Origin of the sequence: Botrimarina sp., from assembly GCF_040219535.1 — a bacterium.
In the GTDB taxonomy this organism is placed as follows: Bacteria; Planctomycetota; Planctomycetia; order Pirellulales; family Lacipirellulaceae; genus Botrimarina.
In genome coordinates, this window is record NZ_JAVJSH010000020.1 from 285,879 (window position 1) to 342,999 (window position 57,121).

The window sequence follows — 57,121 nt, forward strand, 5'->3', positions numbered from 1 at the left end:
CGGACAGGCCTAGGCGGCGCAAGACTCCCCCGTCCCCCGTCCCCCGTCCCTAACCCCTCGCCCCTCCCCCAATTCACCGCGCCCCGATGGGGCGACCGTCATTCCTTGACCGTTTGTCAGCGGTTGGGGTGCAAGTCACCGGATGGAGCGACGCGGGGGCACAGGATGTCCGCGTGTTTCGCCCCGTCGGGCGCGGCGTTTATAGAGTCGTGAGGCGCGAGTCTTGAGGCGCGAGACGAGGAGTAGGAACCACCAACTCCTAACTAGCGCCTCGCCACTCACAACTCCCGTGCTGGCCGCCGCGTCGCGCCCCACCCCCGCGGCGCGGCGGCCGCCGGGATGCTCTGCCGGCGATCCTCACTTGGCCGCTTCGTACTCGGCGTTCCAGTCGATCGTCTCGCGGCCCGCCTTGGTGATGATCCGGCGGAGCAGGTCGGCTGAGATCGAGAACTCTTGGAATTGGGCCGAGCCGTCCATGAACGCGGTGACGAAGCCTTGCCGCGTTTCAGTGCGCAACTTCGCCAGCGGGTTTTCCAAATCAACTCGCCAGTCTTCTGGTTTCGTCCAAACGACCGCGTGCTCCGGCGCCACTTCGGCGACGAGCATCGTGTTCGACGCGCCGTCGATGATCTGGCGGAACTGCTCGCCCGGCGCGAAGCGGACGGTTTGGTCTCCGACGCGGCGTTCGTACGGCGCAGCGTCGTCGCGTTGCTGGACCAGGTCGCCCCCTTCGTAGACCGGCCGCTGATAGGTCGTGAGCCCCCTTGCCGAGAGGTCTGGCTGCAGCGGGTCGGCGTACACGGCCGGCATGTCGGCGGCTACCTTCAAGTTGTGCTCGCTGTCCCACGGCTCGTCGAAGCGGAATTCTGCGTAGGGCCCTCCCTGCTCCAGATACGGGAGGAGCGCCACCCGCCAGGAGAGCAGCGGCTCGCCATCGTCCGAAACGATCGCGGCCAGAGCGGGGAACTGGCCCGACGTGTCGTGGAAGTTGTGCATCGCCAACGCGATTTGCTTCATGTTATTCATCTTCTGAGAACGCCGGGCGCGTTGGTTGGCGTCGTTAACGGATGGCAGGATCGCCCCCATCAGTCCTTCGGTCGCCGTTCCGGCGTTGACCGTAAGCAAGACCTCGGCGCCGTCGCGTCGGGGTTCGAGTTGCTCGGTCAACAGCTTGACCAGCTTGGCTTCGTTCTCGGGTAGCTGTTTCAGGTTTTCAGTCGCCAAGTCCGCGCCGGCTTCCACGATTCGGGCGACCGTATCGGCCGTCGGCTCGCTGTTGGTCACCACGCGGAGCGTGACGCCGGGCGAGTCGCCGCTGGCGGTGAACTCCACGACGATCCTTCGCATTCCGTCGGCGACCAGGTGGCCGTCGAGCCGCTCGAAGGGCGCGTCGAGCCGGGGCCACAATTCGCGCAGCACGCGACGGGAATCGTCGCCGGGCGAGAGAACGAGCGAGGCCGCTGCGCCGGCCAGGCGGCTGTCTTTGAGCGGTTGGAGCAAGTCGTCGCGCTCGGCGGGCGTTTTGCCCGCCGCCCGGTCGAGCGCCTTGCCGGCGCCGATCCACAGTCGGTCGCCGTCGACGCGGACCTCCAGCGGCGCGGCCATCCACGGCTGCTTTTGGAGCAGCTTCTTGGCCGCTTCGAGATCGCTCCCTTCATTGAACGAGACCACGACCGGCGGCGGTGCGCCGCCGGGGAGGTCGTCGATCGACAGCGCGGCGGCGACCTCGTACGCGCCGAGGCCGCGTAGCTCGCCGATCGCGGCGGCGGCCGACTGCACGGTGTCAGCCGTGCTCGGCGGGAAGCCGGCGACCGCGATCGCCCGTTCGACCAGCTCCGGCGGCGGGAGCTCCTCGAGCGAGACCGACACAGCGGCGAACGAGTTCGCGTCGAGCAGCTCGGGCGGCGGTCCGACGGCTACCGCCGACGGCTGCGACCCGGCGGCCAAAAAACAAGCAACAAGGCCGATGTTTTTTTGATAAGCCTTCATCACGTTTTTCTCCGCGCTCTCCGCGGCCTCCGCGGTGAATGGGATTCAGTCTTGGATCGTGATCTCGTACCGCCGCGAGTAGCCCGGGAAGCCTTCCCAGTCCGGAAGGTCCAGCACCGCGGTTCGGCCGTCGAGGTGGTAGAGGAACGGCTTGCCGGTCGCCGGGTTTTGCGGCACGGGCACGCAGGCGATGTCTTCCAGCGAGCGCGGGAAGCGCCCGTCGTTCTGCGCGGCGTGCATGCGGAGGGCTTCGATGACCATCAGAGCGGCGACGTCGCGTGCGACGCGGACTTCGGCGGTGCGGGCAGCCTCAACCGCGGGTAAGAAAACACTCGCGAGCGGAATGATTTCGCGGTTCTCGCCGCCGAAGACTGGGGTCAGGCCGTCGAAGGCTCGTTCGACGATGTTCGGCCGGCGCCGCGCTTCGGGGAACGGCATCAGGACAAGTTTCTTTAGCTCATCCGCCACGCGGCGATACACGCCCGACGAGTAGAGCGACAGCACCTGTCCGACCGCCATCGCTTCGACCTCGTCGTGCGAACGCCCCCAATCAACGAGGCGTTCCTTCGCGTGCGAGTAGCCGGCCAGACCGGCGGCCATCGGCAAAAACTCTGCCGCTGAAGTCTCGGAATAGTCTTTGTCGACACTCTCCATTAGCGAGCTGTCGTCCATGTACTTCGCCCACTTCAACCAAACGGCGTTCCACTCCGCCGGCGTGCGATCGACCGACAAGGGGTCTTCGAGGAACGGGTAGATCCGCTCTGCATTGTCGATCTCGGTAATAATCGCTTCACCGGTAGGAACAGGAGGTGATGGAAGCTCCGAAAGGGCCCAGTAAAGGTTAGGAGAGCCGGGGGCGGAAATGAGATCCGTGACGCCACCGTTGGCTTCGCCGGTGGCGGCGACGCCAATCAACGTGCAAACCACGATTGGTTCTGCACCGCAATCGACGCCAAGCCGATAGCACGCCCTCAAAGCATTGATCGCATCGTCGTAGCGTCCTTCGTGGATCGCTTTTCGGGCGGTCACATTGGCCATCCGCGCGAGCGCCCGCATCGACTGAAACTCAGGCAGTAAGAATGTGTATACCTCCGGTCCCGACATCGTGTCCCACCTGATACCCCAGTCGCTGTTTCGCCGCCGCGAGCCAGGAATGACATGGTTCTCGACGAGACTGGTGGCGACGCTAATCGCGACGCGGTATCTCTCGCTGTCCCATGGTGCTTCGCTCACCGGGGTCTCCGACGAGTAGAACGCGTCAAACTCATCGTCTCTCGATGCTTCATGCCAAGCTTGCCATGCGCGAGTTTCCTCCGGGTACGCCCTCAAGTACCACTGCGGCGCGTTGCCCGGCAGCAGCTCGTGCGGCCACAGGCGCAGGCGGTGTTTGAAGGCCGGGACCGGCTCGTCGGCCGGCGTGACCTCCATGCGGATGATGTCGGGGCCGTCGCCGTCGGACTCGATCAGCCGGGCCTCGCCGAAGGCCGGCGATGCACAAAGCACAACGGTGAAGCAGAGGAGCTTGCGGATCACGCCAAGCCTCCTTGGTCGCTGGTGGGTTGAGAAGCTTCGGGGCCGGACGCCGGTGGCTGGTCTGGCGCGGGGGGCGGCGGGACGGGCATGTCGGGCGGCAGCAACTCTTCGAGCATCCCCCGGGCCGTGATGTCGCGCTTCGGTGGGGCCCAATCACTCGACGAGCCGTCTGCGGGCGATTCCTCGCCCGGAGTTCCTTCACGGAGCGACGCCTCGAACACGCGCGGCGAGGGGTCGAGGCCGGCGCGTAGCGCGCGGTCGCGGAGCGCGACGTACGAGTCCGGCGGCGGCGCCGGGCGGCTGGGCGACAACCAAGCGAGCCAAGCCGGCGGGGCGGCCGGTTGGCGCCGGAGGGGTTCTGGTGGTCTTGGTGTGGGGGGCGAAACGGGTGGTTCTGCGGGGGCTTCCCTGGCGGGAGCGCCCCCGCCAACCGGGGCGGGGGGCGCGACTGCCAGTTGTTGCGAGTCGGCGGAGGGCACGGCCGGCTCCAGCACGATCACGCCCGCGAGCGACGCGGCGGTCGCGGTCGCGATGGTCGCGTACGCTCGGAGCCACCGGCCCGATCGTTTTGGAGCCACCGAAGCGCGGCCCGCTTCGAACCACAGCGTGCGCTCATTGATCGCCGGCGGTGCGAGCCGCAGCTCGCTCTGGTAACGCCGGATCAGTTCGTCGTTCGACACGGTCGGTCCCCTTTGTTGGCTGGGGCTTGGAGCAATTGGCGGAGCCGCTCGAGCGCGGCCTCGGTGCGTCGGTGGACGGCGCTCTTCGAGGCGCCGAGGGCTTCGGCGACTTCGGCGTAGGAGAGCCCGCTGTAGAAGCGGAGCGTGACCAGCTCGCGTTCTTCGGGCGGCAGCCCGGCGAGCGCGTCGACCAACTCGGCCGCTTTGGCCGGATCGGCCTCGCCGCGGCGGGCCAGCCGTTCTCGCCAAGCCTCGTCCTCGTGCTTCTGCCGCCTGCCGCCTGCGCGGGCGGCGTTCAGCGCCCGCTGCCGGACGCGGCGGTAGAGCCATGCTTCCGGTCGGTCGGGCGCGCTGGGGAGCGACGCGAGCTCGATCAACGCCTCTTGCACGCAGTCGTCGGCCGAGTTGGTCCAATAGGCGGCCATCAACGCGAGCGCCGGGCCGTGCTCGGCAAGCAGGCGGCCGAGCGCGGCGGAGTCGACACGCTCCGGCATTCGCTTGCGGGGCGGTGGGGAGACCGGCAGCCGGCCCACGCGGGCCAGCTCTCCTACGAAAAAGACACCGGCGGGACGCGTGGCGTCCCGCCGGTGCGACGGTTTTCAAGGATAACCGGACGCGGCGCCCGGCGCCGGGCTCACTCGCCCTGGCCCATCGAGTAGCCGGGCTGGCCGTCGAACGTGCAGAGGTGCTCGGTCTTGATGAAGTCGAGGCCTTGCCGCGCGATGCGCCCCAGCAGCGCGGTCACCTGGCCGTGGGTGACCGGGCCGCCGTCGAGGGCCACGAAGCGGCACCGCCAGTGGTCGGTGCAGAAGGTCTCGGGCAGCCCTTCGGGCCAGACCTTCACGCCGCGGTTTGTGATCATCTTGAGCTTCATGCCCAGGTGCTGCGCGGCGGACTGAAGGAAGATGGCGAGCATCTCCGGCTTCCGGCCGGGCCGGTCCCAGTCGATGAACACGTCGACGCCGACCAATTCCTTCTTCGGCTTGGCCGCCGGTTGGGTCGCCGGCAGGTCGAGCGGCTTGCGGCCCGCGTAGCTGGCCGGCGCGAGCTTCTTGGGCGACTCGCCGAGCCGCTCGGCGAGGGCGTCGGCGAACGCCTGGGTGCCGACCCGCTGCCGGCTGACCGACCCGTCGTAGACGTCCGGCGTGTGGACGCCGTCCTCGATGGTCCGCAGCCACGCGTTGTGCACGCGCTCGGCAACCTCGGGCTTGCCGACGTGGGTGAGCATCTGCACGGCGGCGAGGATCAGCCCGGAGGGGTTCGCGACGTCTTGGCCGGCGATCGTCGGCGCGCTGCCGTGGATCGCCTCGAACATGGCGGCCGTCGGGCCGATGTTCGCGCTGCCCCCCAGGCCGACGCTGCCGGTGATCTGGGCGGCGATGTCGCTGAGGATGTCGCCGTACAGGTTGGGCGTAACGATCACGTCGAAGTCATTCGGCGTGTCGGCCAGCCGCGCGGCGCCGATGTCGATGATCCAGTGCTCGTTCTCGATGTCCGGGTACTGCGGCGCGATCTCGTCGAACACCTTGTGGAACAGGCCGTCGGTCGCCTTCATGATGTTGTCTTTCGTGAAGCACGACACCTTCTTCCGGCCGTACGCCTTGGCGTATTCGAACGCGTAGCGCACGATCCGCTCGCAGCCGGGGCGGCTGATGAGCTTCAGGCACTGGGTGACCTCGGCGGTCTGCCGGTGCTCGATGCCCGCGTAGGTGTCCTCCTCGTTCTCGCGGACGATGACGACGTCCATCCCGGGGAACCGCGAGGCGACGAACGGGTCGTACGCGACGCACGGCCGCACGTTCGCGTACAGGCCGAGGGTCTTCCGGAGCGTGACGTTCAGCGACTTGTAGCCGCCGCCCTGCGGGGTGGTGATCGGCCCCTTGAGGAGCACGCCCGTCTGCCGGATCGAGTCCCATGCGGACGGCTCGATGCCGGCGGAGTGGCCCCGCTCGTAGACCGCCTTGCCCATCTCGACCTGGCGCAGGTCGAGCCCCGCTTGGGCGGCTTCCAACAAGCGGAGCGTAGCCTCCATAATCTCCGGGCCGATGCCGTCGCCACGCACGACCGTGACGGCGGTCTTCGCGGCGGCCGCAGAAGGGCACGAGCCGTCGCGCCCGCTGGCGGCGTTCTCGACGGCGTAGGCGGGAGCGAGCGTTGAGATCATGGCGGAACCTCGTGGTTAAGGAAGGAGTGACCGGGCGGGCCACTAGCGAATATCGACACACGAATCGCAGTTCGTGAAAGTATTTGCCTCATTTGGCCCGCGTCAAGAGCGATGGCGGAAAAAAAAGCCGACAGCCCTGCCGCGCCAGCCCCCGCCGAGGGGGGCTCGTGGACGTTCCTCAGCAACCACTCGCACGTGCTGCTGGTGCTCGCGGCCGAGCCCGACGTCCGGCTACGCGACGTGGCCCAGCGGGTCCGGATCACCGAACGCGCTGTGCAGAAGATCGTCGCCGAGCTCGAGGCGGCTGGCGTGGTGACGCGCCACCGCGACGGACGGCGCAACCGCTACGAGGTGCACCCCGACAAACCGCTCCGCCATCCGGTCGAGTGGCACCGCACCGTGGCGGACCTGATCCGGATGGTGCATGGGGGGTGAGTAGGCAGCAGGCAGACGGCAGCAGGCAGTCGCGCTGAGTCGCGCGCTCATTTAGCACGACTGCCCTCTGCCCTCTGCCTCGTGCCTACTTTGCAACAAACGCCATCCGCAGTTGGTGCAGCACGTCGTCGAGCGCCAGGGCTTCTTCTGGCGAGAGGTTGCCGGCGGTTTTTTCTTTCAGCAACGCCAGCGTGTCGATCAGGTACTGCGCCTGATTGCGGCGGACGATCGTCTCGCCGGTGACCGGGTGGGGGATCTGCCCCATCGAGATCAACGCTTCGGTCGCGAGCGACGACATCAGCATGCCGATCGACGCGGGGGGCATCGGCGGGTCGTCGTCGAGTGAGTCGTCAGCGGCGGCGCCCGGAGCGGGTTGGTCGCTCTCACCGCCGATGGACGTCGGGGGCTCGCCACCCGATTGCTTTGCAGCGGCTTCTTTTTCGGCTTGGACTTGGGCCTTCCAGTCCTCGTCGATGATGAACTTCTTTTCTTCGCTCATGGCAAGGAGTAGGCAGAGGGCAGCAGGCAGCGGGCGGGCTTGCTACGAGATTCGCGTCGATTCGCGTGATTCGTGGGAGTCTTCGATCGGCTGCCGGCTCTGCTCGCTCCGCCGCTTGCGGTGGGCGACCGCCGCGCCGACGAAGCCGGCGAACAGCGGCTGCGCGGAAGTCGGCTTGCTCTTGAACTCCGGGTGGTACTGCACCGCGAGGAACCACGTGTGCTCGGGTAGCTCGACGATCTCGACTAGCTTGCCGTCGGGGCTTGTGCCGGCGAAGCGGAGGCCGTTGGCCTCGAACTGCTGGCGGTACTGGTTGTTGAACTCGTAGCGGTGCCGGTGCCGCTCGCTGATCTGCAACTGGCCATAGCAATCGGCCGCCAACGAGCCCTCGGCCAGCAGCGCCGGCTGCGCGCCGAGGCGCATCGTGCCCCCCTTGTTGGTGACGTCGCGTTGCTCGTCGAGCAGGCAAATCACCGGGTGATCGGTGTCCTTGTCGAACTCCGTGCTGTGCGCCCCCTCCAGGCCGGCCACGTGGCGGGCGAACTCCACGACCGCGCACTGCATGCCCAGGCAGATCCCGAAGAACGGCACGCCCCGCTCCCGGGCCCAGCGGATCGCCTGGACCTTGCCCTCGATGCCGCGCTCGCCGAAGCCGCCGGGCACGAGAAGGCCGTCGTGGCCGGCCAACAAGCGTTCCGGCCCTTCGGCCTCGACGTCCTCGCTGCGGATGCGGTCCACACGCACGGTGGCCTTGTGAGCGATCCCCGCGTGGTCGAGCGCCTCGTAGATCGACTTGTACGCGTCGCGGTGCTCGGCGTACTTGCCCACCACGGCGATCGAGACCTCGTGGTCCGGCCGCCGCAGCCGCGCGAGCAAGTCGCGCCAGTCGGACAGGTCCGGCTCGGGCGTGTCGAGGCCCAGGCGGTCGCAGATCTGCTCGTCGAGGCGGTTCTCGACCAGGCTCAGCGGCACCTCGTAGATGCTGAAGTCTTTGTCGCGTTCTTCGATCACCGCGTCGAAGGGGACGTTGCAGAACAGGGCGATCTTTTCGCGGTCGTCGCGGCTGATCGGCTGCTCGGTGCGGCAGATGAGGATGTCCGGCTGGATGCCGATCTGGCGCAGCAGGCCGACAGAGTGCTGCGTCGGCTTGGTCTTCAGCTCGCGGGCCGCCTTGAGGTACGGCACGAGCGTCAGGTGGATGAACAGGCACTGGCCGCGGCCCGCTTCAATAGCGAACTGGCGGATGGCCTCCATGAAGGGCTGGCTCTCGATGTCGCCGACCGTGCCGCCGATCTCCGTGATCACCACGTCGGCCCGGTCGCCCTCGGCGTCCTTGGCGTCGGCTAGGCGGGTGATGCAGCTCTTGATCTCGTTCGTGACGTGCGGGATGACCTGCACGGTCTTGCCGAGGAACTCGCCCCGGCGCTCCTTGTCGATGACCGACTGGTAGATCTGCCCCGTGGTGTAGTTGCTGTCGCGGGTGAGCGGGCTGTTCGTGAACCGCTCGTAGTGGCCAAGGTCCAGGTCGGTCTCCGACCCGTCGTCGAGCACGTAGACCTCGCCGTGCTGGTAGGGCGACATCGTGCCCGGGTCGACGTTCAGGTAGGGGTCCAGCTTCTGCATGCGGACCTTCAGCCCGCGTTTCTCGAGCAACATGCCGATCGACGCCGACGTGAGCCCTTTGCCGAGCGAGCTGACGACGCCGCCGGTCACAAACAGGTGCTTAGCCATACCGATTCCGTGCGGGCCTTTTCCAAGAGGAAGGCGGGCGGGGGGGGGGAGGGGACGCGATTCGTTCGCGCCTCGCACGGGATCGTAGTCTAGCGACCCGAGGGCCAGAGGTTCAGCCCCTGGAGCAGAGGGACGAGGGGCCAAGGGCCAAGGGCAAGGCAAAGGGACGGGGGACGGGGGACGGGGCAAAGGAGCCCCGAGGCGTCAGCCCGGGGAGCGCCCTGCGAGCCCGCGAGCCCACGGAGCCTCGAAGCCTCGGGCGGAAGCCCGAGGACTCGGCGCACCGTGGGCGGCCCGCCCGCCACCGGGCTCGCGTGCTCCGTCTTTTCCCCCGGCGGCCCCCGCGGCGCCACTCAGACCATCGGCGCTTCTTCGCGTTCGATCAGCGCGCTGAGGTACAGCAGCGATCGCTCGCGGCGCGGGACAGACTGCAGGGCGTCCATCGCGGCCTTGATCACGTCGCGGCGGCTCACTTGGCCGACGAGGCGACCCTCCTCGTCGAGCACCGGCAGCCGTCGGTAGCCGCTGAGCAAGAACGCCTGCGCGATCGACAGCAGCTGGGCGTCCTCGGAGATCGTCATCGCCTCGGTGTCCATGAACGGGCCGACCTGGCAGGAGGGGAGCTGGTCGTAGGCCGCGTCGAGCAGCACGTGCATGCTGCATTTCTCGGAGAACACCCCCAGGTAATTCCCCTCGGCGTCGACGACCGGCGCGCCGGAGATCCGGTGCCGCAACAGCAGGCGGATCGCCTGCATCACGTCCATCTCGGGGCGAAGGGTGACGAGCCGCTTCACCATGAAGTCACGGGCGGTGATCGTTTCCATTTGCGTAGGCTCCCGTCGAAGAGGTTTCGAGGCGGCCAGGGTCGATCCACCAAGCGACGCCGCGGCCAGCAAGAAGAGGTGGGAGCAGGCGGCAAGTTCTGCCACTCGCATCCGCTCAAAAGCCTAGCGAACCCCGCGCCGAGGCCCAAACAGAAACAGGCCGAAATCGGGCGACCTCGTGAAAGGTGTCACAAGCACCAGATTGTGAAAACTGTCACAAGCGAATTCCGCGACTCGACGCGAATTCGGCGCGCTATCGATTCGCGAGGATTCGATCGATTCGTGGGCGACTATAGCTTCGCCAGTGCGGCTTCGACCGCCGCCAGGTTCTGCTCGGCCTCGGCCAGCCGGCCCTTCTCGCCCTCGACGACCTCGGCCGGCGCGTTGGCGACGAACTTCTCGTTGCTGAGCTTACCCCGCACGCCGGCGATGTACTTGGTGAGCTGCGCCTGCTCTTTGGCGAGGCGCTTCTTCTCGGCCTCGACGTCGATGAACTGCGCGATATCGACGTGCACCTCGATCGCTGACTCGAACCCGGCGATGGGCTTGGTGGCGGCGATCTCGGGCGACGCTGCTTCTGGTCCGAGGTCGGTCGCCGTCGCGCGGGCCATCTGGGTGAAGTAGGGCTGCATCGGCTCGAGCAGGTTCGCCGTCGTCGCGTCGCACTTGACGGTGAACTGGAGGGGCTCCTTCGGCGGGATCTTCTGCGCCTGCCGCACCTCGCGCACCGCGCCGAGGACCGCTTGGAATTTGGCGAACTGGTCTTCGATCTCAACGCTCCGAGGGCTGATGCCCTCGGCTCCGGATTGGGCTCTCGGCCACTGGGCGACGCAGACCGACTCAACGGCCTCGGCCGGCTCCGGAAGGCCTCGGACCGGCGCCACCTCGTTCAGCAGCGACCAAACCTCTTCGGTCAAGAACGGCGCCATCGGGTGCAGCAGCCGCAAAAGCACGTCGAGGCCGTGGGCGAGGACCGCTTGGGCGACCTGCTTGTCGGGGCCTTCCTCCGCGAAGCGCGCCTTCGTCATCTCGACGTAGAACGAGCAGAACTCGTTCCAGGCGAAGTCGTACAGCGCGCGGGCCGCGTCGGCGAAGCGGTAGTCGTCTAGCGCTGACGAGACTTGCTCGGTGACCGTTCCTAACCGGCTGAGGAGCCAGCGGTCTTCGAGTTTGAGTTGGGAGTCGGGAGTTGCGAGTTGCGAGTTGGAGGCTGAAAAGCCTTCTAGGTTCGTCAGCGCGAAGCGGCTGGCGTTCCAGAGTTTGTTGCAGAAGTTGCGGCCGAGCTCGAAGCGCTCGCTGGTGACCGGGCCGCGGGGGAGGGCCAGGTCCTCGGGCTTCTCAGCCCATTGGGTGCGGAAGGCTTCGCCGCACTCGGGGCAGTCGATCCGCGGCAGCACGCGGTTCTTCTTCGTCTGCTTGAGGTTGGCCGAGCAGTGGGGGCAAACGAACTCGACCGGCAGCCGCACGTCCTGTGTTTCGGTCGTCAGGTAGGCGATGCCGAACCGCAGGGCGTCTGCGCCGAACTGCTCGATCACGTCGAGCGGGTCGACGCCGTTCCCTTTGGACTTCGACATCGTCTCGCCGAAGCCGTCGAGGATCTTGGGGTGGATATAGACCTGCGGGAACGGGACCTCGCCCAGCAGGTACTTCCCCATCAACACCATCCGCGCGACCCACAGCGTGATGATGTCGCGCGACGTACAGAGCACGCTGGTCGGGTAGAACGCCTTGAGCAGGTCGGTCTCTTCCGGCCAGCCCATCGTCGAAAAGGGCCAGAGGGCGGAGCTGAACCAGGTGTCGAGGACTTCTTCGTCGCGGACATAGCCGGCGGCTTCGATCGCCGAAATCAGCTCGGGCTCGTCCTCGCGAAGGCACATGTAGGAGACGCCGATGAAGGTGTCGGGGTCCCACTCGCGGCAGTTGTATGAGACTTGTTCATCGCGTTCCCAATCCATTCGGCAGAGCTCGCCCGCTTCTTCGATCGCTGCGTCACGCTCTGCTTTGCCATCGAACCGTTTTGTCCAGACCGGGATGCGGTGTCCCCACCAGAGCTGTCGACCAACCGGCCAGTCGCGCTTTTCGCCAAGCCAATCGAGATAAGTCTTGGCGTATCTCGGAGGGACAACACCAACTTCTCCCCGCTCAACACTGTCCATGGCAGACTGGGCCAGACCTCCTTCCCGGAGTGCTCTTGCCGGAGGACCCTTGTCGGCGTCGACTGGCACCGGCTCGTGAGCGTGTTTCGCCCACTGGTACGTGCCTTCAGAACTAACGAAACGGTCTCCCATCTTCACGAACCACTGATCGGCCAGGTACGGCTCGATCGGCGTCTTGCTGCGGTCGCTGTGGGCGAGGTCGATCAGGCGGTCTGCGACGTCGGCTTCGGGGTCGTGGAAGCCCCCCTCGGCTAGGTCGGCGACGACCGCCTTCCGGGCGTCCTTCATCGACAGGCCGCGATACTTCTCCGGCACGCTGTCGTTGAGCGTGCCGTCGGGGTTGAGGATGTTGATGGCGCCGATCGGGTCGTTCCGCTGCCAGACCTCATAGTCGTTCGCGTCGTGCGCGGGCGTGATCTTCACGCAGCCCGAGCCGAGCTCCGGCTTGGCCCACTCGTCGGTGATCAGCGGGATCTCGCGGTCGGTGAGCGGGAGCTTGAGCATGACTCCACGCTCGGCCATGTCGCGGAGCTTCTCGAGCTTCGGCAAGTGGGTCTTGCGGCGCTCGGCGAGCGTTTCGAGCTGCTTCTCGATCGGCGCGCGTTCTTTGGCCGGCGCGGCGGCGAGCTTCTCCGTTAGCTCTGCCTCGACCTTGTCGAGCTGCCCGGCCGGGTCGGGGTGAACGGCCACGGCCGTGTCGCCGAGCATCGTTTCGGGGCGGGTGGTGGCGATCGTGACCGTTGCGGGCTCGCCGGGCCGCGGGTCGATGACCGGGTAGTGGAAACTCCAAAAGTGGCCCTTCACCTCTTCGTGAAAAACCTCGTCGTCGCTGACGGCGGTTTGCAGGAACGTGTCCCAGTTCACCAGCCGCTTGCCGCGGTAGACCTTGCCGTCGGAGAAGAGCTTGAAGAACGTCTCGCGCACGGCTCGGGCGCAGACTTCATCGAGCGTGAACCGCTGCCGCTCCCAGTCGCAACTGCAGCCGAGCTGCTTGAGTTGGCCGGTGATCCGCTCTTCGTATTGGTCCTTCCACTTCCAGATCCGCTCGACCAGCCCTTCGCGGCCCAGGTCGTGCCGCGATTTGCCCTCCTCGGCCAGCAGCCGCCGCTCGACGACCGCCTGGGTGGCAATGCCCGCGTGGTCGGTCCCCGGCATCCAGAGGACCTCGTAGCCCTGCATCCGCTTGCGGCGGCAGAGGATGTCTTGCAGCGTGTTGTTCAGCGCGTGTCCCAAGTGCAGCGCGCCGGTGACGTTGGGCGGGGGGATGACGATCGAGTAGGGCTTTTTTTTGCCCTGTAGCACCGGCTGCGGGTCGGCGTGGAAGTAGCCTCGCTCCTCCCAAATGGGGTACCACTTCGCCTGGGCGGCCTCGTGGTCGTAGGCGGAGGGGAGCGACTTGGGGTCGGTCTTGGGCATCGATTTCACCGCGGCTGCTTTTCGGCAACCCGGGCGGAGAACGCGGAGGTTTGGACAGGATTATCGAGATCGACAGGATCGTCGATTCCAGGGAAGCCGACCAGCGGGGCCGGGTTCGCGGGCGGGCCAACGAAGGCGGACGGCCCGGCGGGTGACGCGTCAACTCTTGAGGAGCCGCAGGCCGGGAACCCGCTCGAAATCGCTGTCGCGGGTGTCGAGGACGAGGTTGTGCTGGAGGGCTTGGGCGGCGATCCAGACATCGTTGATCGGGATGTTCGCCCCTATGTCTTTGAGATACGCGTGCGTCTGCGCATAGTAGGCGGCGGTCTCTTCGTCGACCGGCAACGCTTGGACCCCGCGTACGTCGAGCAACTCGCGGAGCTCGGCTTCGTTTTGCGCGGTTCGGCTGCCTCGGCGGAAGCCAGAACGCAACTCTCCGATCGACACGACCGATAACCAGACGGTCGTCGCTTCTTGGAATCGACGAACAACGTCGCGGTCGCCTGCGAGCAGATCGCTGTAGCGGTTCGTGTCGATAAGGAGTCGCACCGGCTACTCCCAATCGCGCGGATCGACCTTGCGTTGGTCATCCAGAGCCTCGAGCACTTTTGGCTCGAGCGGCGTCTTACCGAAACTAGCTGGAAGCGTTCGCTTGATTGTTGGGTTGCTTTCCACGCCGAAGCCGGCGCGGAGAGCTCGTAGCAGGACGTCGTTAAGCGTCGCCCCCTCCCGCTCGGCGCGCTCGCGGGCGGCCCGGTCGATCTCTTCGGTGATGTTGCGGATCGTGTACTGCATGCAGGGATCGTAGTTCGTGCCTGCAGGCCGGGCAACTCCGAACGCGGACGCCCCGGCTCGCCAGCAAGCCCTACGGCCTACAGACTCCGGCCTACAGCCTTTCCTTACACAGCTTGTACTCGATCGAGTCGCAGAGCGCTTCCCAGCTGGCTTGGATGACGTTCTCGTCGACGCCGACGGTGCCCCAGGTCTCGCCGTCGGCGTCGCGGGACTCGATGACCACGCGGACGCTCGCGGCGGTGGCCGCTTCGCTGTTGATCACGCGCACCTTGTAGTCCACGAGGGCCATCTTCTCGAGGCCGGGGAAGCGGCCGTTGAGGGCCTTGCGGAGGGCGCCGTCGAGGGCGTTGATGGGGCCGTCCCCCTCGGCGACGCGGTGCTCGACCACTTCCTCGCCGCTGGGGTCGTGCACGACGAGCTTGACCGTGGCCTCGGTCACGGGGCTGCCGCCGCGGGATTCGGTCGTCACGTGGTACTTGACCAGCTCGAAGTGCGGGTCGAACGTGCCGGCGAGCCGCCGCACCAACAGCGCGAACGAGGCCTCGGCCGCCTCGTACTGGTAGCCCTCGTTCTCACGACGCACGACCTCCTCCAGCACGCGGTTCATCAGCTCCTTGTCCTCGGCCAGGCCGAGCTTGGTCGCCGTGGCGATGATGTTCGAGCGGCCCGACAGCTCGCTCACTAGGATGCGTCGGCGGTTGCCGATCGACTCGGGCGGCACGTGCTCGTAGCTCGAGGCGACCCGGTTCACCGCGTGCACGTGCATGCCCCCCTTGTGGGCGAAGGCGCTCGGGCCGACGAACGGCTGGTTGTTCCGCCGCAGCAGATTGCCGATCTCGTACACGTAGCCCGACAGCTCGGTCAGCCGCGCGATCTGGTCGGGAGTGAGGACCTCGTAGCCCTTTTTCTTCAAGGCGAGGTTCGCGGCGACGGAGATCAGGTCGGCGTTCCCGCAGCGCTCGCCGAGCCCGTTGATCGTGCCCTGCACGTGCGTCGCGCCGGCGTCGACGGCGGCCAGCGTGTTGGCGACCGCTAGCTCCGAGTCGTTGTGCGTGTGGATGCCCAGGGGGACGTCGACCACTTCGGCCGCCTGACGAGTCAGCTCGGCGATCTCCTCCGGGAGCGAGCCGCCGTTGGTGTCGCACATGACGATCCGCATGGCGCCCGCGTCAGCGGCGGCCTTGATGGTCTTAGCCGCGTACGCGGCGTTGCTCTTCCAGCCATCGAAGAAGTGCTCGCAGTCGTAGATCACCTCGCGCCCGACGCCGACGAAGTAGGCGATCGTCTCGGCGATCATGTCGAGGTTCTCTTGCTCGCTCACGCGGAGCACCTCGGCGACGTGGAAGTCGCTGGTCTTGCCGACGATCGTGATCACCGGCGCCCGGCTGTCGGCCAGGGCCTTCATGCCCGGGTCGTCCGCCGCTTTAACGCCGCGTCGGCGGGTCATGCCGAAGGCGCAGGCCTTGGAGTTTTGGAGCGGCTCCTTGGCCAGCCGGGCGAAGAACTCGGCGTCCTTGGGGTTCGACAGGGGGTAGCCCCCCTCGACGAACTCGAACCCCATTTCGTCCAGGCGGCGGGCGATGAGGAGCTTGTCCTCGAGCGAGAAGTTGACCCCCTCGCCCTGGGCGCCGTCGCGGAGCGTGGTGTCGTAGAGTTCGATCTTCATAGCGGTCAGCAGTCAGCGGTTAGCGGTCAGCAGCGAGCATGAGCTGACAGCCGATGGCTGAAAGCTGACCGCTCAAAAGCAAGACCCCGGGGCCTGAGGGGGCCACGGGGTCTGGGATTCGGTCGCGATTCGTCGCGAGGCGCCCTACGACCCGACAGCCCGGCCGGCGATCCGAATCATAATGATCCGGCCGACGATCGGGATAATCGGGGCGATTCCGGCGCTCGCGTGCATGCGGGAAGGCTAGCCTACGGGCTGCCGCCGGTCAAGAAACGCCCGCCGGGCAAGATCGGCCGTCGTGCGGCGAAGAAACGTCGAGGGCCGCGGTGGGCCGAAGGCCCGGCGACCTACTTTTGCGAGTCAACAACCGCGCCCAACCGAAGGATAGAACCCCCATGTCTGGAATCGTGCTGCTGGCGAGCGTCGTGCTCGCGGCCGGCTTGCTGGCGACCGCATGGCGTTCGGGCAGGGCGGAGCTGAAGTCGGCCGCCGCCTTTGCGGCGGTGGTGCTCGTGGCGATCGGCTTCACGTTCGCTTCCTTCCGCTACGTGGCCGAGGACCGCATCGGCCTCGTGAGCAAGAACGTCGGCCTCGAAGCCTTGCCCCCGGGACGCATCATCGCGACCGGCGGCGAGAAGGGTCCGCAGGCCGAGATTCTCGGACCCGGCTGGCACCCGTGGTACTTCCCGGGCGTGTACGACATCGACTTCCAGCCGCTGGTAGAGATCCCCGCGGGCAAGGTGGGAATCATCAACGCCCGCGACGGCGAACCACTCCCACCGAACACGACCTACGCGCTGGAATGGGCCGAGGATCAGGTCCGGCAAATGCTCGACGCCAGGTATTTCTTGACGGACGGGGGCGGCTATAGGGGGCCGCAGACTTCGGTGTTGAAGCCGGGGTCGTACCGCGTCAACACGAAGCTCTTCGAAGTGAAAATGGCCGACGTCACGACCATCGAGAAGGCCACGGTCGGCGTCGTGAAGTCGAACGTAGGCGAACGGCCGGAGCTGCCCGAGGGCGCCCAGTCCGGTCGCTTGGCGCGCTTGGTGAAGCGCGGCGAACGGGGCATCTGGAAGTCGCCCTTGCGGCCGGGGCAGTACTACCTGAACACCGACGCGCAGGAGGTGACGATCATCTCGACGCGCAAGCAGGTGGTCCGCTACACCGACGCCACGGTCGCCCAGAGCGGCGAGCACGAAGAGAGCGAGATCATCGTGCGAACCTCCGACGGCTTCACGTTCCCGGTCGACGTGCGGGTGGAGTACGAGATCGAGCCGGACAACGCGCCGCTGCTCGTGGCCACTTTGGGTGACGACCAGGTCGGGCTCCGGAGTGTGATGAACAGCGCGGTGCGGGCCATCTTCCGCAACAACGCCGAGGGCGTGAAGGCGCTGGACTACGTGCAGCAGCGATCCGAGCAGGAGCGCCAGTCGCTGACGATGCTGCAGGAGGAGATGCAGAAGGTCGGCGTGACCGTGACCGCCGTGCGTATCGGCGACGTGGGCGACGAGCAGACCCTCGGCGAGTTGCTGAAGACCCAGACCGACCGCGAGATCGCCCTGCAAGAACAGGAGACCTACCGGGAACAGCAACGCGCGGCGGAACAAAAGAAGGAGCTCACTCGCACCGAACAAGAGGCCGAGGAAGAGAAGCGGTTGGCCACGGCCAAGTACGCGGTGCAGGTCGCCGAGCAAGCGAAGATGCAACGCGTCATCGAGGCCGAGGCCGACGCGGAGTCGGTCCGGATCAAGGCCGATTCGCAGGCCGCCGCTTACCAGCTGATCGCCGAGCAAATCGGCGCGGGCAACGCGGCCCTGATCGAGGTGCTCAAGATCGTCGGCGAGAACGGCATCGAGATCACGCCCCGCGTGATGGTCAGCGGCCCTGCCGAGAGCACGGCCGACAACCAGACCACGGCATTGATCGGCACGATGCTCGACACCATGGTCCGCGAAGGCCCCCGACCCCAGCCGTCGCCGACGCCCGCGCGGTCGGTGGCGAACGAGTAACAGCGACCGAGTGCGACCGGCGAGCAACCCCCGTTGCTTGATCGCCCTCGCCGAAGACACTGCGGCAGCGGCGTCGAGCGAGGTCTAGAAAAAAGGCCCCGAGGTGGCCGTGGCCGCCCCGGGGCTGGTGTAATCCGCGGTCTGTCGTGGTTCGGGTGTCGCCGCTCAGCCGGCGGTGTAGGTGATGATCACGCCGCCGTGCTTGCGGAACGCGAGCCGCGCGACGTAGCCGCAGTCCCAGACCAGGTCGACGTACCCACGGCCGAGGGGCCCGGTCGACTCGTTGCAGACCCGAGGCTCGCCGACACAACACACGGGCACGCAGAGCGGGACCTCGTAAAGTTGCCCGCAGCACTCGGCCGGGTTCGCCACGCAGACCGCCCGATCGACCGGCGGGCCCTCGCAGCGGATCAACCGCTTCGCGGCGAGCGTGGTGCGCGACCGCACGACTTCGATAGGGCAGCAGATCGGACCGGGCGCGGCCATCGGCGCCGGCTGCGCCGCGGGGATCGGCTCGATCACCTGCGGTTCGACCGTCTCGGGGGGCGTCGGCTCGGCCGGCGCCACCAAGGGCGCCTGGGCCGGGTCGGCCGGTGTGGGCGTTTGGGCGAGGGCTGCCGCCGACAGCAGCGCGGCGGTGAGGGTCGTAGCGATCGGCAGGGCGAGGTGCTTCATGCGGGCGTCTCCGAGAGCTGGGGGGGGGGAGGCTTGGGGCTTGTCCTCCTCCAGCATAGCAGACTGACGGACGCGAGCGGAGAAGCGTAGCCGCCCTAGCCTTTCATAAAGCCACAGTCACTCGCGGGGACGACGCAGCGGGACGTGAGACGGGAACCCCGGCGTCAGGGCCGATTGCTCAATCTCGCCGCCAGGGGCGAAGAATCGCATGTCTCCTTGGCCGTCACAGGTCCAAACCTCGATGGCCCCCTGCTCGAAGTAGAGCGCTCGCTTCTCGTCGATCTCGTTCTGTGAGTTTGAAGCGGAGAGCACCTCAACACAGATTTCCGGAGCGCGTGTCATCGGATCGGCGTCTTCCTGATCCTCCAAAACGGCGTCGCTGACCCATACGACATCAGCGACTTTTGTGCCGAGTCGGGTCGCGATCGGACACTCGACGAACGCCTCTCCGCTGGGCATCGCATCGTTGAGGAGTCGCTCGATGCGGCTTTGGCGTCGAGAGTGACCGCGGGAAGCAGGGCTCATGACGATCTGCCCATACTCGTTAGTCTCGATCTTGTACGGCAGATCGCTCAGCGAGGGGTCGGCGAGGATTTCAGACCATTCCATGAAGGTGGCCGCGGATGAGGGATTGGAAGTGCTCACCGGAACGGATGACGGCCGATTATAGCAGCGACTGGCCGGCGGCTCACGCCGCTTCTTCCTCTTCATCGGGCTCCGTTTCCCCTCCTTCTACATCTTCTTCGCCCTCCTCGTCCTCCCACTCGCCGTCCTCGTCGTCGGCCTCCTCCTGGTCGACTTCGTCTTCGACGGCTTCGTCCTCTTCTTCGTACTCCCACTCGCCTTCTTCGGAGCCGTCGCCCTCCGCTTCGGCTTCGTCCTCCTCGCTGTCGGCGTCCTCTTCCTCTTCGTACTCGTACTCCTCGTAGTCGGCTTCGTCGACTTCTGCCTCGTCGTCTTCACTCCCTTGGGGGTCGTCCTCCTCTTCCCATTCCTCCTCGGCGTCGTCGGCTTCATCCTCCCACGGGGCCGGGTCGTCGGCCGGGGCGGCGGCGGTGGGGGGGGCTTTGAGCGTGGGGGCGGCGGGCGCCTCGCTCGGCTCGTCGCTGGTCATGGCCTCCCACTCGGCGATCGAGATCAGCACCTCCCGGGCCTGAGAGCCGTTGTACTCGCCGACCACGCCGTCCTCGGCCATGAAGTCGATGAGCCGCGCGGCGCGGCCGTAGCCGATGCCCAGGCACCGCTGCAGCAGCGACACGCTGCCGCGCCCTTCGCGGACGACCACGTCGACGGCCGCCTCGTACAGGTCGTCGCGGTTCTTCAGCGCCGGCGGCGTGCCGGCTTCGATCGCTTCTTGCTCTTCCTTGGTTTTGAGCTGCATCAGTTCGCTGGCGAAGTGCTGCTCGGCCGCATCGACGCCGACGAAGTCGACGACGCGCGTGATCTCGTCGTCGGACAGGTAGGTGCCCTGGCCCCGCAGCAGCATGCTCGTGCCCGGCGAGAGGAAGAGCATGTCGCCGTTGCCCAAGAGCTTGTCCGCGCCCATCTCGTCGAGCACAACGCGGCTGTCGGTGCGGCTGGCGACCTGGAACGCGATCCGTGCGGGCAGGTTGCTCTTGATGAGGCCCGTGATCACGTCGACCGTCGGCTTCTGGGTCGCGAGGATCAGGTGGATGCCGACCGCGCGGCTCTTCTGCGCGAGGCGGATGATGTGCTGCTCGACGTCCTTTCCGGCGGTCATCATCAGGTCGGCCATCTCGTCGGCCACGATGACGATGAACGGCAGCTGCTTCGGCACGAGCGACCATTCGGCGTCGTCCATCGGCTGGCCGTCGGCCGACTCCAGCCGGTCCCGCAGTTCCCCCTCGGTCAGCGTGTTGTAGGTCGACACGTGCCGCACGCCCGCGCGGGCGAGCAGCGTGTAGCGCTCCTCCATCTTGTCGACGGCCCAGGCGAGGATCGCCTCGGCCTTCTTCATATCGGTCACCACGGGGTGCATCAGGTGCGGCAGCTTTCGGTAACCGGAGAGCTCCACCATCTTCGGGTCGATCATCAGCATGCGGACCTCGTCGGGGCCGCGCGTCATGAGGATCGAAGTGATGATCGAGTTCAAGCAGACCGACTTACCCGTGCCCGTGCGGCCCGCGATCAGCAGGTGGGGCAGGGCCGCCATGTCGACGACCATCGGGCTGCCGGCCACGTCCTTACCCAGGAAGATGGGGATCTTCATCCGGCGGGCTTGGCCGTCGGTCTCCTCGATAACCTCCCGCAGCCGCACCACCTGCCGCGTGTCGTTGGGCGCCTCGATGCCGACGGTGTTTTTGCCGGGGATCGGCGCGACGATCCGCACGCTCGGCGCCCTGAGGGCGATCGCCAGGTCGTCCGCCAATCCGGTGATTTTCGAGAGCCGGAGCCCCGGCTCGAGCTCGACCTCGTACTGCGAGATCACGGGGCCGGTCTCGACCTCGACGACCTTCACGTTGAGGTTGAAGTTGCGGAAAGTCTCCTCGAGCTTGCGCGCCTTGCGACGGACCTCCTTCTCGTGCTGGTCGTAGGAGAACTCCTCCGGCGGGAGCAGCAGGTCGATCGGCGGCAGCTCGTAGTCGCTGTCGTACTCGGCGCGGTGGTCGGCCTCTTCGAGCGACTCGATGATCTGCTCGCGCTCGCTCTTGGCCTTGGGCGTCTTGACGGGCGCCCCCTCGGCCGGCGCTTCGGCGACCTCGGGGCCTTCCGGAGCGTCGGCTGGAGCCTCTTCGGCCGCCGGCGTAGGCGTGTCCGGCGTCTTCACCTTCAGGGCCGTCGCGAGCCGCTTGCCGAGCCCGCCGACCTTCGACGCGACGCCCGCCTTGGCCGGCGCGGTGTCTTCGGCGGGCCCGTCCTCGTCCTCGTCCTCGGCCTCGTCCCACTCCGATTCGTCTTCGTCTTCGTTGTCCTCTTCCTGTTCGTTCTCGTCGTACTCCGACTCTTCGTCGTCTTCCCAGTCTTCTTGCTCCTGGTCGGAGTCGTCGGCGCCGTCTGCCTCGACGCTGACCTCGTCGAGGTCCGTTCGCCGGGCCGGGCGCCTCGCGGCGATGCGGGAGGTGGCGGCTTGGCCGATCCGGCCGGCCGCGGCCAACGACGCGCCGCTCGCGGCGGCGGTCACTGCCGCGGCGCGGAACACAAGGTAGTCGGTCGCTAGCAAGAGCCCCGCGAGCAGCATCGCCCCGAGCAGCAGGGCCGAGCCGGCCGTGGCGAACCGCGCAGCGAGCCACGCCTCGGCCATCGCGCCCAGCCGCCCGCCGGCGCCGACCATCGGGCCGGGCGACCAGCCGGGCATCAGAGTCGACGCGAATCCGCAAATGGCTACCAGCGACAGGGCCCAGCCGACGGTACGCACAACCGGTTGGTCGATCTTCCGTTGGCGGAGCAGCAGCGTCACCACGACGCCGAGCGACGCCACCGCGTAGTAGGCGCCCACGCCGAGCATCTCGACGAGCGAGTGGGCCACCTGCGCCCCGGCCCGCCCGCACGCGTTGCGGACCTCGCCCGGCGCCTGCCCCCACACGGCTTGGGCGGGGGGGTCGGCCGGGTCGTAGGTGACCAGCGACACAGTCGCCAGCAACGCGCCGACCGCCAATGCGATCGCCACGACGTCGAACTTCGGGCTACGGTCCTCGAACACGTCAGGCCGGAGGCTAGAGGCGGGAGGCCGGAAGAAAAACGCGCGCAGGGCGTCCGCATCGCTCGGGATCGGCGCGCCGCCGGCTGCAACACGAGGCGCAGCGCGGGCGCCGCTAGCACACGTTCTTGCGGATGGCTTTGCGAGACCCGCTCAACCGAGAGAACCGTGCTAACCGCCCGCTCTACCGGAATACCCTCACCGGCTGCACCTGCCCGCCGCTCCGCGGCTTCACCAGCGCGACGAGCTCGCCCGCCGAGTCGAACGCGGCGATCTCGCGCCCGGTAGGGAGATCGGGTCTAGCGAGGAATCGCCCACAGCCGAGTTCTTCCGCCTCTCGCACGGTGACTTCAATCCGCGGCAGGTCGGCGACCGCCAGGCGTGCCGGCAGCAAGCGATTGGGAAGCGTCACCGCGTCGAGATCGTCCAGTCGCAGGGCCTCGTCGACGCAGAACGGCCCGATTCGCGTACGAACCAACGCCGACATCACCGCCGCTGTGCCGAGCGAATGCGCCACGTCGCGACCGATCGCGCGCACGTACGTGCCCGAGCCGCAGCGGATATCGAGGACGAGCTCTGGGTAAACGTAGGAAACTATCGCCAGTTCGTAGATCGTCACGCGGCGGGGTTTCATCTCGGGCGCTTCGCCGCGGCGGGCCAGGTCGTAGGCTTTCTGGCCGTCGATCTTGATCGCCGAGTAAGCGGGGGGGATTTGGTCGATCGGGCCGGTGAAGGCCGACAACGCGGATTCGATCTCGTCGCGTGTGGGAATCGGCGGATCGGACAGCTCCTCGACGGGGAGTTCGATGTCGTCGCTCGGGCTGCGGCGGCCGAGCAGGAACGTGCCGCGGTACCGCTTCGGCTGCCGCTGGACGTGCTCGATCAGCCGGGTGGCCTGACCGACGCAGAGGACCAACACGCCGGTTGCGATCGGGTCGAGCGTGCCCGCATGGCCGACCTTGGCGGCCTTCACGCCGGCGGCTTTCGCGTGCTGCTTGAGCAACCACTGGACGCGGTTAACCACGTCGCGCGACGTGACCCCGGCGGGCTTGTCGACGTTGAGCAGGCCGAGCGGAGCGGTCGGCGGTCGGCGGTGGGCTTCCGGCATGCGGGCGACGCGCTCCCCGCGCCGAGGCTCATTCTTCAACCGAGAACCGTCGCAAGGACGAAGCCATCGTGCCCCTTGGCGCCGACCGTTTGCAGCACCGTGGCGGCGACGCGGTCGTCGGCGGACAACAGCTCGACCATCCGTCGGCACGCCATCACAGCCGGGTCGCGCGACTCCGAATCGGCTAGCTTGCCCTTGCGGACCACGTTGTCGATGACGATCGTGCTGCCCGGCCGGGTGAGCTTCAGCGCCCATTGGTAGTAGTCAGGGATCGACGGCTTGTCGGCGTCGATGAAGACCAGATCGAAGGGCCCGGCCTCTTCTTGCTCGAGCAGAGGCAGCGATTCGATCGCGGGGCCTTCCCTTAATTCGACCCGGTCGCCGAGGCCCGCTGCGGCGATGTTCTGCCGCGCGACCTCGGCGTGCTTCGGGTCGGCCTCGAGCGTCACAAGGCGGCCGCCCTCGGGCAACGCGCGGCCCATCCAGATCGTGCTGTAGCCCCCCAGCGTGCCGATCTCGAGGATCGACTCGGCGGCGACGCTCCGCGCGAGCACGTGCAGCATCTTGCCCTGCATCGGCGTGACCGCGATCGGCGGGAGGCCGGCCGCCTCGCTCCGCTCCACAGCCGCCCGCAAGGCCTCGTCGTGCGGGGCGAGCCGGGGGGCGAGGTACGCGTCGACGGCGGCGCTGATGTCGGTGCTCATACGGATCGGGCGGATCAAAGGCGAGGAGGCGCCCCTGCGGGCGGCGCTAGTCGGCAGCGGGCGGACCGGTCGCCCTCGGGGGGCGAGTGTACGCCGGGCCCGCTTTGCAGGATAACGGGGGGCCGAGCCGCCGTCACCGATGGGCGTCGCGGCCTCCGCCCACGTCAGCTGCATAGGTCACCGCTTGTCCGAGAACGCCCCACCCGCTGGATCGCTCGCCGAAGCGGTCGCCGCTTTCGGGCTCGACGTCCCCGAGCCGTCGGTCGAGTTGCTCGACGCGTACCGCGAGCAGCTGTGGAGCTGGAACGAGAAACTCAACCTCACGCGGCACACGACCTTCGAGAAGTTCGTCGCCCGCGACCTGTTCGACACGCTGCAGCTGAGCGAACTCTTGCCGCCCGGCGAGCGGGTGCTCGACGTGGGCTCCGGCGGGGGCGTGCCGGGCCTGCCGCTTGCGATACTGCGGCCCGACCTGGACGTGAGCCTCTGCGAATCGGTCGCGAAGAAGGCGAACGTGCTCGCCGCGGTCGTCGAGCACTTGGAGCTGCCCGTGACGGTTCATGCCGGGCGCGTCGAGGCGGTCGTGGACCCGCGTTCGGAGATCGCGCCTTTCGACACGCTGGTGGCCCGGGCCGTGGCGCCGCTTTGGAAGTTCATGCGGTGGCTCCGGCCGCACCCCCAAGGCTGGGGGCGGTTGTTGCTCGTGAAGGGGCCGGCCTGGGTTGAGGAGCGTGGCGAGGCCCGGCACCGCGGGTTGATGAAGGGGTACCAGCTCCGCCGTGTGGCCGAGTACCAGACCCCCTCGACCGACGCGGTGACGACGGTCTTGCAAGTCAACCGCGCCGAACCGAAGCCGGGCGGCCCGCGGTAGGTCGGATCAATGAGTCTCGGCCGGCGCACAGGTGGCGGCCGGCCCGTCGTTGCTAGGCAAGCCGGCGCGGAAGCGATAGGTTGACGGTTCGCACAAACCGCCTCCGGCCACGGCGTATCCCATCGCCGGCCGCGCCGCCCGCCCGCTCTTCGCCGAGGGAGTCCTAGCCATGCCCGACGATCCCAAGAAGCCCGACACGCCAGAGACGCCCCCCTCCGCCGCATCCGGCGAGACGCAGCAGCGTCAGCGTGTCGAGATCGACGACAAAGAGGCGATCTGCCAGTACGCAAATTTCTGCCGCGTCACCGGCACGCCAGAGGAACTGATCCTCGACTTCGGCCTCAACTCTCAGCCGTACGGCGTGCCGACCGAACCCGTGCAGGTAAAGCAGCGGATCGTCACCAACTACTACACCGCCAAGCGGATGTTGCAGGCGCTGCACCTGAGCGTGCAGCGGCACGAGCAGGCTTTCGGCGTGCTCGAGACCGACGTGCAGAAGCGCGTCATCTCCAAGCAGCAGGGCTGATCCCCGAGCAGCGAGAGCGACCGCGGACAGAGGTCGCTCCGGTTGTAGCGATCAGTCCGGCTGGCAAGCGGGCCGTGCCGAACGGCCAGCGTGTCCTACGTTTTAGCGGCCCCGAGCGCCTTCGCGCCGGGGCCGCTTTGGCGTTAAGGGGCTTGCAGCTGTGCGTTCGATCTACCTGGACTACAACGCGACAACGCCGCTCGCGCCGGCCGCCCAGGAGGCGATGTTGCCTTACTTGGCGGATCGGTTCGCCGACCCCTCGAGCCAACACGCGCCGGGCCGAGCCGTGGGCGAAGCGATCGAGGACGCGCGGGTGCGGATCGCCGACACGCTGGGCGCCGAAGCGGACGAGATTGTCTTCACGTCGGGGGCGACCGAGAGCTGCAACTTCGCGTTGCGTGGCCTCATCGAGCCGGCGATCCGAGCCGGCGAGCCGGTCCACTTGATCGTGTCGGCGGTCGACCACGCCGCCGTACAAGGGCCCGCTCGGTTCCTGGCTCGGCTGGGGGCCGAGCTGACGGTTGTTCCCGCCGACAGCCGCGGCCTAGTCGACCCGCAAGCCGTGCACGACGCGATGTGCGCGTCGACGCGGCTCGTGAGCATCGTGCATGCCAACGACGAGGTCGGCGCCGTGCAGCCGATCGCCGAGATCGCCGCCGTTTGCCGAGGCGAGGGTGTGCTGTTGCACACCGACGCCGCGCAAACGCTCGGGAAGCGCCGCCTCGATGTCGAGGAACTCGGCGTCGACTTGATGAGCCTCTCGTCGCACAAGGCCTACGGGCCCAAGGGCGTCGGCGCGTTGTACGTGCGGCGGGGCGTGGGCGTGGAGCCTCAGATCTGGGGCGACCGGCAAGAGCTCGGCCAGCGCGCGGGCACGCCGAACGTGGCGGGCGTGGTCGGCTTCGCCGCGGCCGCGGCGCTCGCCGACGAGTCGCGCGAGGCGTCGGAGGAGCGGATGCGGCAGCTGCGAAAGAAGCTCGCCGACCGCCTGCTGGCCGACGCGCCCGACGCGGTAGTCTACGGGCCGGGCGACGACCAGCGGTTGGGCGGCACGCTCTGCGTGGCGTTGCCCGGCGTGGGGGCGAGCGACTTGCTCACCGCCGCTCCCGACGTTTGCGCTTCGCCGTGCGCGGGCGGCTACGGCGACGCCGGCGCGATCAGCCCGACCCTCAAGGCGATCGGCGCCGGCCCGCCCGAAGCGTGCGGCGCAATCCGCTTATCGGTCGGCTGGTACACGGACGAGGCCGACGTCGACGCGGCGGCCGACGGGCTGCTCGAGGGCTGGGAGCGGCTTCGCGGCTGACGCCGTTGGCGGCGGCCGGTCGCGCCGCCGTCGTTCATTGGGGCGCCTCGGGCTGTGGCTTCGTCAACGCCAGCACCGTCATGCCGAGCAGGGCGGCCACGAGTGAGGCCACCAAGACGCCGACCTTCGCCGAACGCAGCAGCGTCGGATCGGCAAAGGCGAGCCCCGCGATGAACAGCGCCATCGTGAAGCCGATCCCGGTCAACGCCGCGCCGCCGAACAAGTGCCGCCAGCCCACGCCCGCGGGGAGGCTGGCGAGGCCGGTCGAGAGCGACAGCCAGCTCGCGGCCAGCACGCCGAGGGGCTTGCCGATCACCAAGCCGAGGATCACTCCGACCGCCACGGGCGAAGCGACGTCCGCCACGCGGAACTCGACGCCGGCGTTGGCGATAGCGAACAGCGGCATGATGGCGAACGCCACCCACGGGTGCAGTCGGTAGATCAGGTACTCCACCGGCGAGATCGTTTCGCGTGTAGCGCGGCGGTAGCCACGCACCTTGGCGGCCCGGTTGGTGTCGGTGCTCCATCCACCGCCGTGCAAGAGGTCGCTTGCTTTCCGGAGCAGCTCGCCGCTGGCTTCGGTTTTCAGGTAGGGGCGCGCCGGGGTGAGCAGGCCGAGGACGACCCCGGCGAGCGTCGCGTGCACGCCCGACTCGTGGAAGGCCAGCCAGACCGCCGCGCCGACCGCTGTGTAGACCCCGATGCTGCGGACCCCTACGCGTTGCATCACGACCACGAGGCCGATCCCGAGGCAGCCGGCGGCGAGCCAACCGGTGTGCAGCGAGTCGGTGTAACCGATCGCGATGACCAGGATCGCCCCGATGTCGTCGACGATCGCAATCGACAGCAGGATGACTCGCAGCGCGTGGGGAGTGCGGCTGCCCAGCACCGACATGCAGCCCACGACGAACGCGATGTCCGTCGCCATCGGCACGCCCCACCCCGCAGACCCCTCGCCGCCGCGAAGCACGAGCAGGTAGAGGACGGCCGGAACGAGCATCCCCCCGAGCGCGGCGGCGACCGGCAGCGACGCGCTCCGCCAAGTGCGCAGCTCGCCGATCACGATTTCGCGCTTCACCTCGAGCCCGATGACGAAGAAGAAAATCGCCATCAGGCCATCGTTGATCCAGTGCTTGAGCGAGTGCTCGAGCCGGAAGTCGCCGATGGTCAGAGCGAGGGGCGTCTTCCAGATGCCGAGGAAAGCCTCCGAGAACGGCGAGTTGGCAAGCGAGAGGGCGACCACAGCGCACGCGAGCAGCACAAAGCCGCTCGCCGCTTCGACGTGCAAGAAGCGCCGGATCGGACCGGTCAGTCGGTGGATCGGCTCGCGCGGGAGGTGCGCTTCGGAGGCTGAGTCTTTGGCTCCAGCCATGCTGCCTCGTTTCTAAGGAAACACGGGACGCCGCTCGTCGCGGTGCGTGTTGAAACCGTGAAAACGTGAGCAACCTGCGTGCCGCAATCGCGCGAGCGGGCCGGCCGGGTGTTCAGCCTCCGGCTTCGATCTGGCGGCTGCGGGCCATGGCGTCCTCGGCCTGCTGGATATAGCCGGTGTCGCCGGTGCCGGCGTAGGCGCGTTGGTACGTGACCGACAGCGCGGTGAAGCTAAAGGCGTCGTTCGGCTCGAGCTCCGTAACCCGCTTGGCGTGCTCAATTGCCTCCTCGTGCTGCCCGAGCTTCTGCCGCACCACCGCCAGGGCCGAGTGAGCCAGCGCGTACGACTCGTCCGCGGCCAGCGCCGCTTCGAGCTTCGCCGCCGCGCCTTCCAGGTCGCCGTCGGTTTTGAGTCGGTCCGCTTCGTCGTACAGGGCGGCGGGGTCGGCCATAGCGGATCGGTTGGCTGTGGGGTGGAGAGTTGCTTTGAGTGGGTATCGTCGGGCTCGGCTTTCCACGACGGGAGCGGGTCCGGCGCCCGACGGATCGATCGCAGAAAGGGGCCTTCCGCGAAACGGGCTGGACGCTCCGTGCGGGGCATTGTACGAGAGCCTCCGCAAGCGATCAGGGGCCCCCGGCGCCGCGCAAAACCAGCGTGGCGGGGATTTCTCGCTCACTCGGCGCCGGTGGGGCAACCGATACAACCCGCTGGCGCCGCCCCGGATTGCCACTGCGGCGACGCGTACCACAAGAGCCGCCACGGCTCTGCCAGCACGCCAGCACGGACGCACGAAGTGAAAATCCACCCCACGGCGATCGTCGACCCGTCCGCAGATCTCGCGCCGGGCGTCAGCGTAGGCCCGATGGCCATCATCGAAAGCGGCGCCCGCATCGGCGAAGAGTGCCGCATCGAAGCTCGGGCGAGCATCAAGACCGGCGTCACGCTGGGCCCCGGCAACACGGTCTGTGAGGGGGCGGTGATCGGCGGCCTGCCGCAGCACATCGCCCCGCCGGGCCCGCCGGGGACGGTCGCTATCGGATCGGGCAGTGTTTTCCGCGAGAATTGCACCGTGCACCGCGCGATGCAAGCCGACGCGGTCACCCGGATCGGCGACTCCTGCATGCTCATGGTCGGGGCCCACGTGGCCCACGACTGCTTGGTCGGCGATCACGTGATCCTCGCCAACAACGTGATGCTGGCCGGCCACGTGAGCGTGGGCGACAGGGCGTTCCTGGGCGGCGGGTGTGCGGTTCACCAGCACTGCCGCGTGGGCCGCATCGCGATGATCGGCGGCTTGGCCCGCGTCATCCAAGACGTGCCGCCGTTCGTTACGATCGACGGACGCAGCGGCGCGGTCGTCGGCCTCAACCGTGTCGGGCTGCGTCGCGCGGGGCTCACCCGCGGCGAGATGGCCGACGTGAAAGAGGCCTACCAGGTCCTCTATCGCAGCGGCCTGTCGTTCGAAGAGCGGCTCGCCGCGCTGTCGGAACAGTTCGAAGAAGGGCCCGCGTCGGAGCTGGGCCCATTTCTCCGCGAGACCTCACGGGGATTCGCGCGCGAGCGGCGCGACCCGCCCGGCGGCACGATCCGCGTGATCGACGCTGCCGACCGCGCTGGCGAAGCCAACGAGCCGGCCGCAGCACGCCGCGCGGGTTGAGGGCCGCCATCCCCGACGGCTCAGCCGTCGAGCGCCGCTTGCAGTCGTTCGCGCTGGGCTGCTTCCTCGGCCTCGGACCGCCGATGGGCACGCAGCGTCTGCGTGGCCAAGTCCTCGCCCGCTAGCAAGGCCTCGACGCTGTCGGCGAGCTTGACCTCGTCGCCCGGAGCGAAGCCGGCCTGCACGGCTTGGACGTGGCCGTCGGGACCGACGAGCACGATTAAGGGGATGCTGCTGACGTCGTACGCGTCGGCCGCTTGCGTCTGTTCGTCGAGCAGGACCCTCGCCGTGAGGCCGCGGGATTCTAAGAACGCGGCCACGTCGCCGGGCGCCTCGCCGGCGTTGATCGCGAAGTACTCCAGGCCGCGGTCCGCGTAGCGTTGGTGGAGTTCTTCGAGCTTCGGCATCGCTTGGACGCAGATCGGGCAATTGGTCGCCCAGAACTCTAGCAGCACGACCCCCTCGCCGAACCGCTCACCAAGGTCCACACGCTCGCCAGCAGGCGTGGTGAGCGTGAACGCCGGGGCGTCTTTTCCGAGGAGGGGATGCGGGCCCTCTTTCGGCGGGGCGAACAGCGAGCCGGTCAGCAGCGAGTCGGACGGCTCTCTCGCGGCGATGTCGCCTGCGCTCAGGCCGGCCGAGAGGTTCCAGTTGTTGAAGTCGAAGACCAGGCGGTACTGGAAGGTCTTGTGATGCCCGGCCATCGCTCGCACGTCGGGAGTGGAAGCGACGTCCGGCTGTATCCGGAGCACGACCGGCTCTCCCTCGGCGGCGAACCACGCGTCGAACGACAGCTCGTCGGCGACCGTGTACCGCGCGTGGTGCGCGGGCCGGCCATCGACCTCCTCGCGCCCGAGGTACTCGCTCGCCGTGAGGCTCTCGATTAGGGCGTCGGCCGTTGTCGGCGCCAGTGGAGCGAGCACCATGCCGCCGAGCCCGCTGCCGACCGCCGAGGAGACCGGCGAGCTGATCAGCGCGGCGAGGCCCCCTTCCCCGGGCGAGAGCGTGTGCCGGCGGGCCGCGACCGCGTGCACAAGCATCACCCGCCCGTTCCCCGCGACCCGCACTCCCGACTTGGCCGGCTGGCCCTCGGGCGTAGCGGAGTAGAACTCGAATCGCTCGTCCGGCGCTGTGTGGATGACGTAGCTCGAGCGGTCCGTGTTGGTTTGCTCGTCGCGGACGAGCGTGGTGGCCGCGTCGACCGTCACGGAGACCGACTCGGCTTGCTCGACCACCTCGGCCGAACGCCGGATCAGTTCGACCGGGTCCGGCTGGTCGGCCGCCGCGGCGGAACCGATCGCGGCCAGAACCAGGCCCCAAAGTGCCGGGTTACACAAACGGCCGCCGAGGGCGTTAGCCTTCGGAGCGAGGCGCGGAGCGGTAGCGGTGTGAGTCGGCATGAAGGCCTCGGCGGCAAGGTAAGGAACGGTGGGGCCCGATGCCCCCCTGCACTATGCCACCCGACGCGCCGTGGTTCGGCAAGCCCCGAGCGGCGCGTGCCGGGTGAGCCAACGCACCCAGTCGCGTGCCGCGTCCGATTCGTCTGGGGGCTTCGCCCCGGCTCAGGCGCTGCCCAGCGCCGCCTGGGCCGCCGCGAGCCGGGCGATTGGCACGCGGAAGGGGCTGCAGCTCACGTAGTCGAGGCCGACTTCGTGGCAGAACTTGATGCTAGCGGGGTCGCCGCCGTGCTCGCCGCAGATGCCGAGCTTGATGCCCTTGTTGACCGACTTGCCCTTCTCGACCGCGGTAGCTACCAGCTGGCCCACGCCCGACGTGTCGATCGACTGGAACGGGTCCTTCTCGAGGATCTCTTTGCCCAGGTAGTCGGGCAGGAAGCCGTTCACGTCGTCGCGGCTGTAGCCGAAGGTCATCTGCGTGAGGTCGTTGGTGCCGAAGGAGAAGAAGTCGGCCTCGGTGGCGATCTCGTCGGCCGTGAGCGCGGCGCGGGGGATCTCGATCATGGTGCCGATGAGGATGTCCAGCTTCCCGTCGAACTTCTTGTCGGCCTTGACCTTTTGGATGGTCTCTTCGGTCAACTCGCGGAGCATGGCGAGTTCTTTCACCGTGCCGACCAACGGGATCATGATCTCTGGCTTCGCGTCGATCTTTTTCTTCACGCAGTTGATCGCCGCCTCGGTGATGGCGGTCACCTGCATCACCAGGATCTCCGGGTAGGTGATCGACAGGCGGCAGCCGCGGTGGCCCAGCATCGGGTTGGCCTCGTGGAGCTGGGACACCCGGGCCGCGATCTCCTTGGCGGGCACGCCGGTGGCGGTGGCCAGTTCCTTCTGGGTCTTTGCGTCGTGCGGCACGAACTCGTGCAGCGGCGGGTCGAGCAGGCGCACCGTGACCGGCAGGCCGTTCATCGCCTTGAAGATCCCCTCGAAGTCCTTGCGCTGGTAAGGCAGGAGCTTCTCGAGCGCGACCTCGCGGGCGGTCTGGGAGTCGGCGAGGATCATCTCGCGCATCGCGCGGATGCGGTCGCCCTCGAAGAACATGTGCTCGGTGCGGCAGAGGCCGATGCCCTCCGCGCCGAACTCGCGGGCGCGCTTGCTGTCGGCCGGGGAGTCGGCGTTGGTCCGCACGCCGAGCTTGCGGTACTTGTCGGCCCAGCCCATCACGGTGGCGAAATCGCCCGAGAGCTTCGGCGACACGGTCGCCAGCTCTCCGCCGAAGACCTCGCCGGTGGCGCCGTCGATCGAGAGCACGTCCTTCACGCCGTAGGTCTTGCCGCCGACCTTGATCTTCCGGGCCTTCTCGTCGATCTGGATCGCGCCGGCGCCGGCCACGCAGCACTTGCCCCAGCCGCGGGCGACCACGGCCGCGTGGCTGGTCATGCCGCCGGTGCTGGTGAGGATGCCGGCGGCCGAGTGCATGCCGTCGACGTCTTCGGGGCTGGTTTCCTTGCGGACTAGCAGGACCTTCTCGCCGTTGTGGGCGCGTTCGACGGCTTCGTCGGCGGTGAAGGCCAGCTTGCCGAACGCGGCGCCCGGCGAGGCGGGCAGGCCGACGGTCAGCGGCTCGAACTTCTTCTTCGCCGCGGGGTCGAACGACGGCAGCAGCAGCTGGGTGAGGTCGCCCGCCGGGATCCGCATGACGGCGGTCTTCTCGTCGATCAGCTTCTCTTTGACCATGTCGCAGGCGATCTTCACGGCCGCGAGACCCGTGCGCTTGCCGTTGCGGGTCTGCAGCATGTAGAGCTTGCCGCGCTCGATGGTGAACTCGATGTCCTGCACGTCTTTGTAGTGCTTCTCGAGCTTGTCCTTGATCTTGATCAACTCGGCGTGGACCTTCTTGCCGATCTGCTTGTCGGCGTCGCACTTCCACTTGGGCATCTCTTTGACGGCCTGCGGCGTGCGGATGCCGGCCACCACGTCCTCGCCCTGGGCGTTGATGAGGAACTCGCCGTAGAAGCGGTTCTCGCCGTTGGACGGGTTCCGGGTGAACGCCACGCCGGTGCCGGAGTCGTCGCCCATGTTGCCGAACACCATCGACTGCACGTTGACCGCCGTGCCCGCCAGGCCGGTGATGCCCTCGATGCGGCGGTAGCTCTTCGCCTTGTTCGAGTTCCAGCTCTTGAAGACCGCCTCGATCGCTAGCTCAAGCTGCTCTAGCGGGTCTTGCGGAAACTCGTGGCCCGTGTGCTTGCGGTAGACCTTCTTGTACGCGTCGACCAGCGCGATGAGGCCCTCGGTCGGCACGTCGGTATCGAGCTGGGCGTTGTAACGCTGCTTGATCTTGACGAACGCCTCTTCGAAGTACTCGTGGTCGACCTCCATGACGACGTCGCCGTACATGTTGATCAAGCGGCGGTACGCGTCGTACGCGAAACGCTCGTTGCCCGTGGCGTTCGACAGGCCGACGACCGACTCGTCGTTCAGGCCCAGGTTGAGGATCGTGTTCATCATGCCCGGCATGCTGATCGCCGCCCCCGAGCGGACCGACACCAGCAGCGGGTTCTGGGTGTCGCCGAAGGTCTTTCCGGTCTCCTTCTCCAAGGTCGCAACGGCCGCCGACACGTCGTCCATCAGGCCCTTGGGGAGCTTGCCCCCGGCCTTGGTGTACTGCGCGCAACACTCGGTCGTGATCGTGAACCCGGCGGGGACCGGCAAGCCGATCGATGTCATCTCCGCGAGGTTCGCCCCCTTGCCGCCGATGAGCTGCTTCATCGACCCGTCGCCTTCGGTCTTTGTCTTGCCGAAGTAGTAAACCATCTTGTCGGCGGGCTTCGTGGCGGCCTTCTTCTTAGCCATGACGGCTCGTGTCCTGTCTTTCGATGGGGGGAACTTGTACCGATTCTGCGCGGCGACAAACGAAGCAGACCCGGGCCGCGGACAGCCCAACGCGAGGGACCGGCGCGCCGTGAGCGGCAGCGTCGGACCGGCGGGCGGGCGGCACGCGCCCGCCGGGGGGCCCCGGGAAACGGCGAAGCGTAGCCGCCGGTCGCCGGCTCCGTCAACCGGCCCCGCGGGTCGCCGGCAGGCGGGCGCCGCCGCGGCTCGGACCTCCGCAGGGGGCAAGGGGCAGCCGGCTCACCTGCTCTTTTTCTGCTTCTTGAGCTGCTTTACACGCTTCTGGCGTTCGCGCTGGGCTTTGGCCTTTTCTTTGGAGCTGAGCCGCTTTCCGGTCGGCTGCTTCTTCTTGGTGAGCTGGCCGGTCGGGTTGCCAGCCATCTGCGCCTGGACCTCCTTCATCATCTTCATCCGGTCGCCGACGCCCTTGCCGGCCATCGCGGTCATCAACGGCGCGATCGCGTCGAACTGTTTGACGAGGTCGTTTACCTCTTTGGGCTCGACGCCCGACCCGGCCGCGATCCGCTTCCGGCGGCTCTGGTCGATGGCCTTCGGCTTGCGGCGTTCCTCGGGCGTCATCGAGTGGATGATGCCTTGCAGCCGCCGGAGGTCCCCCTCGGCGTCCAGGTCGTCCAGCGCGCCCAACGCGCTCATGCCGGGGATCATCCCCATGACCTTCTTCAGCGGCCCGAGGCGCTTGATCTGCTGCATCTGTTTGAGGAAGTCGTCGAGCGAGAACTCCCCCTTGGCGAGCTGCTCCTCGAGCTGGCGGGCCTCCTCCTGGTCGAACTCCTGCTGCGCCTTCTCGACGAGCGACAGCATGTCGCCCTGGCCGAGGATGCGGCCGGCCATCCGCTCCGGGTGGAACGGCTCGAGGTTCTCTAGGTGCTCGCCGGTGCCCATGAACTTCAGCGGCACGCCGGTCACCTCTTTGACGCTGATCGCGGCGCCGCCGCGGGCGTCGCCGTCGAGCTTCGTCATGATGACGCCGTCCAGCTCGAGCGCGTCGTTGAACGCCTTGGCGCTGTTCACGGCGTCTTGGCCGGTCATGCCGTCGACGACCAGGTAGACCTGGTCCGGGTGGCACCGCTGATCGACCCGCTTGAGCTGGTCCATCAGCTCGTCGTCGATGTGCAGCCGGCCGGCCGTGTCCAGGATCACGACATCCGCCTCGAGCTTCTTCGCCCGCTCGACCGCCGCGCCCGTCACCTTGACCGGGTCTTTGCTTTCCCGGTCGCTGAACACGGGGATGTCGAGCTGCTCGCCGATCACGTGCAGCTGGTCGATCGCCGCTGGGCGCTGCAGGTCGGCCGCCACCAGCAGCGGCCGCCGCCCGCCCTGCTTGAGCATCCGGCCGAGCTTGCCGCAGGTGGTCGTTTTCCCCGAGCCCTGCAGGCCGCACATCATCAGCACCGTGACCTCGCCCTTGCCCTTCAGGTGCAAGGAGTGGTCGACCGGGCCCATCAGGTTGACCAGCTCCTGATAGACAATCCCAACGACCTGCTCGCTGGGCCGCAGCGACTGGAGGACCTTCTCGCCGAGCGCCTGCTCGCTGACCCGCTTCATAAAGGTGCGGGTGACCTCGTACGACACGTCCGCTTCGAGCAGCGATTTCTCGACGAGCTTCAGCCCGTCGCGCATGTTCGATTCGGACAGCTTGCCCTGGCCGCGGAGCGTCTTGAACGCGGCGCCGAGGTTCTCTTGGAGGGCGTCGAACATGCGGTGGTGGAAGGGGTTACGGCGTAGCGGGCGGCGATCGGAGAACCCCAGAGTCTAAGGCACGCGGCCGCCCGTCGGCAAACCGGTGTATACTCTCAGGAATCCGAACGGAGCTGATCTCTATGACCATCGACTTGACGCCTGACCTTGCCGAACGCGTGCAGCGATTCTCGACCGCTGCTGGCGGGTGCCCCGAAGTCGAGGTTATTCGCCGCGCCCTCGACTCACTTGAGAGGCAGGAGGAGGAACTCCTGGCGATCCGCGAGGGAATCGAGGACTTACGAGCCGGCCGTGTCCAAGACTTTGAGGAGTTCGATAGCGAGTTTCGGCAGAGGAACAGCATTCCCGCAGACGGCTAATGCGACTGGTAATCACGGACGCCGCGAAGCGGGACCTGCAAGCGGCGCACGATTGGTGGGCCGACAATCGATCGGCTGAGCAAGCGTCGGGCTGGTATTCGGCGATAAAGGGAAAGATCGACAACCTCAAACTATCGCACCGTAGGTGCTCGCTGGCCGCCGAGAACAGCCTGGTCGACCAAGAACTCCGTCAGGCGCTCTTCGGTGTTGGCAGGCGGGTGACGCACCGGATTGTCTTCACGATCGATGACAATCGAATCGTTGTGTTGCGAGTTCGGCACGTGGCCCAGCGCACGCTAACGAGGGATGATCTGCAGTAAGGATCGCGCCGGAGCCGATCGAAGCCGAACGGCTGCCCGCTCACATCCGCTCCACCGTCCGAATCCCCAACAGCTCGAGCCCAAGCTCCAGCGTCCGACCCACCAGATCGCACAGCAGCAACCTGCTCCGCTTGGTCGCTTCGTCCTCGGCCTTGAGCACCGGGCACTGCTCAAAGAACTCGGCGAACCGCTGCGCCAGGTCGAACAGATAGCCGGTCAGGTAGTGCGGCCGGTATTCGGCGGCGACTCGCTCGAGGGCCTCGCTGAAGCGGAGCAGCTCGATCCCGATCGCGCGCTCGGCCGGCTCGGCGAGGGTTAGCCCTGCGGAAGAGGACCGCAGCCTCTCCACGTCGATGTTCCCCTTTCCAAAGATGCTCTTCACGCGGGCCACGCTGTATTGCATGTAAGCCGCCGTGTTGCCGGTCATCGCGAGCATCTTGTCGTAGCTGAACGTGTAGTCGCTCGTGCGGTTGTGGGCGAGGTCCGCGTACTTGATGGCGCCGATGCCGATCCGCTCGGCCACCTCGGAGCGTTCCGCGTCGGTCTCAAGAACCTGGCTCTTCTCAGCGATCGCGCGGGCGCGGTCGACCGCCTCGTCGAGCAGGCCCATCAGGCCGACCGCCGCGCCGCTGCGGGTCTTGTAGGGCCGGCCGTCCTCGCCCAGGACCGTGCCGAAGGCGACGTGCGTCAGCTCCAGCTCGTCGTAGCCCCACTTCGCCGCGGTGGCGAACAGTTGCTCGAAGTGCAGCGACTGGCGGTGGTCGACCACGTAGAGCACGGCGTCCGGCTTCCACTCCTCGGCACGGTACTGGATGGTCGCCAGGTCGGTCGTCGCATAGAGGAACGCGCCGTCCTTCTTTTGCACGAGGAACGGGGCGTCGAAGCCATCGAGGAACACGCACTGGGCGCCGTCCGACTGGGTGGCGAGGCCCTTGGCCTTCAGGCCGTCGACCACGCCCGCCAAACGGTCTTGATAGAAGCTCTCGCCGAGCGTGTGGTCGAAGCCCACGTGGAGGCGGTCGTAGGTCTTCTGCAGTTCTTCCAGGCACGCGGGCAAGAAGCGCTCCCAGAGGCCGACGTTCTCCGGGTCGCCGGAGTGGAGCTTGGCTGTCTCGGCGAGCGCCTTGGCGCCGATCGCCGGGTGCTCGCGGCTGATCTCGCCGAGGACAGGGTCGGCCTCGAACGCGGCGACCTTCGTTTCTGCGGCGGCGAACTCCTTTCGAAGGTCGGCGAGCGATCCCTCCGCCTGGCGGAGCTGCTTGGCGGCTTGCTTTTCCTTCTTCTCGTCGCCGGAGGAGGGCGCCGTTCTCATCTTGGCGACCCGCTCGTCGGCCGCTTCGATCTTCTCCGATAGCGCTGGGAGCTTCTCCGCGACGGTCGCCTGGTGATCGGCGATTTGATTGACCAGCTTGTAGAGCCTGCCCAGCTCCGCGACCGGCGAGGCCGCGAGGGCGTCCTCGTCGCGGAAGTGCTTGTACCCGTAGATGATCATGCCGAACTGGGTTCCCCAGTCGCCGATATGGTTGTCGGTGATCACCTCGTGGCGGAGGAAGCGGAGCACGCGGGCGAGGGCGTCGCCGATGACGGTCGAGCGGATGTGCCCGACGTGCATCGGCTTGGCCACGTTCGGGCTAGAGAAGTCGATAACGAACCGCCGCGGCGACTCGGCCGGCGCGACCCCGAGCCGCTCGTCGCGCAGCGCCGCGGCAAGCTGCGCGGCGAGCCAGTCGTCGCGCAGCCGCAGGTTGATGAAGCCGGGCCCGGCGATCTCCGGCGGCTCGCACATGGCGGCGAAGCCCTCTTGCTCCGCGACGCGGTCGACGAGTTCGGCGGCGACCTCGCGCGGCGGCTTCTTCAGCCGCTTGCCGAGGGGCATCGCGCAGTTGGCTTGGTAATCGCCGAACTTTGGGTCCTGGCTGGGCAAGACCATCTCGGCAAGCGCCGCGGGCTCGTCGGCCAATCCTTCGAGGGCGGCGGCGAAGCGGCGGCGCAGTTCGGCTAGGGCGTTCATGCCGAGAAGGATGACGGGGCTGCCAGAGGCAGACAAGGCGCTAGTCGGGAGTCGCTAGGCGCTAGTTCTCGCTCGCCATCCGACACCTAGCGCCTAGCGCCCAGCGCCTATTCCGCTTCTCGCGGAATCCGCTTCGCGTCGACCCACAGCTCCTCCAGCGCGTAGAAATCGCGCGTTTCGGCGTCGAACAGGTGCACGACAACCGAGCCGTAGTCGAGCAAGATCCACCGGCTCTCGGCGTAGCCCTCGATCCCCATCCGGCTGTCGCCGAGGTCGTCCTCGAGGTGGTGGTCGATCTCTTCGGAGATCGCGTGCAGTTGGCGGCGGCTGGCGCCAGTGACAAGCACGAAGTAGTCGAAAACCGGCGTCAGGTCCCGCAGGTCGAGGATCACGATGTCCTCGCCCCGGTTGTCCGCGGCCACGCGGGCGGCGGCCTGAGCCAGCTCAAGGCTGGTGGGCAGAACATCGCCACGACCGCCGCCTCGCGGCGACGCCTGGCGCGCCTTCTCCGGGCTGCTGCTGAGCGCTCTGATGTTGTCGGCGATTGTCGCCTCCGCGGTGGAAGAGTCGGAAGGGCTGGGACCCATCGGCCTGTCCTTTAATGTAGTCGGTAGCGTCGCCGTCGGCGACAGCGGGGCAGGGCCTGCGGCCGCTCCGCGTAGGACGCCCCCCACGCGTTCTGCTGGCAGTCCGGGCGGACGCGCATACACTCTCGCACACGACCGCGGGGAGCGGGATTTCGCCATCCACCGGAGCAAGCGGCATGCCGACCGACGACAATTGGATCGAGGAGGGCGCCAAGGCGCCCGCGTTCACCCTGACCGCCGACGACGGGGCCAAGGTTCGCCTCGCGGACCAGGCAGGCTCGCCGGTCGTGCTGTACTTCTATCCGAAGGACGACACCCCCGGCTGCACAAAAGAGGCCTGCTCCTTCCGCGACGCCGAGGCCGACCTGCAAAAGCTGGGCGCCAAGGTCTTCGGCGTCAGCCCCGACCCGGTCGAAAGCCACGCCAAGTTCCGCGACAAGCACCGCCTCAATTTCCCTCTGCTGGCGGATCCTGACCACAAGGTCGCCGAGAAATACGGCGCCTGGCGCGAGAAGAACCTGTACGGCAAGAAGTCGATGGGCATCCAGCGGTGCACCTTCTTGATCGACTCTGCCGGCAAAGTCGCGAAGGTCTGGAAGCGGGTGAAGGTCGATGGCCACAGCGAGCAGGTGCTGTCGGCCCTGAAGACGCTGTCGTGAAGCCGCAACCGCTTCCACGCGAACGGCCGCGGCGCCGGCTCCGTAAACAACTCGTAAGCGTTTCGGCGATTTGCGGACAGCCGTCGAAATTGGCCGCGTCTCGACCAGCGAATCCGCATCGGAATCGGGGTGGCCAGTTGTTGGCCGCCAGCGTTTAATTGCCACGCCGGAGGTCCTACGATCTTCGACGTCAGCTTTTCTCGTCAGCTGCTGCTCGGGCCACCGCGTTGAGCGGGCCCGCGATCGACCTTTCCCGCCGAAGCGGGTGAGACCCATGGCGCCTAGGGGGACTGGGGCGATGGATTGCGATTCGGTGTTCTGGTTCCTGACCGTTGGACCTTTTCCGTCCGGCGCGGCGATCGACTACCGCGTCGAGCGGCATCTTGAGAAGTGCGCAAGCTGCCGCCGGTTCGCGCACGCCCTTCAGCCGACCGACGAGGCGGGCCACGAGGCGCTTTCGGCCGACGAGCGACGGTGCTTGCCCGGATACCGTGGGAAAGTCGGAGCCCAGCCCGACACGCGGGTCGTCCGCCTGGCCCGGCATCGCAACCCACCGCTCGCAGTCGGCAAGATCGCCGGCACGGGGTACAGCGACGCCGCTTGGGCCCACCGACGCGACAGCCGACGAGCCAGCACCTCGCGTGCGGGGGGCCAGCGACCCGCGGCCGCCTTGGCGCCCCGCCATATCGATGCGTGGGGCCTCCTCTTGGTTGCCGGTGCGGTACTTGCCGCCATCGCTGTCGCGGCGATCACCGCGATCGGCGTCACGCTGCCGTAGCACGGGCACAGCGGTCGTAACGATTCCTCCGGCCGCGGTTTAGGAAAAGAACGCGTCCCGCCCGTTCGGCCCCGCAGCAGCGACCTAGGCTTTCAGTGACGAGCCATGCGCCCGGCGCAACCTCCTCTTTAGCTGCCCCCACCCCGTGCGCGCGGGGTTCGCCCTGGCAGGGCCGGTTCGTCAACAGCCCGCAACCGCCAGCGTCGCCCGCGGGCGAGACTCGCTGGCGGGCCGAACCTCCTCGCCGGAAGCCCCGCATGAGTGTCTGCGCAACCGACGCCGCCACGCGTGAAGTCGCCGCCTGGAGCGACCTGCTCGAGTCCCCTGCCAAGCCGCGTCAGACCGAACGTCGGGCGCGACGGCGGGTCCCGTTCTGCTACCGCTTTCGTTTGACTCCCTTGGACGGGGGCGCCGAGGGGGCTCCGGCCATCCTCGTCACGGGACGCGACCTGTCGCCGCGCGGGTTCGGCTTCGAGCACACGGCGCCCCTGCCGTTCCGACGGGTCCGCCTGACCGGCGACGACCCCCGGCTGGGCGAGATCAGCCTGAGCGGTGTGACGATCGACCTGGTCCTCCGCTGGTGCCGCTTCCTCTCGCCGGGCGTGTACCACAGCGGCGGCCGCATCACGCAGTCTAACTTCCGCCTGGAGTGAGCGGAGTTTCGTTGACTCCGGCGCTCCGAAAACGCCACACTGCCCCGCGGAACAGGTCTGCGGGCGCGTTGGCGATCGTGAATGGCTCATCGCCGCGCGCCTGCTCCTCAGGCTTAAAGGAGGGGTGCGATGACGAGGTGTCACGCGGCAATTGTTGTAGCCAGCTTGGCGGTAGCCTTCGCCGCCGTTCATGAGGCGAACGGGCAGCCTGGCAACCAGTCTGTCTATTTTGTTGATCCTCAGCCGGAGGCGACGCTCGCAACTATCGAGAAGCTCGCGCGCGGCATCGGCGACGCGGCCGTCCAGTTCCGCGAAATGCCGCTCGAAGAGGCGATCGCCTTCTTGGAGGACGAATCGGGCATCCAGATCGTGCTGGACTTGGCCGCGCTGAGCGAGCTGGGCCTGAGCGCGGAGGAGCCGGTGACATTCCGACTCCGCAACGGCACGTACGACGTGGTGCTGGACCACGTGCTCGAGCCGCTCGAGCTGACCTACACCGTCAGCGGCGGGGTAATCCTAGTCACCACCGAGGAGAACGCCGCGAGCCGTTCGTTAATCGCCGTTTACCCGGTCATCGATCTCGTCGAAGACGGGGAGTACACAACGCTCGTCGATACGATAACGGACATAATCGCCTCCGACACTTGGTCCAAGAACGGAGATGGCGCCGGCGCAATCCATGCTATTCCGCAGCGAGGCAGCCTGGTCATCTCGCAGACTTTCGCGGTGCACACCCAGGTCAAACAATTGCTCGAAGCCCTCCGGCGGGCGCCGGCGCAAGACGTGGCCGCTGCCGCTGAGCCCCGACCGGCACACGCCGGATTCGGCGGTCCGCAAGGAGCAGAATTCCGCGGTTACGGCGGAGATTTCGGCGGCGGCCGACCGGCGCCGCGGGGCGGCCACAACGTCGACGCCAACAACCCCTTCAGTTTCTAGCGATCGGCCGTTCAGCCACCCGAGTGAACCGCCGTGCCGGATCGCAGCCCGATGGTCGACGCCAACGCCCACTGCGAGGCGTTCGCCGCCAGTTACGTTCGGCTGGTCGTCACGGCCGCTGACGAGCACTGGCTCGCGGCGGCGTGCGATGCCCTCTGCGGCTACGGCGCGAGCGTTATCGGTTGCGACGCCGAGGTCGGTGTCGACCAGCGCCTGGACGCCACGGCAACGCCCGACGGCCGCCCCGGGGCCTCGATCCTGGCTTTCCACTTCACGAAAGAGAAAGTCGCCCGCGCCGCGGCCAACCGGGTCGGGCAAGGCTTGTTGACTTGCCCCACCGCGGCGGTGTTCGACGGTCTGCCCGAGTCGACGGATCGCGCGCCGCTGGGCGACTACCTGCGGTACTTCGGCGACGGCCACCAGCGTCGCGAGGGCAGCGACTGGGTCGTGCCGGTCATGGAGGGGGAGGTCGCTCTGCCCGCCACGATGGGGGTCGGCCGCGGGGTAGCCGGTGGCGCGCTCGTGGTGTGTGGCCGCGACCAGGCGACGGCGCTGGCCGCCACCCGCCGCGCGGCCGATTCATTACACGACATGCCCGGAGTGATCACCCCGTTCCCCGGCGGCGTGTGCCGCAGCGGCAGCAAGGTGGGATCGCGCTACCGCGGCCTCGTGGCTTCCACCAACGAGGCCTACTGCCCCACGCTCCGCGACGCGGTCGAGTCGGAGCTCCCCAAGGGAACCGGGGCGGCCTACGAGCTGGTCATCAATGGCGTCGACGAGCCGGCCGTACGCGCGGCCCTCGCCCGCGCGATCGAAGCGATGGCCGGGGCGCCGCTACTCGCGGTCACCGCCAGCGATTACGGTGGGCGGCTTGGCGCCGTCCGCATCTCGCTGAGCGACCTCTTGAAGTGACACGTCGACTCCCCCGCACCGCGCCGCCCGGCCGGGCTCGGCGCGCCGTCGCCTGCTTAGCCCCCGTCGCTTGCTTAGCCGCCGCCTGCTTAGCCGCCGTCGCCGCGAGCGTCGGCGCCGCGTGCGCGGCCGAGCCGATCGACGGGCCCGACGCGCTCGACGGCCGCGACGGCCGCCCGCTTGCGCTCGAGCGGTTCCAGCCGAGGTCCCAGCTCGTAGCGCCGCGCTCCGACGTGCCCCGCGCGAAGTTCCCCGTGGTCGACATCCACGTGCACCCTCGGCTGCGTTTTCGGCACGACCCGGAGCGGCTCGCCGAGTTCGTCCGGATCATGGACGCGCACAACGTGGCCTTGTGTGTGAGCCTCGACGGCCGGCTCGGCGACGAGCTCCAGGAGCACCTCGCGTACCTGCGGCCCTACGAAGACCGCTTCTTGGTTTTTGCTAACGTCGACTGGGTCGGCGACGGCGACCCCGACAAGCCGGCGAGCTGGGATTGCCACCGACCGGGCTTCGCCCGCCGCACGGCCGATCGCTTGGCCGATGCCAAGCGACAGGGGGCGGTCGGGCTGAAGGTCTTCAAGTCGCTCGGCCTCCGTTACCGCAATCCCGAGGGCTCGCTGATCGCGATCGACGACCCGCGGTGGGACCCGATCTGGGCCGCGTGCGGCGAGCTCGGCTTGCCAATCATCATCCACTCGGCCGACCCGGTAGCGTTCTTCGAGCCGATCGACGAGCACAACGAGCGCTGGGAAGAACTCCGCCGCCACCCCGACTGGGGCTTCCACGGGCTCGACCCGACGGGCCGGCCTTGGCCGACACACGACGAGTTGCTCGCCGCCCGCAACCGGGTGATCGCGCGCCACCCGGGGACCACCTTCATCGGCGCCCACATGGCCAACTACCCAGAGAACCTGGCGAAGGTCGGCGAGTGGCTCGAGCGGTTCCCGAACCTCGTCGTTGGGATCTCATCGCGGATCGCCGAACTGGGGCGCCAGCCCTACACGGCTCGTGAATTCTTCATCGAGCACGCCGACAGGATCCTCTTCGGCACCGACGGCCCACGGCCCGCCGCGCGCCTGGCGCCGCACTGGCGGTTCTTCGAAACGCGCGACGAATACTTCCCCTACGCCGAGGACACGTTCCCCCCGCAGGGCTTCTGGCGGATCCACGGCATCCATCTCCCCGACAGCGTGCTGCGGAAGCTCTACCACAAGAACGCGGCCCGAGTGATCCCCGGCGTGAGTGAAAAGCTGCGTCGTCTCGGGGTCTTGGGGGATCCGCAGTAGGCGCCTCGGCGCATCGACGACGGGGTCAACTGTCGGCTTAAAACTCGTATTAGAAACGAGATCGATCGTTGCAACCGCTTCGCCGCGATGGGTACACTCACCCGCTGTACGCCGGTGGCGATGATAGCCCGGCGTGTCGTAATGCAATCGAGGACCTCGAGCGATGACGGCTCGGCGTCCGGACGACGAGGTCGCGAGCGGGATGAACGACGAGTCCAACGTGGCGGCTGCGGAACGCGCCACCCAGAGCAAAGCGCCCGAAGCTAACGATTCGACTCCGGCGCCCCCCTCTGCCGACACCGGCCCGGCGCAGGGCCAGGCTCAGACACTAGTCCAGCCTGACACCCAGCGCGAGCCCGAGACCCAGGGCCAGCTGGAGACCCAGGGCCAGCCCGACACCGAAGGGCAAGCTCAATCCGCTGCCGACACCGCTGCGCCGGCGCCCGAACCGGAGCCGCCAGTGGCCGCGGCCGCCGCCCAGGGCGAGTCGCCCGCCGAGTCCACCAGCGATTCCGAGTCCACCAGCGATGCCGAGCCCACCAGCGATACTACGCCAGCGGTGGACGGCGCCTCCGCCGGGGCCGTGGAATCGGCGAACCGCCCGAGCGAGCGGATCCGCGTCGGCACGCAGCGGAGCGACTCGCCGGCCGACCAAGCCGACAAACCGAAGCCCAAGCCGGTCAATCCGGTGACCGAGGGCGACCCGAACGCGGCGAAGCAGGGGAAGCACTACCCGCCGCCCAACCCCCGCGCCGCGCCGACCGCCGAGGAAGAGGCCGAGCTCGTCGCGATGATGCAGGGGGCGACGATCGACACGGTGCTCGACTCGCAGTCGGCGGCCGCCCCGCCGGAGATCGCCGCGGGCACAAAGCTCAAGGGCAAGGTGCTCCGGGTCTCGGGCGACTCGGTCTTCGTCGAGCTGGGTCCTCACCAGCAAGGAGCGATCCCGCTCAAGCAGTTCGAAGCCAGCCCGAGCGATACACCTGCTGCGGAGGCCGATCCCGCCGCCGAGGGCGACCCCGCTTCGAAGTCCCCAACCCCCGAAGCCGCGGCGCCCACCGGCGAAGCCGACCCGGCCGCCAACGCGCCGACCGAGGGCGCCGAGATCGAGGTGGTGGTCAACGGCCTCAACGCCGACGAGGGGCTCTACGAGCTGTCGCTGCCGACCGCGCCGGTCGACATCGGCAACTGGGACGATGTCGAAGCGGGGACGATCGTCGAGGTCACGATCACCGGCACCAACAAGGGCGGCCTCGAATGCAAGGTCTCCGGCATCCGCGGCTTCATGCCGCTGGGGCAGGTGTCGATCTACCGCGTGGAGAACCCGGAAGAGTTCGTCGGCCAGCGGCTATCGGCTGTCATCACCGAGGCGAACCGCTCTCGCAAGAACGTGATCCTCAGCCACCGCGCCGTGATGGAGCGCGAGCGGGCCGAGAAGCGTGATAAGCTCCTCGCCGAGCTGGCGCCCGGCCAGACACGCGACGGCGTTGTGCGGTCGCTCCGCGACTTCGGTGCGTTCGTTGACCTCGGCGGCGTCGACGGCCTGATCCACGTGTCGAAGCTCAGCTGGGACCGCATCGGTCATCCGCGCGAGGTTCTCTCCGAAGGCCAGACCATCAAGGTCAAGATCGAGAAGATCGACCCCGAGTCGGGCAAGATCGCCCTCTCGTACCGCGAGGCGATGGCCAACCCGTGGGACTCGGCCGAAGCCGATTACCCGGTCGGCTCCACCGTGCAAGGCAAGGTCTCGAAGACCATGGACTTCGGGGCGTTCGTGCGCCTGGCGCCCGGCGTCGAGGGGCTGATCCACATCTCCGAGCTGGACCACAAGCGGGTCCACCGCGTGACCGACGTGGTCTCCGAAGGCCAGGAGGTCGAGACCAAGGTCCTCTCGGTCGACCGCTCCAAGCAACGCATCGCCCTGTCGCTCAAGGCCCTGATGGCCGCGCCCGCCAAGGCCGAGAAGCCCTCCGACGACGAGCCCGACGAGCCCGACGCGTCGCGCCGCAAGCGGAAGAACTTCAAGAACCTCAAGGGGGGCATCAGCACCCCCACCGGCGGCGAGCAGTTCGGACTGAAGTGGTGAGCCGCCCGGGCGACCTGCGACACCGCATGCCGCCCGGGCCGTGGGCGCTCATCCTCTTCATGAGCCCCATCCTCGCCGGTTTAATCGGGGCTACTTTTCTCAATTTGTGGTGGTGGATACGCGATTGGCTCGCTTGAGGCCCGGCGGCGATCGTCCCTTTGCACGAGAAGCCGGCCGCGATCTGCCAAAGAGCGCCAACGGCATACAGCCCGCTCCATGCCCTTCCAATCGCGTCCTTCGCGGGGCGATTTTGAGTAAGGTAAGGGTTTCGCGCCGCGCCGCCCGTTCTCCAACAGGACCGACAATGCGTCTCGCCGCGTTGCTGCTGTTCGCCGTGCCACTAGCGGTCGGCCACGCGAAGGACCAGCCGAACGTCGTGTTCGTTATGGCCGACGACCTCGGCTACGGCGACCTCTCTTGCTTCGGGCAGCAGCGGTTCACTACGCCGCGGCTCGACCGGATGGCCGAGCAAGGCATGCGGCTCACGCAACACTACGCCGGATCGACGGTCTGCGCGCCGTCGCGTTGCTCGTTGATGACCGGCCTGCACACGGGGCACTGCGAGATCCGCGGCAACACGGAACACGCCGCCGGCGAGGGACAAGAGCCGCTTCCGGCCGACTCCGTCACGCTCGCCGAGCTCTTGCACGACGCCGGCTACGCGACCGGCGCGTTCGGCAAGTGGGGGCTTGGGTACCCCGGCTCGGAGGGCGACCCGGTCAAGCAAGGCTTCGACCGCTTCTTCGGCTACAACTGCCAGCGCCACGCGCACCGGTACTACACCGACCACCTGTGGGACGGCCTCGAGCGTGTCGACTTTGATCCGCAGCGGTACACCCACGACGCGATCTTCGACCAGGCGCTCCGCTTCATCCGGGCCAACCGCGACCGGCCCTTCTTCTGCTTCTTGCCGGTCACGATCCCCCACGCGGCCATGGAGGCGCCGGCCGACGCCCACGCCGAGTGGCGGGAGCGGCTCCCCCAGTTCGAGGACCAGGTCGGTCGCTACGCCGGCGCCGAAACGACCAACCCGGTGGCCGCGTTCCCCGCGATGGTGCAGCGGCTCGACGGCGACGTCGGTCGCCTGCTCGACCTGCTAGGGGAACTCGGTTTGGACGAGAAGACCGTCGTCGTGTTCACTAGCGACAACGGCCCGCACTTGGAGGGAGGGCACCGGCCCGACTTCTTCGACTCCAACGGCCCCTACCGGGGGCACAAGCGCGACCTCTACGAGGGAGGCATCCGCGTGCCGACGATCGTCTGGGCGCCCACGCGCACGCCGGCGGGCGGCTCGAGCGAGTTTGCCTCGGCCGGCTGGGACTGGCTCCCCACGTTTTGCCAGCTAGCCGGCGTCGACGCGCCGGGCGGGATCGACGGCCTGTCGCTTGTGCCGACAATCACCGGCGAGAGCGACCAGCCGCAGCACGAGTACCTTTACTGGGAGTTCCACGAGCGGGGGGGGAAGCAGGCGATCCGCCGTGGGCCGTGGAAGGCCGTCCGTCTGGACGTGGGCCGTGACGGCGGGTCCGAACTCGAGCTGTACAACCTTGCCTCAGACCCGGGCGAAACCGCCAACCGAGCGGCCGACGAGCCCGAGCTGGCTGGGCAGCTAGCCGACCTGATGGACACGGTCCGGACCCCCTCCGGCGAGTTCGCGTTTGGCAAGAACCGCCGCGACGGCCGCTGAAGCGAGGCTGCTGAAGCGAGGCTCAAGCCGGCCCCGCCCGGCAATCGGACGCCGCCGCCATCGCTTTGGCAGATGCGTGGCCGAGTCGCTAGCGAGGGTTTCCTCCTCTGCCCCCCCCACCCGTTGCCGCGACCGTCGCGGTTTGCCGACCCGCTGCGACCCGCGGCGCTATCCCCCCGCGGTGGCGGCGGGCGTCCTCAACGCCCCTTGATTGTCGGCGAGAAACTGCCATACTCCGCGGTTCTCGCCACCTTGCTGGGGCGAGCCGGTGGCGTTCCGTCCACCGCGTCCCCGCCTTTCGTCCACCACGTTCCCTCCGTCCGAGCAGCCAGCCGCGGCGGCCCGAGCCATGTCCGATACCCTGACCGCCACGCCGCGCGACCAACACGGCTCGCTCGCTAGCCGCAAGCTCCGTGCGAGCGGCTCGATCCCCGCCGTGCTGTACGGGCACAAAGAGGAAGTCGTAAGCCTCGCGATCCCGGAGCGTGAGCTGCGCAAGGCGCTCGCCCATAAGGCGAAAGTCGTCCAGCTGCGGGGCGCCGCCGATGGCCAGGCGCTGGTGCAAGACATCCAGTGGGACACATTCCATCGTGAGCTGCTGCACGTTGACTTGCTGCGGGTCAGCAAGGGCGAGAAAGTCCAGGTCAGCGTGCCGGTCGAGCTCCGTGGCGAGGCCGTCGGCGCCCAAGAGGGAGGCGTCGTCGCAGCGGTCCACGACCACGTCGACATCGAAGCCGCGCCGGCCAGCATCCCCGACCTGCTGTGGGTCGACGTGTCGCCGCTCAAGATCGGCGACAACGCGACCGCGGCCGACCTGGGTGGCGTGCCCGATGGCTGCGTCGTTCTGACCGAGCCCGAGCGGGTGCTCGCCCACTGCGGCCCGCCCGCCCGCGAGCCCGATCTGGGCGAGGCCGCCGCAGCGAGCGACGCTCCGGAACTGATCACCGGCGAGGGAGCATCGGCCGAAGCCGATGCCGGCGAAGACAGCGAGGCCCCCGAGGGCGAGAAACCCGACACCGAGTGAGCACCCAGCCGCTGGCCCGTCCCGTTACTGGCCCGGACCGCAGCCGACCGCGTCCGCGGAGGCAGCCCGATGAAAATCGTCGTCGGCCTCGGCAACCCCGGCAGGCAATACGAAGCGACGCGGCACAACGTCGGCTTCGACACCCTGCGGCTGCTCGCCGAGCAGCACGGGGCCGAACCCCCCAAGGCGAAGTTCGAGAGCTACGTCGCGGAAGCGACGATCGCCGGCCAGCGGGCGTTGCTCGTTTGGCCGCAGACCTACATGAACCGCAGCGGCCGGGCCGTCCGGGCCGCAACCACATTTTACAAGACAGCGCTAGAGGACTTGCTCATCATTTGCGATGATCTAGCCCTCGACGTTGGCCGGCTGCGGATGCGAGCGAAGGGCTCCTCCGGCGGGCAAAACGGGCTGAAGGACGTTGCCCAGCAGCTCGGCGACGAGGCGTACCACCGCTTGCGTATCGGGGTCGGCCCGCTGCCCGACGGTCGCGACGCGGCGGACTTCGTGCTCGGCCGCTTCGCCCCGAAAGAGCGAGAGCTCGTCGACGTGGCGATCGCCGACGCGGCCGCCGCGGCCGCCTGCTGGGCGAGCGAAGGCGTCACCGCGGCGATGAACAAGTTCAACCAGCTCGGCGCTTGAGAGCGCCGCTCGGCGCCAACGAATCACACCAATCCATTCCGATCCGCGACGCCCCGATCAGCGATCGGCGGGGCCGAGCAAACGAGGGCGATACCTTGGAACAAAACGTCTACGAAGGCCTGTTCATCTTCGACGCGAACAAGTTCGCTCGCGACCAGGACGCGCTGCCCAAGGCGGTCGAAGAGATGATCACCTCCGAGGGGGGCGAGGTCATCGTCAGCCGTTTGTGGGAAGAGCGCCGCCTGGCGTATGCGGTTAAGGGCCAGCGCAAAGGCGCCTACTGGCTGATCTACTTCCGCCAAGACGGTCCCAAGCTGGCCGACTTCAACCGCGCGTGCGAGCTCAAGAGCGGCGTGCTGCGTCACATGGTGCTGAAGATCCACCCGCGGCTGGTCGAGCCGATCCTGGCCCACGCGTCGGGCCAGCCCCTCGACGCGGACGTCGAGGCAGAAGTCGCCGCGGCCGCCGAAACGACCGCCGAGGCCACCGAAGGCTGAGCGCCCCCTCCCGCCGCTAGCGAAACCAGCGCGACCACCAACGCGGAACCGCCATGGCCAGCTACAACCGAGTCGTCCTCGTCGGCAACCTGACCCGCGACCCCGAGCTCCGCTACATCCCTAGCGGCACGGCGGTCTCCGAAATCGGTCTGGCCGTCAACGACCGTGTCAAGAAAGGCGACCAGTGGGTCGACGAGACCACCTTCGTCGACGTGACCCTCTGGGCCCGGACCGCCGAGGTAGCCAACCAATATCTGAGCAAGGGCTCGCCCGTGCTGATCGAGGGCCGGCTCAAGCTGGACCAGTGGGAGAAGGACGGCCAGAAGCGGTCCAAGCTGCGTGTGGTGGCCGACAAGATGCAGATGCTCGGCGGCCGCGAAGGCGGCGGCAGCGGAGGCGGCGGCGCCCCCCGCGGCGGTGGCCGCTCCGCCCCACGCCAGGATTCCTACGACGACTACGGCGGCGCCGACGAATACGGCTCGGCCGCCCCGACCGCCCCCCCCGAAGACGATATCCCGTTCTGATCCACCCGCAGCACGCAGCAGGCCACCAACCCTGCCGCCTGCCCGCTGCCCTTCGCCTGCTCACGAAGCCATGGCCACCACCAAGCAAAAGAAGCTCAAGCGCAACCCGACCAACTCGAAGCGGTTGCCGCGCGGCTCGCACGGCGGCGTCGAGCTGCTGCTGATCCAGTCGGTCGAACACCTCGGCAAGCAGGGCGACGTCGTCGAGGTCCGCCCCGGCTACGCGCTGAACTACCTCGTCCCGGAGGGGCTCGCCACGGTCGCCACCGACCACCACAAGCGGATGGTCGAGAAGCACAAGGCCAAGCTCGAAGAGATCGAGCGGCAGCGCCAGTCCGAGCTCCGCAAGCAGGCCGCCGAGATCGCCAAGCAGAGCGTGACGATCGAGGCCAAGGCCACCGAAGACGGCCACCTCTACGGCAGCGTCGGGGCGACCGAGATCGTCGCCGCGCTCAAGAAGCAAAACATCACCCTCGCCGCCGAGCAGATCAAGCTCGAAGGCGTGCTGAAGGAGCTCGGCCTGTATACGGTCAAGATCCGCTTCTCCAGCGAGGTCGAGGGCGAGCTGAAGGTCTGGGTCGTGCCGGCCGTCGGCGACGACGCCTGACGCCGGCCCGCCCCGGCGGGCGAACCACACGAGCCCGCCTAGCGAGCCGCACAAGCCCGCCGAGCGAACCACACGAGCCCGCCGAGCGAACCGCACAAGGCAGCCGTCCCCCGCCCCGGGGGGCGGCTGCCCGTTTTTGCGCAGGCCCACGCCGCGTGGCCGACTCCGGCCGGCTGCGCCGCGGTATTCGAAGGAGCGAACGCCGATGCCGACCGAAGAGCCCCGCAACCGCAAAGACGCGCCCCACCGCCCCTCCAACGGCCAGCCCAGCGCCGACTCGCTGCTGGAGCGGAAGCTGCCGCAGAGCCTCGAGGCGGAGCGCGCCGTGCTCTGCAGCCTGCTCCTCTTGCCCGAGGCGGCCGACGAGGTCGCCCTGATCCTCAAGGCGGACGACTTCCTCGACGACGCGAACCGCCGCATCTATGCGCACCTGCTGGCGATGCACGACGGCGGGGCCGCGATCGACCCCACGCTGCTCATCCAGCGGCTGCGCGACTCCGGCGAATACGAGGCGGTCGGCGGGGCGGCCTACCTGGCCGAGCTCTCCGACGCCGTGGCCACCAGCGCCCACGCGGAGCACTACGCACGCATCGTGCGCGAGAAGTCGACGCTCCGCGGCTTGATCAGCGCGAGCACGGACATCCTCCGCGACGCGTACGACCCGACCGTCGAGCCCCGCCTGCTGCTGAGCCGCGCCGAGGAGCGGGTGTTCGGCATCCTCGAGGAGAAGGGGCAGGGCCAGGTCACCGCCATCCGCGACGTGCTGCACGAGGCCATCGCACGGATCGACGCCCGGATGAAGCACGAGCACGCGTTCGGCGGGCTCGAGACCGGGTTCGACGATTTCGACGAGCTGACCGGTGGGCTCCACGGTTCGGAACTGATCATCCTCGCCGCGCGGCCGTCGATGGGCAAAACGGCGCTCGCGATGAACATCGTCGAGCACGCCGCGATCAACTGCCAGCAGCCCACGCTGTTCGTCAGCCTCGAGATGTCGTCGCTCGAGCTGGGCGACCGCTTGCTGTGCTCGCGCGCCAAGGTCAACGGCCACCGCTTGCGGAACGGCCAGATCACCCCCGAGGAGAGCCAGAAGCTGATCCGCACCGCGGCCGAGGTCAGCACGGCGCCGCTGTACATCGACGACTCGCCGAGCCGCACGATGACCGAGATCGCCGCCGCCGCGCGGCGCCTGAAGCGGCGTGAGGGGCTCGCGTTGATCGCCATCGACTACCTCCAATTGATCGAGCCCGATAACAGCCGCGACCCCCGCCAGGAGCAGGTCGCCAAGATCGCCCGCCGCCTGAAGGGCCTCGCCCGCGAGCTCGACACGCCCGTGTTGTGCCTGGCGCAGCTCAACCGCCAGGTCGAGTCGGCGCGCGACAACAAACCCCAGCTGAGCAACCTGCGCGAGTCGGGGGCGATCGAGCAGGACGCCGACGTGGTCATGTTCGTGCACCGCGAAGAGTACTACTGCAGCAGCGACGAGGACCGCGAGCGCGTGCGCGGCGAGGCCGACCTGCTCATCCGCAAGCAACGCAACGGCCCGGTCGGCGACATCAAGCTCACCTGGCTGCACGACTTCACCCGCTTCACCAACCGCGCGCCGCAGCAGTACGAGGAGTTCGGCGGAGAGTGGGACGACGGCGGCTTCGGTTGAGGCCGGCGGCCCTCCGGATCGCGCGCCCACCGGCGCCCGACGGCCGCGGCGCCTGTTGTGACGGTCGCGACGCGTCCCGCCGTCGGTCCGAGTCGTTCCTGGCCGCCCGATCGGCGGCGCCAGCGGGCTAGGCTTGTGGGAGCAGGCGCCTGTCCCCGAGGCCAAGCCGGATGATCCGTCGCTTCGTACGCCGCGTGGTGATCGCGGGGTTCTGTCTATCGTTCCTCCTCGCCGGCTCGGTTGGCGTCGCCTGCTTGTTGGCGGTGAGTGCCCCGTCGTACTATGCCAAGCTGGTCGCCACACATCCCAGCGGCGGTAAGTCCGAAGCGGTCGAGCAGCGTTTCGAGGAGATCCAAGCCGATTTCAGGCAGTGGCAGACCCGCTCGCTGCGGTTACAGCACGCTAACGCGAATCGGGGCGAGCGAACGGTCGGCTTCCGCTTGGAGGCCGACCCCGACTACGATCCTTCGACGGACCTCTACACGGTCCGCGTAGGCCAGGACGAACTCAACGCGCTGCTCGCCTCGGACGATTTCCGGATCAGCGGCGGACAGCTGACCGACCTGCGCGTCGAACTCCGAGACGGGCGATTCACCGTGGCTTGCTCGCTAGCCACACCGGCTGGCCCGGTCGTGCTGTCGGCCGGTTTCGCGGCGCGAGACCTCGAGGACGACACGCTCCGCCTGCGTCTGGAGTCGGTGCGAGTCGGCCGGCTCCCCCTGCCGGTCGAGCTGCTCGACAGCTGGCTGCCCAAGCAGCGGAGCCGGCTCAGCGGCGATCTCTACCTCGACACGACCGGCGACGCCCCCGAATTATCGTTGCGATTGCCGGAAGCCAGGGGCGCCTCGCCGCGGACAAAGTCGGTCGCCTGCGTCGACGGGGCCGTCGTCGTGCAGCTGACGCCGGCGCTGCTGCCACGGGACTGACGGGAGGAGCGCACGGTCAGGGCCGATCCCGTCGGTCCCGGCCTTCGCGCGGTGGACTCTCCACGCTGCGGGCGCCACGGCGACGCTCCGCCTGCTGGCGAGACCCGCGCCCCACGGCCTTCGGTCTTGCGGCCTCCGGCTCGGTTTCCTAGTTCTACGCGGCCCCTCGCCTCACCGGGCTGGGGGGCGCCGCGCGTCCGACTGGGCGCCGGCGGTTGACGAACATCGACCCCGCACGCGCCGATGCCGACTCCTCGCTGCCCAATGCTGGCGTCCCCGACCGCGCGAATCCGCCGAATCGGTCTGTCGATCGCGGGGCTCGTGGCGGTCGTGGCGCCGTGCTATGCGCCGGCACAGGGGCTGCCGGGCGGCGGTTTCGGCTCGTCGCCGGCGGCGCGCCCGCCGATGGCGGACCTGCCGACGCGGCGGGCGAGCGGCGGCTTGAGCGAGTTCGCCACCGACGAGCTCGTCGCGGAGGTGACCGTGCGCGGCAACGCGACCGTGCCCGCCAAGCAGATCACCGATCAGATGAGCACCCGCGTGGGCCGGCCGTTCGACTCGCGGGTGCTCGCCGCGGACATCAAGCGGCTCGCTTCGCTGCCGTACTTCGTGACCGTGCGTCCCCTCTCCCGCTCCACGCCCGACGGCCGCGTGATCGTGCTCGAGGTGACCGAGCGACGCACGCTGCGGTACGTCGAGTACCTCGGCAACAAGAGCTTCACGGACAAGCGGCTCGGCGAAGAGACCGGCCTGGTCGTGGGGGGCGCGATCGACCCCTACGCGGTCGAAGAGGGCCGACGCAAGATCGAGGCCCTCTACCGAGAGAAGGGCTTCGGTCGCGCGTTCGTAAAGATCGAGGAGGGCGCCGACGCGTCCGACCACGGCGTCACCTACTCGATCCACGAGGGGCCCAAGCAGGCGATCCACGACATCGAGTTCGAGGGCAACCGCTTCGCCACCGACAGCCAGCTGAAGCACAAGGTGCAGTCCAAGCCGGGCTTCGGGAAGTGGGTCTTCTTCCCGCACAGCCTCAACGAAGAAGAGCTCGACGCCGACGTCGAGGCGCTGACCAGCTACTACCGCTCGTTCGGCTTCTTCCGCGCGCGGATCGGCCGCACCGTTCGGCTCAGCGACGACGGCAAACGCGCCACGGTGCGGTTCGCCATCAGCGAGGGGCCCCGGTACAACGTGCGCAACGTCACGCTCAACGGCGTCGAGGTGTTCCCCGCCGAGGAGGTGCGCGCCGGCCTGACCCTCCAGCCGGGCCAGCCGTTCGAGCAGCTCAAGATGCAGGTCGACATCGCCTGGTTGCAGGACCTCTACGGCAGCCGGGGCTACGTGTTCGCCGACATCCGCCCGGAGACCGTCTTCCTCGAAGAGCCGGGTCTAATCGACCTGGTCTACAACATCACCGAGGGCGAGAGCTGGCGCGTCGGGCAGATCTTCGTGAACATCAAGGGGGACGACCCCAACACCCGGATCCCCGTCGCGCTCAACCCGCTGTCGATCCAGCCGGGCGACACGCTCGACACCCGCAAGCTCCGAGACAGCGAGCGGCGCCTGAAGAACCTCGGCATCTTCGTGAACAGCCCCGCGCAGGGCCAGCCGCCCGAGATCACTTACCAGGTCTCCGAGCAGACCAAGCAGTGGCTCGCCGAGCGCGAGCGGAAGAAGCAAGAGAAGAAGGCCGGCGTGTTCCGCGGCCAGAACGCGGGCTACGCCGCGTCCGAACCGGCCAGCGGCTGGCGCTCGGCCCCCACGGAGGCGGCCCCCGCGGCCCAGAGCGGATCGGTCTACCAGGCGCGGCAGGCGCCGGCGAGCTACCCCGCGCAGCAGGCGTTCGCGCCGAGCGGCGCCGGCGATCCGGGAGCGGTCGGCGCGACCGACCCCTACTCGGCGTCTGGCGTTTCGCCCGGCTTGCCCGTGCAGCAACTCGGCGCGGCGCCCCCTGGGCCGCCGGTCGTGGACCACGTGCAGTACCCTGCGCCCGGCTTTGCGCCGGTCGACACCCAGCTATTCCCCACGCAGGTCTACGCCCCCACGCCAGTCCCCCCGCCGACCGAGCCGTTCGCAGACATCTACGTGAACCTCGAAGAGACCCAAACCGGCCGCTTCATGATCGGCGCCGCCGTGAACTCCGACGCGGGCCTTGTCGGCCAGATCCTGATCGACGAGCGGCACTTCGACTGGCGCCGCTTCCCGCGCAGCTACGACGACTTCTGGAGCGGCCGCGCGTTCCGCGGCGGCGGCCAGCGCCTGCGGCTCGAGGCCGCGCCGGGCACCGAGGTCCAGCGGTACTTGGCGAGCTGGCAGGACCCGTACTTCCTCGATTCGAACATCAGCCTGAGTCTGTCGGGGTCGTTGTACGACCGCCGCTTCGACGACTGGGACGAGAACCGCCTCGGCGGGCGGATCGGCCTCGGCTACCAGTGGGTCGAACGCGACCTGTCGGCCCAGGTCACCTACCGCGGCGAGAACGTCAAGATCCGCCAGGTGAGCGACCCCACGGTGCCGGAGCTGGCCGAAGCGCTGGGGGACAACGCGTTGCACGGCTTCGGCCTGCGGCTGGTGACCGACAAACGCGACAACCCGTTCCTCGCGACCGAGGGTTACTACTTGGCGACGACCTTCGAGCAGGTGGTCGGCTCGTTCGACTACCCGCGCGTCGAGATCGACGGCCGCACCTACTGGCTGGTCCGCGAGCGCCCGGACCACACGGGCCGGCACGTGATGAACTTCCAGACGCGGGTCGGCTTCACCGGGTCGAACACGCCGGTCTACGACCGCTTCTACGCGGGCGGTTTCTCGACGCTCCGCGGCTACAGCTTCCGCGGCGCCTCGCCGGTGGCCGGCCCGCTGAACGCGCGGATCGGCGGCGACTTCATGTTCATCAACACGCTCGAGTACCTGTTCCCGATCACGGCCGACGACTCGGTCAACGGCGTGCTGTTCGTCGACCACGGCACGGTGAACGAGGACATCTCGCTAGACGACTACCGCGTCGCGCCGGGCTTCGGCCTGCGGATCGCGGTGCCCGCGCTCGGCCCGGCGCCGATCGCGCTAGACTTCGCTTGGGCGGTCGCCGGCCCCGAGTACGACGACGAGCGCGTCTTCTCGTTCAACATGGGCCTGCAACGCTAGCGCTGCGTTTAGCCGCAGGCGCTAGCCTCGGGCGGCAAGCGAATCAC

The 57,121-nt window shown here is 68.1% G+C and carries 48 protein-coding genes; 24 read left to right on the forward strand and 24 right to left on the reverse strand.

Features of this window, described 5'->3' with window-relative positions; genetic code table 11:
- Positions 1-357: 357 nt before the first annotated feature.
- The 5 genes from RIC11_RS11440 to RIC11_RS11460 all read right to left on the reverse strand — a co-directional run bounded on the left by RIC11_RS11440 (position 358) and on the right by RIC11_RS11460 (position 6,366).
- On the reverse strand, positions 358-1,989 hold the full coding sequence (locus RIC11_RS11440) for a DUF1559 family PulG-like putative transporter (protein WP_350211329.1): 1,632 nt from the start codon (positions 1,987-1,989) through the stop codon (positions 358-360).
- Positions 1,990-2,034: 45 nt separating this feature from the next.
- A complete protein-coding gene (locus tag RIC11_RS11445) occupies positions 2,035-3,522 on the reverse strand; it encodes a hypothetical protein (protein ID WP_350211331.1) in 1,488 nt (495 codons plus the stop codon).
- A complete protein-coding gene (locus tag RIC11_RS11450; protein WP_350211333.1) occupies positions 3,519-4,202 on the reverse strand; it encodes a hypothetical protein in 684 nt (227 codons plus the stop codon). The genes RIC11_RS11445 and RIC11_RS11450 overlap by 4 nt, the downstream gene beginning before the upstream one ends.
- Positions 4,184-4,696 (reverse strand): RNA polymerase sigma factor, encoded by a 513-nt coding sequence (locus tag RIC11_RS11455; RefSeq protein ID WP_350211335.1) that lies wholly within the window; start codon positions 4,694-4,696, stop codon positions 4,184-4,186. The genes RIC11_RS11450 and RIC11_RS11455 overlap by 19 nt, the downstream gene beginning before the upstream one ends.
- A 140-nt stretch (positions 4,697-4,836) precedes the next feature.
- The gene (locus tag RIC11_RS11460) at positions 4,837-6,366 is read right to left on the reverse strand and encodes an NADP-dependent isocitrate dehydrogenase (protein ID WP_350211337.1); all 1,530 of its coding nucleotides are present in this window, start codon (positions 6,364-6,366) and stop codon (positions 4,837-4,839) included.
- Between the two features lie 111 nt (positions 6,367-6,477).
- Between RIC11_RS11460 and RIC11_RS11465 the strand changes: the two genes are divergently transcribed.
- On the forward strand, positions 6,478-6,801 hold the full coding sequence (locus tag RIC11_RS11465; protein WP_350211339.1) for a helix-turn-helix transcriptional regulator: 324 nt from the start codon (positions 6,478-6,480) through the stop codon (positions 6,799-6,801).
- An 85-nt stretch (positions 6,802-6,886) separates the two neighbouring features.
- On the opposite strand, the gene RIC11_RS11470 is transcribed toward RIC11_RS11465, so the two are convergent.
- The 7 genes from RIC11_RS11470 to cimA form a co-directional block, all read right to left on the reverse strand.
- Positions 6,887-7,300, reverse strand: coding sequence for a DUF1844 domain-containing protein (locus tag RIC11_RS11470; RefSeq protein WP_350211341.1), 414 nt, complete (start codon positions 7,298-7,300; stop codon positions 6,887-6,889).
- 42 nt (positions 7,301-7,342) lie between these two features.
- Positions 7,343-9,031 carry a CTP synthase gene (gene pyrG / locus RIC11_RS11475; protein WP_350211343.1) on the reverse strand — a complete coding sequence of 563 codons (1,689 nt, stop codon included), beginning with the start codon at positions 9,029-9,031 and terminating at the stop codon, positions 7,343-7,345.
- 353 nt (positions 9,032-9,384) lie between these two features.
- The gene (locus tag RIC11_RS11480; RefSeq protein WP_350211345.1) at positions 9,385-9,855 is read right to left on the reverse strand and encodes a CBS domain-containing protein; all 471 of its coding nucleotides are present in this window, start codon (positions 9,853-9,855) and stop codon (positions 9,385-9,387) included.
- Between the two features lie 290 nt (positions 9,856-10,145).
- Entirely contained in the window at positions 10,146-13,427 is a 3,282-nt protein-coding gene (locus RIC11_RS11485) for a valine--tRNA ligase (protein WP_350211347.1), read from the reverse strand.
- Between the two features lie 159 nt (positions 13,428-13,586).
- On the reverse strand, positions 13,587-13,976 hold the full coding sequence (locus RIC11_RS11490; protein WP_350211349.1) for a type II toxin-antitoxin system VapC family toxin: 390 nt from the start codon (positions 13,974-13,976) through the stop codon (positions 13,587-13,589).
- Positions 13,977-13,979: 3 nt separating this feature from the next.
- Positions 13,980-14,222: a hypothetical protein gene (locus RIC11_RS11495; RefSeq protein ID WP_350211351.1), complete on the reverse strand. Its 243-nt coding sequence runs from the start codon at positions 14,220-14,222 to the stop codon at positions 13,980-13,982.
- 91 nt (positions 14,223-14,313) lie between these two features.
- The gene (gene cimA, locus RIC11_RS11500; protein ID WP_350211353.1) at positions 14,314-15,888 is read right to left on the reverse strand and encodes a citramalate synthase; all 1,575 of its coding nucleotides are present in this window, start codon (positions 15,886-15,888) and stop codon (positions 14,314-14,316) included.
- A 395-nt stretch (positions 15,889-16,283) separates the two neighbouring features.
- On the opposite strand from cimA, the gene RIC11_RS11505 reads away from it, so the two are divergent.
- A complete protein-coding gene (locus RIC11_RS11505; protein WP_350211355.1) occupies positions 16,284-17,900 on the forward strand; it encodes an SPFH domain-containing protein in 1,617 nt (538 codons plus the stop codon).
- A 165-nt stretch (positions 17,901-18,065) separates the two neighbouring features.
- On the opposite strand, the gene RIC11_RS11510 is transcribed toward RIC11_RS11505, so the two are convergent.
- From RIC11_RS11510 to RIC11_RS11530, 5 genes are all read right to left on the reverse strand, one after another.
- Entirely contained in the window at positions 18,066-18,575 is a 510-nt protein-coding gene (locus tag RIC11_RS11510; protein ID WP_350211357.1) for a hypothetical protein, read from the reverse strand.
- Between the two features lie 117 nt (positions 18,576-18,692).
- Positions 18,693-19,286 (reverse strand): Uma2 family endonuclease, encoded by a 594-nt coding sequence (locus RIC11_RS11515; RefSeq protein ID WP_350211359.1) that lies wholly within the window; start codon positions 19,284-19,286, stop codon positions 18,693-18,695.
- Entirely contained in the window at positions 19,264-22,236 is a 2,973-nt protein-coding gene (locus RIC11_RS11520; protein ID WP_350211361.1) for a DNA translocase FtsK, read from the reverse strand. The genes RIC11_RS11515 and RIC11_RS11520 overlap by 23 nt, the downstream gene beginning before the upstream one ends.
- Before the next feature lie 181 nt (positions 22,237-22,417).
- Entirely contained in the window at positions 22,418-23,341 is a 924-nt protein-coding gene (truB, locus tag RIC11_RS11525; RefSeq protein ID WP_350211363.1) for a tRNA pseudouridine(55) synthase TruB, read from the reverse strand.
- A gap of 35 nt (positions 23,342-23,376) precedes the next feature.
- On the reverse strand, positions 23,377-24,045 hold the full coding sequence (locus tag RIC11_RS11530) for an O-methyltransferase (RefSeq protein ID WP_350211365.1): 669 nt from the start codon (positions 24,043-24,045) through the stop codon (positions 23,377-23,379).
- Positions 24,046-24,229: 184 nt separating this feature from the next.
- Here RIC11_RS11530 and rsmG point away from each other — a divergent pair, with 184 nt between their 5' ends.
- From rsmG to RIC11_RS11545, 3 genes are all read left to right on the forward strand, one after another.
- Entirely contained in the window at positions 24,230-24,916 is a 687-nt protein-coding gene (gene rsmG / locus RIC11_RS11535) for a 16S rRNA (guanine(527)-N(7))-methyltransferase RsmG (protein WP_350211367.1), read from the forward strand.
- Between the two features lie 169 nt (positions 24,917-25,085).
- Positions 25,086-25,442: a DUF3467 domain-containing protein gene (locus RIC11_RS11540; protein WP_350211369.1), complete on the forward strand. Its 357-nt coding sequence runs from the start codon at positions 25,086-25,088 to the stop codon at positions 25,440-25,442.
- A 160-nt stretch (positions 25,443-25,602) separates the two neighbouring features.
- Positions 25,603-26,745 carry a cysteine desulfurase family protein gene (locus RIC11_RS11545; RefSeq protein WP_350211371.1) on the forward strand — a complete coding sequence of 381 codons (1,143 nt, stop codon included), beginning with the start codon at positions 25,603-25,605 and terminating at the stop codon, positions 26,743-26,745.
- 34 nt (positions 26,746-26,779) lie between these two features.
- Here the strand turns inward: RIC11_RS11545 and nhaA are convergent, their stop codons facing one another.
- Positions 26,780-28,117, reverse strand: a complete 1,338-nt coding sequence (gene nhaA / locus RIC11_RS11550; RefSeq protein ID WP_350211373.1) for a Na+/H+ antiporter NhaA — start codon at positions 28,115-28,117, stop codon at positions 26,780-26,782.
- A gap of 112 nt (positions 28,118-28,229) precedes the next feature.
- Complete coding sequence (locus RIC11_RS11555; protein WP_350211375.1) at positions 28,230-28,568, reverse strand: tetratricopeptide repeat protein; 339 nt, start codon at positions 28,566-28,568, stop codon at positions 28,230-28,232.
- Positions 28,569-28,910: 342 nt separating this feature from the next.
- Here RIC11_RS11555 and lpxA point away from each other — a divergent pair, with 342 nt between their 5' ends.
- Complete coding sequence (lpxA, locus tag RIC11_RS11560; protein ID WP_350211377.1) at positions 28,911-29,774, forward strand: acyl-ACP--UDP-N-acetylglucosamine O-acyltransferase; 864 nt, start codon at positions 28,911-28,913, stop codon at positions 29,772-29,774.
- A gap of 20 nt (positions 29,775-29,794) precedes the next feature.
- Here the strand turns inward: lpxA and RIC11_RS11565 are convergent, their stop codons facing one another.
- The 3 genes from RIC11_RS11565 to ffh form a co-directional block, all read right to left on the reverse strand.
- Positions 29,795-31,174 carry a redoxin family protein gene (locus tag RIC11_RS11565; RefSeq protein WP_350211379.1) on the reverse strand — a complete coding sequence of 460 codons (1,380 nt, stop codon included), beginning with the start codon at positions 31,172-31,174 and terminating at the stop codon, positions 29,795-29,797.
- A gap of 162 nt (positions 31,175-31,336) precedes the next feature.
- Positions 31,337-34,027: a pyruvate, phosphate dikinase gene (ppdK, locus tag RIC11_RS11570; RefSeq protein WP_502879390.1), complete on the reverse strand. Its 2,691-nt coding sequence runs from the start codon at positions 34,025-34,027 to the stop codon at positions 31,337-31,339.
- A 279-nt stretch (positions 34,028-34,306) separates the two neighbouring features.
- The gene (gene ffh, locus RIC11_RS11575; RefSeq protein ID WP_350211381.1) at positions 34,307-35,785 is read right to left on the reverse strand and encodes a signal recognition particle protein; all 1,479 of its coding nucleotides are present in this window, start codon (positions 35,783-35,785) and stop codon (positions 34,307-34,309) included.
- A gap of 122 nt (positions 35,786-35,907) precedes the next feature.
- Between ffh and RIC11_RS11580 the strand changes: the two genes are divergently transcribed.
- Positions 35,908-36,144 (forward strand): hypothetical protein, encoded by a 237-nt coding sequence (locus tag RIC11_RS11580; protein ID WP_350211383.1) that lies wholly within the window; start codon positions 35,908-35,910, stop codon positions 36,142-36,144.
- The gene (locus RIC11_RS11585; RefSeq protein ID WP_350211385.1) at positions 36,144-36,464 is read left to right on the forward strand and encodes a type II toxin-antitoxin system RelE/ParE family toxin; all 321 of its coding nucleotides are present in this window, start codon (positions 36,144-36,146) and stop codon (positions 36,462-36,464) included. Before RIC11_RS11580 ends, RIC11_RS11585 begins: the two co-directional genes overlap by 1 nt.
- Positions 36,465-36,504: 40 nt before the next feature.
- Here the strand turns inward: RIC11_RS11585 and argS are convergent, their stop codons facing one another.
- The gene (gene argS / locus RIC11_RS11590; protein ID WP_350211387.1) at positions 36,505-38,475 is read right to left on the reverse strand and encodes an arginine--tRNA ligase; all 1,971 of its coding nucleotides are present in this window, start codon (positions 38,473-38,475) and stop codon (positions 36,505-36,507) included.
- Between the two features lie 107 nt (positions 38,476-38,582).
- Positions 38,583-39,062, reverse strand: a complete 480-nt coding sequence (gene rsfS, locus RIC11_RS11595; RefSeq protein ID WP_350211389.1) for a ribosome silencing factor — start codon at positions 39,060-39,062, stop codon at positions 38,583-38,585.
- 176 nt (positions 39,063-39,238) lie between these two features.
- Between rsfS and bcp the strand changes: the two genes are divergently transcribed.
- The 16 genes from bcp (at position 39,239) to RIC11_RS11675 (ending at position 57,074) form a co-directional block, all read left to right on the forward strand.
- Positions 39,239-39,721 (forward strand): thioredoxin-dependent thiol peroxidase, encoded by a 483-nt coding sequence (gene bcp / locus RIC11_RS11600; RefSeq protein ID WP_350211391.1) that lies wholly within the window; start codon positions 39,239-39,241, stop codon positions 39,719-39,721.
- Positions 39,722-40,019: 298 nt separating this feature from the next.
- On the forward strand, positions 40,020-40,499 hold the full coding sequence (locus tag RIC11_RS11605) for a hypothetical protein (RefSeq protein WP_350211393.1): 480 nt from the start codon (positions 40,020-40,022) through the stop codon (positions 40,497-40,499).
- A 257-nt stretch (positions 40,500-40,756) separates the two neighbouring features.
- Positions 40,757-41,152 carry a hypothetical protein gene (locus RIC11_RS11610; protein WP_350211394.1) on the forward strand — a complete coding sequence of 132 codons (396 nt, stop codon included), beginning with the start codon at positions 40,757-40,759 and terminating at the stop codon, positions 41,150-41,152.
- A 129-nt stretch (positions 41,153-41,281) separates the two neighbouring features.
- Positions 41,282-42,088 (forward strand): DUF4974 domain-containing protein, encoded by an 807-nt coding sequence (locus RIC11_RS11615; RefSeq protein ID WP_350211396.1) that lies wholly within the window; start codon positions 41,282-41,284, stop codon positions 42,086-42,088.
- A gap of 33 nt (positions 42,089-42,121) precedes the next feature.
- On the forward strand, positions 42,122-43,000 hold the full coding sequence (fhcD, locus tag RIC11_RS11620; RefSeq protein WP_350211398.1) for a formylmethanofuran--tetrahydromethanopterin N-formyltransferase: 879 nt from the start codon (positions 42,122-42,124) through the stop codon (positions 42,998-43,000).
- Positions 42,997-44,286: an amidohydrolase family protein gene (locus RIC11_RS11625; protein ID WP_350211400.1), complete on the forward strand. Its 1,290-nt coding sequence runs from the start codon at positions 42,997-42,999 to the stop codon at positions 44,284-44,286. Before fhcD ends, RIC11_RS11625 begins: the two co-directional genes overlap by 4 nt.
- Positions 44,287-44,449: 163 nt before the next feature.
- Positions 44,450-46,372, forward strand: a complete 1,923-nt coding sequence (locus tag RIC11_RS11630) for a S1 RNA-binding domain-containing protein (RefSeq protein ID WP_350211402.1) — start codon at positions 44,450-44,452, stop codon at positions 46,370-46,372.
- Positions 46,373-46,676: 304 nt separating this feature from the next.
- Positions 46,677-48,059, forward strand: a complete 1,383-nt coding sequence (locus tag RIC11_RS11635) for an arylsulfatase (protein WP_350211404.1) — start codon at positions 46,677-46,679, stop codon at positions 48,057-48,059.
- Positions 48,060-48,408: 349 nt separating this feature from the next.
- A complete protein-coding gene (locus RIC11_RS11640) occupies positions 48,409-49,083 on the forward strand; it encodes a 50S ribosomal protein L25 (protein ID WP_350211406.1) in 675 nt (224 codons plus the stop codon).
- A gap of 69 nt (positions 49,084-49,152) precedes the next feature.
- Complete coding sequence (gene pth / locus RIC11_RS11645; RefSeq protein WP_350211408.1) at positions 49,153-49,722, forward strand: aminoacyl-tRNA hydrolase; 570 nt, start codon at positions 49,153-49,155, stop codon at positions 49,720-49,722.
- A gap of 95 nt (positions 49,723-49,817) precedes the next feature.
- The gene (gene rpsF / locus RIC11_RS11650; RefSeq protein WP_350211410.1) at positions 49,818-50,219 is read left to right on the forward strand and encodes a 30S ribosomal protein S6; all 402 of its coding nucleotides are present in this window, start codon (positions 49,818-49,820) and stop codon (positions 50,217-50,219) included.
- Positions 50,220-50,272: 53 nt separating this feature from the next.
- Positions 50,273-50,743 carry a single-stranded DNA-binding protein gene (ssb, locus tag RIC11_RS11655; RefSeq protein ID WP_350211412.1) on the forward strand — a complete coding sequence of 157 codons (471 nt, stop codon included), beginning with the start codon at positions 50,273-50,275 and terminating at the stop codon, positions 50,741-50,743.
- Between the two features lie 70 nt (positions 50,744-50,813).
- The gene (gene rplI, locus RIC11_RS11660) at positions 50,814-51,350 is read left to right on the forward strand and encodes a 50S ribosomal protein L9 (RefSeq protein ID WP_350211414.1); all 537 of its coding nucleotides are present in this window, start codon (positions 50,814-50,816) and stop codon (positions 51,348-51,350) included.
- A 205-nt stretch (positions 51,351-51,555) separates the two neighbouring features.
- A complete protein-coding gene (gene dnaB, locus RIC11_RS11665; protein ID WP_350211415.1) occupies positions 51,556-53,007 on the forward strand; it encodes a replicative DNA helicase in 1,452 nt (483 codons plus the stop codon).
- Between the two features lie 170 nt (positions 53,008-53,177).
- Positions 53,178-53,933 carry a hypothetical protein gene (locus tag RIC11_RS11670; RefSeq protein WP_350211417.1) on the forward strand — a complete coding sequence of 252 codons (756 nt, stop codon included), beginning with the start codon at positions 53,178-53,180 and terminating at the stop codon, positions 53,931-53,933.
- 264 nt (positions 53,934-54,197) lie between these two features.
- Positions 54,198-57,074 carry a BamA/OMP85 family outer membrane protein gene (locus tag RIC11_RS11675; RefSeq protein ID WP_350211419.1) on the forward strand — a complete coding sequence of 959 codons (2,877 nt, stop codon included), beginning with the start codon at positions 54,198-54,200 and terminating at the stop codon, positions 57,072-57,074.
- The last annotated feature ends 47 nt before the right edge of the window (positions 57,075-57,121 follow it).

Excerpts from the sequence above, each read along its gene's own strand:
- RIC11_RS11440 (WP_350211329.1), bottom strand. The coding sequence starts at position 1,989 with ATGAAGGCTTATCAAAAAAACATCGGCCTTGTTGCTTGTTTTTTGGCC.
- RIC11_RS11455 (WP_350211335.1), bottom strand. The coding sequence starts at position 4,696 with ATGCCGGAGCGTGTCGACTCCGCCGCGCTCGGCCGCCTGCTTGCCGAG.
- RIC11_RS11460 (WP_350211337.1), bottom strand. The coding sequence starts at position 6,366 with ATGATCTCAACGCTCGCTCCCGCCTACGCCGTCGAGAACGCCGCCAGC.
- RIC11_RS11465 (WP_350211339.1), top strand. The coding sequence starts at position 6,478 with ATGGCGGAAAAAAAAGCCGACAGCCCTGCCGCGCCAGCCCCCGCCGAG.
- RIC11_RS11470 (WP_350211341.1), bottom strand. The coding sequence starts at position 7,300 with ATGAGCGAAGAAAAGAAGTTCATCATCGACGAGGACTGGAAGGCCCAA.
- pyrG (WP_350211343.1), bottom strand. The coding sequence starts at position 9,031 with ATGGCTAAGCACCTGTTTGTGACCGGCGGCGTCGTCAGCTCGCTCGGC.
- RIC11_RS11480 (WP_350211345.1), bottom strand. The coding sequence starts at position 9,855 with ATGGAAACGATCACCGCCCGTGACTTCATGGTGAAGCGGCTCGTCACC.
- RIC11_RS11485 (WP_350211347.1), bottom strand. The coding sequence starts at position 13,427 with ATGCCCAAGACCGACCCCAAGTCGCTCCCCTCCGCCTACGACCACGAG.
- RIC11_RS11495 (WP_350211351.1), bottom strand. The coding sequence starts at position 14,222 with ATGCAGTACACGATCCGCAACATCACCGAAGAGATCGACCGGGCCGCC.
- cimA (WP_350211353.1), bottom strand. The coding sequence starts at position 15,888 with ATGAAGATCGAACTCTACGACACCACGCTCCGCGACGGCGCCCAGGGC.
- RIC11_RS11505 (WP_350211355.1), top strand. The coding sequence starts at position 16,284 with ATGTCTGGAATCGTGCTGCTGGCGAGCGTCGTGCTCGCGGCCGGCTTG.
- RIC11_RS11510 (WP_350211357.1), bottom strand. The coding sequence starts at position 18,575 with ATGAAGCACCTCGCCCTGCCGATCGCTACGACCCTCACCGCCGCGCTG.
- RIC11_RS11515 (WP_350211359.1), bottom strand. The coding sequence starts at position 19,286 with ATGAAGAGGAAGAAGCGGCGTGAGCCGCCGGCCAGTCGCTGCTATAAT.
- truB (WP_350211363.1), bottom strand. The coding sequence starts at position 23,341 with ATGCCGGAAGCCCACCGCCGACCGCCGACCGCTCCGCTCGGCCTGCTC.
- RIC11_RS11530 (WP_350211365.1), bottom strand. The coding sequence starts at position 24,045 with ATGAGCACCGACATCAGCGCCGCCGTCGACGCGTACCTCGCCCCCCGG.
- RIC11_RS11540 (WP_350211369.1), top strand. The coding sequence starts at position 25,086 with ATGCCCGACGATCCCAAGAAGCCCGACACGCCAGAGACGCCCCCCTCC.
- nhaA (WP_350211373.1), bottom strand. The coding sequence starts at position 28,117 with ATGGCTGGAGCCAAAGACTCAGCCTCCGAAGCGCACCTCCCGCGCGAG.
- RIC11_RS11555 (WP_350211375.1), bottom strand. The coding sequence starts at position 28,568 with ATGGCCGACCCCGCCGCCCTGTACGACGAAGCGGACCGACTCAAAACC.
- RIC11_RS11565 (WP_350211379.1), bottom strand. The coding sequence starts at position 31,174 with ATGCCGACTCACACCGCTACCGCTCCGCGCCTCGCTCCGAAGGCTAAC.
- ppdK (WP_502879390.1), bottom strand. The coding sequence starts at position 34,027 with ATGGCTAAGAAGAAGGCCGCCACGAAGCCCGCCGACAAGATGGTTTAC.
- ffh (WP_350211381.1), bottom strand. The coding sequence starts at position 35,785 with ATGTTCGACGCCCTCCAAGAGAACCTCGGCGCCGCGTTCAAGACGCTC.
- RIC11_RS11580 (WP_350211383.1), top strand. The coding sequence starts at position 35,908 with ATGACCATCGACTTGACGCCTGACCTTGCCGAACGCGTGCAGCGATTC.
- RIC11_RS11585 (WP_350211385.1), top strand. The coding sequence starts at position 36,144 with ATGCGACTGGTAATCACGGACGCCGCGAAGCGGGACCTGCAAGCGGCG.
- argS (WP_350211387.1), bottom strand. The coding sequence starts at position 38,475 with ATGAACGCCCTAGCCGAACTGCGCCGCCGCTTCGCCGCCGCCCTCGAA.
- rsfS (WP_350211389.1), bottom strand. The coding sequence starts at position 39,062 with ATGGGTCCCAGCCCTTCCGACTCTTCCACCGCGGAGGCGACAATCGCC.
- bcp (WP_350211391.1), top strand. The coding sequence starts at position 39,239 with ATGCCGACCGACGACAATTGGATCGAGGAGGGCGCCAAGGCGCCCGCG.
- RIC11_RS11605 (WP_350211393.1), top strand. The coding sequence starts at position 40,020 with ATGGATTGCGATTCGGTGTTCTGGTTCCTGACCGTTGGACCTTTTCCG.
- RIC11_RS11610 (WP_350211394.1), top strand. The coding sequence starts at position 40,757 with ATGAGTGTCTGCGCAACCGACGCCGCCACGCGTGAAGTCGCCGCCTGG.
- RIC11_RS11615 (WP_350211396.1), top strand. The coding sequence starts at position 41,282 with ATGACGAGGTGTCACGCGGCAATTGTTGTAGCCAGCTTGGCGGTAGCC.
- RIC11_RS11630 (WP_350211402.1), top strand. The coding sequence starts at position 44,450 with ATGACGGCTCGGCGTCCGGACGACGAGGTCGCGAGCGGGATGAACGAC.
- RIC11_RS11635 (WP_350211404.1), top strand. The coding sequence starts at position 46,677 with ATGCGTCTCGCCGCGTTGCTGCTGTTCGCCGTGCCACTAGCGGTCGGC.
- RIC11_RS11640 (WP_350211406.1), top strand. The coding sequence starts at position 48,409 with ATGTCCGATACCCTGACCGCCACGCCGCGCGACCAACACGGCTCGCTC.
- pth (WP_350211408.1), top strand. The coding sequence starts at position 49,153 with ATGAAAATCGTCGTCGGCCTCGGCAACCCCGGCAGGCAATACGAAGCG.
- ssb (WP_350211412.1), top strand. The coding sequence starts at position 50,273 with ATGGCCAGCTACAACCGAGTCGTCCTCGTCGGCAACCTGACCCGCGAC.
- rplI (WP_350211414.1), top strand. The coding sequence starts at position 50,814 with ATGGCCACCACCAAGCAAAAGAAGCTCAAGCGCAACCCGACCAACTCG.
- dnaB (WP_350211415.1), top strand. The coding sequence starts at position 51,556 with ATGCCGACCGAAGAGCCCCGCAACCGCAAAGACGCGCCCCACCGCCCC.
- RIC11_RS11670 (WP_350211417.1), top strand. The coding sequence starts at position 53,178 with ATGATCCGTCGCTTCGTACGCCGCGTGGTGATCGCGGGGTTCTGTCTA.
- RIC11_RS11675 (WP_350211419.1), top strand. The coding sequence starts at position 54,198 with ATGCTGGCGTCCCCGACCGCGCGAATCCGCCGAATCGGTCTGTCGATC.